General features: G+C 43.8%; 55 protein-coding genes (2 of these 55 only partly in view). 26 read left to right on the top strand and 29 right to left on the bottom strand.

Annotated elements, in window-relative coordinates:
• The 5 genes from hutU to hutC form a co-directional block, all read right to left on the bottom strand.
• On the bottom strand, positions 1-1,110 hold the 5' portion of the coding sequence (gene hutU, locus MMA19_RS12935; protein ID WP_240206395.1) for a urocanate hydratase. It extends 582 nt beyond the left edge of the window; 1,110 of the gene's 1,692 nt are visible here — the first part of the coding sequence; the start codon lies at positions 1,108-1,110; its stop codon lies off the left edge, out of view.
• A gap of 94 nt (positions 1,111-1,204) precedes the next feature.
• Positions 1,205-2,200, bottom strand: a complete 996-nt coding sequence (gene hutG / locus MMA19_RS12940) for a formimidoylglutamase (protein WP_240206396.1) — start codon at positions 2,198-2,200, stop codon at positions 1,205-1,207.
• Positions 2,190-3,422, bottom strand: coding sequence for an imidazolonepropionase (hutI, locus tag MMA19_RS12945; protein ID WP_240206397.1), 1,233 nt, complete (start codon positions 3,420-3,422; stop codon positions 2,190-2,192). Before hutI ends, hutG begins: the two co-directional genes overlap by 11 nt.
• A gap of 265 nt (positions 3,423-3,687) precedes the next feature.
• A complete protein-coding gene (locus MMA19_RS12950; RefSeq protein WP_240206398.1) occupies positions 3,688-4,230 on the bottom strand; it encodes a porin family protein in 543 nt (180 codons plus the stop codon).
• A 162-nt stretch (positions 4,231-4,392) separates the two neighbouring features.
• On the bottom strand, positions 4,393-5,103 hold the full coding sequence (gene hutC / locus MMA19_RS12955; RefSeq protein WP_006069132.1) for a histidine utilization repressor: 711 nt from the start codon (positions 5,101-5,103) through the stop codon (positions 4,393-4,395).
• A 242-nt stretch (positions 5,104-5,345) separates the two neighbouring features.
• Here hutC and MMA19_RS12960 point away from each other — a divergent pair, with 242 nt between their 5' ends.
• Positions 5,346-5,960, top strand: coding sequence for a fumarylacetoacetate hydrolase family protein (locus MMA19_RS12960; RefSeq protein ID WP_240206399.1), 615 nt, complete (start codon positions 5,346-5,348; stop codon positions 5,958-5,960).
• Between the two features lie 69 nt (positions 5,961-6,029).
• Here MMA19_RS12960 and MMA19_RS12965 read toward each other — a convergent pair whose 3' ends face one another.
• A complete protein-coding gene (locus MMA19_RS12965; RefSeq protein WP_240206400.1) occupies positions 6,030-8,108 on the bottom strand; it encodes a DUF4962 domain-containing protein in 2,079 nt (692 codons plus the stop codon).
• 571 nt (positions 8,109-8,679) lie between these two features.
• Here MMA19_RS12965 and coxB point away from each other — a divergent pair.
• The 4 genes from coxB to MMA19_RS12985 are packed head-to-tail and all read left to right on the top strand — an operon-like array spanning position 8,680 to position 12,980.
• Positions 8,680-9,843 carry a cytochrome c oxidase subunit II gene (coxB, locus tag MMA19_RS12970; RefSeq protein ID WP_240206437.1) on the top strand — a complete coding sequence of 388 codons (1,164 nt, stop codon included), beginning with the start codon at positions 8,680-8,682 and terminating at the stop codon, positions 9,841-9,843.
• Positions 9,843-11,486, top strand: coding sequence for a cytochrome c oxidase subunit I (ctaD, locus tag MMA19_RS12975; protein WP_006069124.1), 1,644 nt, complete (start codon positions 9,843-9,845; stop codon positions 11,484-11,486). Before coxB ends, ctaD begins: the two co-directional genes overlap by 1 nt.
• 11 nt (positions 11,487-11,497) lie before the next feature.
• Entirely contained in the window at positions 11,498-12,106 is a 609-nt protein-coding gene (locus MMA19_RS12980; RefSeq protein WP_006069123.1) for a cytochrome c oxidase assembly protein, read from the top strand.
• Positions 12,099-12,980 carry a cytochrome c oxidase subunit 3 gene (locus MMA19_RS12985; protein ID WP_062455702.1) on the top strand — a complete coding sequence of 294 codons (882 nt, stop codon included), beginning with the start codon at positions 12,099-12,101 and terminating at the stop codon, positions 12,978-12,980. The genes MMA19_RS12980 and MMA19_RS12985 overlap by 8 nt, the downstream gene beginning before the upstream one ends.
• Positions 12,981-13,001: 21 nt before the next feature.
• On the opposite strand, the gene MMA19_RS12990 is transcribed toward MMA19_RS12985, so the two are convergent.
• Positions 13,002-13,226 (bottom strand): DUF2909 family protein, encoded by a 225-nt coding sequence (locus MMA19_RS12990; RefSeq protein ID WP_062455699.1) that lies wholly within the window; start codon positions 13,224-13,226, stop codon positions 13,002-13,004.
• Between the two features lie 13 nt (positions 13,227-13,239).
• On the opposite strand from MMA19_RS12990, the gene MMA19_RS12995 reads away from it, so the two are divergent.
• Genes MMA19_RS12995 through cyoE form a run of 4 tightly spaced genes read left to right on the top strand, consistent with a single transcriptional unit; the run spans position 13,240 to position 16,709 of the window.
• Positions 13,240-14,001 (top strand): SURF1 family protein, encoded by a 762-nt coding sequence (locus tag MMA19_RS12995; protein ID WP_171392189.1) that lies wholly within the window; start codon positions 13,240-13,242, stop codon positions 13,999-14,001.
• An 8-nt stretch (positions 14,002-14,009) separates the two neighbouring features.
• Positions 14,010-14,582, top strand: a complete 573-nt coding sequence (locus MMA19_RS13000) for a hypothetical protein (protein ID WP_051867929.1) — start codon at positions 14,010-14,012, stop codon at positions 14,580-14,582.
• Positions 14,583-14,628: 46 nt separating this feature from the next.
• On the top strand, positions 14,629-15,795 hold the full coding sequence (locus tag MMA19_RS13005; RefSeq protein ID WP_240206401.1) for a COX15/CtaA family protein: 1,167 nt from the start codon (positions 14,629-14,631) through the stop codon (positions 15,793-15,795).
• A gap of 11 nt (positions 15,796-15,806) precedes the next feature.
• A complete protein-coding gene (gene cyoE / locus MMA19_RS13010) occupies positions 15,807-16,709 on the top strand; it encodes a heme o synthase (RefSeq protein WP_240206438.1) in 903 nt (300 codons plus the stop codon).
• A gap of 126 nt (positions 16,710-16,835) precedes the next feature.
• On the opposite strand, the gene MMA19_RS13015 is transcribed toward cyoE, so the two are convergent.
• From MMA19_RS13015 to MMA19_RS13050, 8 genes are all read right to left on the bottom strand, one after another.
• Entirely contained in the window at positions 16,836-17,843 is a 1,008-nt protein-coding gene (locus MMA19_RS13015; protein ID WP_107305945.1) for a porin, read from the bottom strand.
• Between the two features lie 467 nt (positions 17,844-18,310).
• Positions 18,311-19,213 carry an amino acid ABC transporter permease gene (locus tag MMA19_RS13020; RefSeq protein WP_240206439.1) on the bottom strand — a complete coding sequence of 301 codons (903 nt, stop codon included), beginning with the start codon at positions 19,211-19,213 and terminating at the stop codon, positions 18,311-18,313.
• Between the two features lie 8 nt (positions 19,214-19,221).
• Complete coding sequence (locus tag MMA19_RS13025) at positions 19,222-20,046, bottom strand: transporter substrate-binding domain-containing protein (protein ID WP_088878140.1); 825 nt, start codon at positions 20,044-20,046, stop codon at positions 19,222-19,224.
• Positions 20,047-20,073: 27 nt separating this feature from the next.
• Positions 20,074-20,868, bottom strand: a complete 795-nt coding sequence (locus MMA19_RS13030) for an amino acid ABC transporter permease (RefSeq protein ID WP_240206402.1) — start codon at positions 20,866-20,868, stop codon at positions 20,074-20,076.
• A complete protein-coding gene (locus tag MMA19_RS13035; RefSeq protein ID WP_124941843.1) occupies positions 20,868-21,590 on the bottom strand; it encodes an amino acid ABC transporter ATP-binding protein in 723 nt (240 codons plus the stop codon). Before MMA19_RS13035 ends, MMA19_RS13030 begins: the two co-directional genes overlap by 1 nt.
• Before the next feature lie 127 nt (positions 21,591-21,717).
• Positions 21,718-22,431 (bottom strand): DUF1028 domain-containing protein, encoded by a 714-nt coding sequence (locus MMA19_RS13040; protein ID WP_240206403.1) that lies wholly within the window; start codon positions 22,429-22,431, stop codon positions 21,718-21,720.
• Positions 22,432-22,477: 46 nt separating this feature from the next.
• Positions 22,478-23,869 carry an AbgT family transporter gene (locus tag MMA19_RS13045; RefSeq protein WP_006069110.1) on the bottom strand — a complete coding sequence of 464 codons (1,392 nt, stop codon included), beginning with the start codon at positions 23,867-23,869 and terminating at the stop codon, positions 22,478-22,480.
• A 46-nt stretch (positions 23,870-23,915) separates the two neighbouring features.
• On the bottom strand, positions 23,916-25,151 hold the full coding sequence (locus tag MMA19_RS13050) for a M20 family metallo-hydrolase (RefSeq protein ID WP_240206404.1): 1,236 nt from the start codon (positions 25,149-25,151) through the stop codon (positions 23,916-23,918).
• Between the two features lie 220 nt (positions 25,152-25,371).
• Between MMA19_RS13050 and MMA19_RS13055 the strand changes: the two genes are divergently transcribed.
• The 3 genes from MMA19_RS13055 (at position 25,372) to MMA19_RS13065 (ending at position 29,047) form a co-directional block, all read left to right on the top strand.
• The gene (locus MMA19_RS13055) at positions 25,372-26,112 is read left to right on the top strand and encodes an FCD domain-containing protein (RefSeq protein WP_006069108.1); all 741 of its coding nucleotides are present in this window, start codon (positions 25,372-25,374) and stop codon (positions 26,110-26,112) included.
• 196 nt (positions 26,113-26,308) lie between these two features.
• Complete coding sequence (hcp, locus tag MMA19_RS13060) at positions 26,309-27,970, top strand: hydroxylamine reductase (protein WP_006069107.1); 1,662 nt, start codon at positions 26,309-26,311, stop codon at positions 27,968-27,970.
• 57 nt (positions 27,971-28,027) lie between these two features.
• Positions 28,028-29,047 carry a hybrid-cluster NAD(P)-dependent oxidoreductase gene (locus MMA19_RS13065; RefSeq protein ID WP_171392197.1) on the top strand — a complete coding sequence of 340 codons (1,020 nt, stop codon included), beginning with the start codon at positions 28,028-28,030 and terminating at the stop codon, positions 29,045-29,047.
• Between the two features lie 375 nt (positions 29,048-29,422).
• Here MMA19_RS13065 and MMA19_RS13070 read toward each other — a convergent pair whose 3' ends face one another.
• Positions 29,423-29,773 (bottom strand): hypothetical protein, encoded by a 351-nt coding sequence (locus MMA19_RS13070; protein WP_062455671.1) that lies wholly within the window; start codon positions 29,771-29,773, stop codon positions 29,423-29,425.
• A gap of 161 nt (positions 29,774-29,934) precedes the next feature.
• Positions 29,935-30,516, bottom strand: coding sequence for an FMN-dependent NADH-azoreductase (locus MMA19_RS13075; RefSeq protein WP_240206405.1), 582 nt, complete (start codon positions 30,514-30,516; stop codon positions 29,935-29,937).
• Positions 30,517-30,585: 69 nt separating this feature from the next.
• On the opposite strand from MMA19_RS13075, the gene MMA19_RS13080 reads away from it, so the two are divergent.
• Positions 30,586-30,957, top strand: coding sequence for a hypothetical protein (locus MMA19_RS13080; protein ID WP_240206406.1), 372 nt, complete (start codon positions 30,586-30,588; stop codon positions 30,955-30,957).
• Between the two features lie 68 nt (positions 30,958-31,025).
• Here the strand turns inward: MMA19_RS13080 and MMA19_RS13085 are convergent, their stop codons facing one another.
• Entirely contained in the window at positions 31,026-31,916 is an 891-nt protein-coding gene (locus MMA19_RS13085; RefSeq protein WP_240206407.1) for a LysR family transcriptional regulator, read from the bottom strand.
• A gap of 89 nt (positions 31,917-32,005) precedes the next feature.
• On the opposite strand from MMA19_RS13085, the gene MMA19_RS13090 reads away from it, so the two are divergent.
• Positions 32,006-33,226 carry a multidrug effflux MFS transporter gene (locus tag MMA19_RS13090; RefSeq protein WP_062455662.1) on the top strand — a complete coding sequence of 407 codons (1,221 nt, stop codon included), beginning with the start codon at positions 32,006-32,008 and terminating at the stop codon, positions 33,224-33,226.
• On the opposite strand, the gene mtgA is transcribed toward MMA19_RS13090, so the two are convergent.
• Positions 33,213-33,893 (bottom strand): monofunctional biosynthetic peptidoglycan transglycosylase, encoded by a 681-nt coding sequence (gene mtgA / locus MMA19_RS13095; protein WP_038224978.1) that lies wholly within the window; start codon positions 33,891-33,893, stop codon positions 33,213-33,215. The genes MMA19_RS13090 and mtgA overlap by 14 nt on opposite strands.
• A 162-nt stretch (positions 33,894-34,055) precedes the next feature.
• On the opposite strand from mtgA, the gene MMA19_RS13100 reads away from it, so the two are divergent.
• Positions 34,056-34,718, top strand: a complete 663-nt coding sequence (locus MMA19_RS13100; RefSeq protein ID WP_240206408.1) for a lipid-binding SYLF domain-containing protein — start codon at positions 34,056-34,058, stop codon at positions 34,716-34,718.
• 43 nt (positions 34,719-34,761) lie between these two features.
• Here the strand turns inward: MMA19_RS13100 and MMA19_RS13105 are convergent, their stop codons facing one another.
• On the bottom strand, positions 34,762-35,667 hold the full coding sequence (locus MMA19_RS13105; RefSeq protein WP_240206409.1) for a chemotaxis protein: 906 nt from the start codon (positions 35,665-35,667) through the stop codon (positions 34,762-34,764).
• Between the two features lie 178 nt (positions 35,668-35,845).
• Here MMA19_RS13105 and ppiC point away from each other — a divergent pair, with 178 nt between their 5' ends.
• From ppiC to MMA19_RS13125, 4 genes are all read left to right on the top strand, one after another.
• Complete coding sequence (gene ppiC / locus MMA19_RS13110; RefSeq protein WP_004737764.1) at positions 35,846-36,124, top strand: peptidylprolyl isomerase PpiC; 279 nt, start codon at positions 35,846-35,848, stop codon at positions 36,122-36,124.
• Positions 36,125-36,171: 47 nt separating this feature from the next.
• Complete coding sequence (locus MMA19_RS13115) at positions 36,172-36,528, top strand: YibL family ribosome-associated protein (protein WP_006069097.1); 357 nt, start codon at positions 36,172-36,174, stop codon at positions 36,526-36,528.
• Between the two features lie 176 nt (positions 36,529-36,704).
• The gene (locus tag MMA19_RS13120) at positions 36,705-38,636 is read left to right on the top strand and encodes an alpha-amylase family protein (RefSeq protein ID WP_240206410.1); all 1,932 of its coding nucleotides are present in this window, start codon (positions 36,705-36,707) and stop codon (positions 38,634-38,636) included.
• Positions 38,637-38,975: 339 nt separating this feature from the next.
• On the top strand, positions 38,976-40,334 hold the full coding sequence (locus MMA19_RS13125; protein ID WP_240206411.1) for an alpha-amylase family protein: 1,359 nt from the start codon (positions 38,976-38,978) through the stop codon (positions 40,332-40,334).
• Positions 40,335-40,373: 39 nt separating this feature from the next.
• Here the strand turns inward: MMA19_RS13125 and MMA19_RS13130 are convergent, their stop codons facing one another.
• The 4 genes from MMA19_RS13130 to MMA19_RS13145 all read right to left on the bottom strand — a co-directional run bounded on the left by MMA19_RS13130 (position 40,374) and on the right by MMA19_RS13145 (position 44,753).
• Positions 40,374-42,215, bottom strand: a complete 1,842-nt coding sequence (locus MMA19_RS13130; protein ID WP_240206412.1) for a DUF3413 domain-containing protein — start codon at positions 42,213-42,215, stop codon at positions 40,374-40,376.
• Between the two features lie 179 nt (positions 42,216-42,394).
• Positions 42,395-43,045, bottom strand: a complete 651-nt coding sequence (gene elbB, locus MMA19_RS13135) for an isoprenoid biosynthesis glyoxalase ElbB (protein WP_240206413.1) — start codon at positions 43,043-43,045, stop codon at positions 42,395-42,397.
• A 170-nt stretch (positions 43,046-43,215) separates the two neighbouring features.
• Positions 43,216-44,439 carry a biotin/lipoyl-binding protein gene (locus tag MMA19_RS13140; RefSeq protein ID WP_006069092.1) on the bottom strand — a complete coding sequence of 408 codons (1,224 nt, stop codon included), beginning with the start codon at positions 44,437-44,439 and terminating at the stop codon, positions 43,216-43,218.
• Positions 44,433-44,753: a hypothetical protein gene (locus MMA19_RS13145; protein ID WP_031493189.1), complete on the bottom strand. Its 321-nt coding sequence runs from the start codon at positions 44,751-44,753 to the stop codon at positions 44,433-44,435. The genes MMA19_RS13140 and MMA19_RS13145 overlap by 7 nt, the downstream gene beginning before the upstream one ends.
• Positions 44,754-44,878: 125 nt before the next feature.
• On the opposite strand from MMA19_RS13145, the gene MMA19_RS13150 reads away from it, so the two are divergent.
• Positions 44,879-45,889 (top strand): AraC family transcriptional regulator, encoded by a 1,011-nt coding sequence (locus tag MMA19_RS13150; protein ID WP_038221595.1) that lies wholly within the window; start codon positions 44,879-44,881, stop codon positions 45,887-45,889.
• A 31-nt stretch (positions 45,890-45,920) separates the two neighbouring features.
• Here MMA19_RS13150 and MMA19_RS13155 read toward each other — a convergent pair whose 3' ends face one another.
• From MMA19_RS13155 to MMA19_RS13175, 5 genes are all read right to left on the bottom strand, one after another.
• Complete coding sequence (locus MMA19_RS13155) at positions 45,921-47,846, bottom strand: GGDEF domain-containing protein (protein WP_240206414.1); 1,926 nt, start codon at positions 47,844-47,846, stop codon at positions 45,921-45,923.
• Positions 47,847-47,990: 144 nt separating this feature from the next.
• Positions 47,991-49,214, bottom strand: a complete 1,224-nt coding sequence (locus MMA19_RS13160) for an alpha/beta fold hydrolase (protein ID WP_240206415.1) — start codon at positions 49,212-49,214, stop codon at positions 47,991-47,993.
• A complete protein-coding gene (locus MMA19_RS13165; protein WP_124941855.1) occupies positions 49,192-49,401 on the bottom strand; it encodes a hypothetical protein in 210 nt (69 codons plus the stop codon). Before MMA19_RS13165 ends, MMA19_RS13160 begins: the two co-directional genes overlap by 23 nt.
• A gap of 138 nt (positions 49,402-49,539) precedes the next feature.
• The gene (locus MMA19_RS13170; RefSeq protein ID WP_038226420.1) at positions 49,540-50,403 is read right to left on the bottom strand and encodes a MurR/RpiR family transcriptional regulator; all 864 of its coding nucleotides are present in this window, start codon (positions 50,401-50,403) and stop codon (positions 49,540-49,542) included.
• Between the two features lie 10 nt (positions 50,404-50,413).
• Positions 50,414-51,616 (bottom strand): amino acid deaminase, encoded by a 1,203-nt coding sequence (locus tag MMA19_RS13175; protein WP_240206440.1) that lies wholly within the window; start codon positions 51,614-51,616, stop codon positions 50,414-50,416.
• 215 nt (positions 51,617-51,831) lie between these two features.
• On the opposite strand from MMA19_RS13175, the gene MMA19_RS13180 reads away from it, so the two are divergent.
• From MMA19_RS13180 to MMA19_RS13205, 6 genes are all read left to right on the top strand, one after another.
• Positions 51,832-53,304: a D-aminoacylase gene (locus MMA19_RS13180; protein WP_261359898.1), complete on the top strand. Its 1,473-nt coding sequence runs from the start codon at positions 51,832-51,834 to the stop codon at positions 53,302-53,304.
• Between the two features lie 70 nt (positions 53,305-53,374).
• The gene (locus MMA19_RS13185; protein WP_006069083.1) at positions 53,375-53,767 is read left to right on the top strand and encodes a RidA family protein; all 393 of its coding nucleotides are present in this window, start codon (positions 53,375-53,377) and stop codon (positions 53,765-53,767) included.
• A 184-nt stretch (positions 53,768-53,951) separates the two neighbouring features.
• Positions 53,952-55,448 (top strand): sodium:solute symporter family protein, encoded by a 1,497-nt coding sequence (locus MMA19_RS13190; protein WP_006069082.1) that lies wholly within the window; start codon positions 53,952-53,954, stop codon positions 55,446-55,448.
• A 66-nt stretch (positions 55,449-55,514) separates the two neighbouring features.
• On the top strand, positions 55,515-56,435 hold the full coding sequence (locus MMA19_RS13195; RefSeq protein ID WP_198558732.1) for a sugar kinase: 921 nt from the start codon (positions 55,515-55,517) through the stop codon (positions 56,433-56,435).
• A gap of 4 nt (positions 56,436-56,439) precedes the next feature.
• A complete protein-coding gene (locus tag MMA19_RS13200) occupies positions 56,440-57,069 on the top strand; it encodes a bifunctional 4-hydroxy-2-oxoglutarate aldolase/2-dehydro-3-deoxy-phosphogluconate aldolase (protein WP_240206441.1) in 630 nt (209 codons plus the stop codon).
• Between the two features lie 340 nt (positions 57,070-57,409).
• On the top strand, positions 57,410-57,671 hold the 5' end (the start) of the coding sequence (locus tag MMA19_RS13205) for a family 20 glycosylhydrolase (RefSeq protein ID WP_240206416.1). Its footprint extends 2,189 nt past the window's final position; the window shows 262 of its 2,451 coding nt (coding positions 1-262); the start codon lies at positions 57,410-57,412; its stop codon lies off the right edge, out of view.

Consider the following 57,671-nt stretch of genomic DNA (forward strand, 5'->3'; position numbering starts at 1 on the left):
CGGATCACCAGAGAGTGCAGCCCACCGGAAAGGTCCGATACCTTCACAGAAAAGTGGACGGATATACGCAGGAACAAAACCTGGGAAATCAAACGCGTTTTCTACCCCTTCTTCCAACGCCATTTGACGAATGTTATTCCCGTAGTCAGTTGCTACCGAGCCGCGTTGTTGCATAGTTAGAATGGCTTCAACTTGCACTGCCATTGAGGCTTTGGCCGCTTTCACCACGCCCGTTGGATCGCTTTCACGTTGCTGTTTAGCATGTTCCATGGTCCAGCCTTGCGGTAAGTAACCGTTAAGAGGATCGTGTGCTGAGGTTTGATCGGTGACAACATCTGGCGTGATGTTTTTCTCTACCAATTCTGCATAGATATCAGCGGCATTTCCTAGTAGACCAACTGAGATTGGTTTGTCGCTATTCTTAATGATGGACAATGCTTCATCGAGGCTATGCGCTTTGGTATCGACATAACGAGTATTGAGGCGATAATCGATACGAGATTCGTCACACTCTACAGCAATCATTGAAAAGCCAGCCATAGTCGCCGCGAGAGGTTGAGCGCCGCCCATACCGCCAAGGCCACCTGTTAGAATCCACTTGCCATTGGCATTGCCATTAAAATGTTGCTTGGCAATCGCCACAAAGGTTTCATACGTGCCTTGAACGATGCCTTGAGAACCAATGTAAATCCACGAACCTGCCGTCATTTGGCCGTACATCATTAGGCCCTGCTTATCCAGCTCGTTGAAGTGCTCCCAATTGGCCCAATGTGGGACAAGGTTGGAATTGGCAATTAATACGCGTGGGGCGTCTTTATGTGTCGGGAAAACACCGACGGGTTTGCCTGATTGGACTAAAAGTGTTTGGTCGTCTTCAAGACGTTTCAGGACTTCGACGATCTTGTCGTAACACTCCCAATTGCGCGCCGCTCGGCCGATACCGCCGTAAACCACTAATGATTGAGGATGCTCAGCAACTTCGTCATCAAGATTGTTCATCAGCATGCGCAGTGGCGCTTCTGTCAGCCATGATTTGGCATTTAGCTCAGTACCATGTGGTGCCTTGATTTTGCGAGTTGCATCTAGACGAGCATTATTACTATCAGTCATCTTGTTTTCCTTTTGAATGGTGGACGCCAAGTTGGTTCGTTATACGGCGTCGCACTGTGTTTCACGTAATTGGTTGTTAATTGTTATTGATTGGCTATTTTTGCTGCTTGGACATGGCAGCTAGCATTTGCCAACAGAGCCTAGCGGCGAGTTTGGCGGTGCGATTATCAATGTCATAAGTAGGGTTATATTCAGCGATATCCGCCATCAGCAACTTATTGTTGTGCTGCAATATCGCGTTAAAAAATGGATAGAAGTGTTCAATGGATAAACCAATAGCAGCGGGAGCACTGACTCCCGGAGCAAGCGCTGCATTGAACACATCTAGATCGATTGTGAGATAGAGGTAGTCGACGCTGGCAATAAACTGTTCAAGTTCCTCAAGCATTGGTGTGTGGGGGTTAAGCAGTAGCTCTGTGTCTTCGATATAGCGAACACTCAAGCGCTGCGCTTTATCAAATAAGGCTTGTGTATTGGAAGTTGAACTGATGCCGATACAAAGGTATTCGAAAGCGAGTTGCTCTGATTGGCAGTGGTCAGCAATTTGTGAGAATGGTGTTCCAGAGCTCGGCTTTAAGGGCACGGTTTCAGATTGATACTCTCGAAGATCGAAATGAGCGTCGAAATTGATGATACCGATTCTGGGATTGGGTTCGGTTTGGCGTAGGTAGTTTGATAGCCCTAAGAAAGATGGCCAAGCGATTTCATGCCCACCGCCGAGCACGACGACAGGTCCATGCGAGAGGGCATTGGTAATGATTTCGGCTGTTGTACTTTGATTTTGTTCCAACGATGTGTTGTGTGAGCCGGAATTGCCTAGGTCTAAAATCTTAGTTTCAGAGTGCCAAGCCAAATTACTTAAGGCACCACGGATCGCATCAGGTGCCGCTTTAGCGCCAACTCTGCCTTTGTTTCTAGACACGCCCTCATCGGTTTCAAAACCTAGAAGTTGAGCACCACAAGTGTCTGACATTAGCTCATGAATCTGTGTAATGACGTGATGAACTCTGAGACGCTTCTCGCCATCTTCTAGGTCGTCACGGCCAGACCAAGTAAAACTGTGCTGAGTATTGATTGCTTTAGGCGACATGTTCGATACTCCCAGCAAAGATACGTTGTTTAAGTCCTTTCAATCCATACTGATAGCTAAGCTCGCTCGGATGGTCGATATCCCAAATGGCTAAATTGGCTTTAAATCCTTTGCGGATTTGTCCAATGGTGTCTTTCTGACCAATTGCTGCCGCTGCATGGCATGTCACACCACGAAGCGCTTCTTCTGGCGTTAGACGGAATAAGGTACAAGCCATATTCATCATTAACTGTAAGTCTGCAAATGGAGAGGTTCCGGGATTAATGTCGCTACCGATTGCCATTGGCACGTTAAACTCACGCAGCCATTCAATGGGTGGCAGCTGTGTTTCTCTTAAGAAGTAAAATGCCCCGGGCAAAAGTGTTGCTACGGTCCCTGAAGCGGCAAGAGCTTTTACGCCCGCTTGGTCCAGATACTCGATATGATCGACCGACTGTGCTTTGTATTGAGCGGCAAGTACACTGCCGCCAAGATTACTGAGCTGCTCGGTGTGCCCTTTGACAGCAAGACCATGCGCTTTAGCTGCGGCAAAAACACGTTCAGTTTGCTCTAGAGTAAATCCAATGGATTCACAAAACACGTCGACAGAATCTGCCAAGTTGTGTTTTGCGACGTGAGGGATGATGTCGTTTACCACGTAGTTTATGTAGTCGTCCGCTCTATCCTGATATTCAGGGGGGACAGTATGTGCTGCGAGTAACGTCGTGGTAATACTGACGCGTCTATGGTTTTCTAACGACTTGGCGGCCACCAACATCTTCGCTTCATCTTCTAGCGTCAATCCGTAACCTGATTTCACTTCGATAGTTGTACAGCCACTTTTAATCAAACTGTCCAATCTTGGTAGGGCAAGTTCAATTAGCTCGTCCACAGAGGCGGCACGAGTCGATGCAACCGTACTGTTAATACCGCCACCGCGCTGAGCGATAGCTTGGTACGATTCGCCGTTCAAACGTGCTTCGAATTCTTGTGCTCGACTCCCGGCAAAAACCAAGTGTGTATGGGGGTCAATCAATCCGGGCGTCACAATACTGCCAGCGCAATCGAGTACTGGACAATCTGACCACTCTTTTGGCGTATTGTCATAGAGTGTGGATAGGTCTTCACCCATAGCGACGATTAACCCACTACGAATAAGCAGGTAACAAGGCTCCGTAGGAGTGTATCCAGTTGAGCCTTCTTCCATAGTAACAAGTCGGGCATTTTTAAGAATTAAGTGCATGTTTAATCCAGAGCTTTATTGTATATACAAATATTTAGTCGAATATATACAATTGATCAATAGTGCATCGTACAAAATGTGATCTAAGCGTCTAAGATTTGAGGTTTTAGTAGATGATTAAATAGAAGGATCAGGTTAGGTGATTTTAGATCTTAACAGCGGTAACTCTGTGGCTTAACTGACTGATATACATGATCTTAAACAGAAGTAGGCCACTATACGGTGACCTACTGACATGAGTACAATTTGCCAGATATAGGTAAGATTAGAAGTTAAACTTAACTCCAAGGTTGGCAGACTTGGTATTGTAGACGGCGATGTTGTGAATTTCGTAGCTAGCTTGAATCGCAAAGTGTTCCGTGATGTCGTAGCCAAGACCGAGTCCGTATACGGATGCAGTGTCGGAGACTGATGAACCGTTGACCGAAACGTTAGTTTCAACTTCAGAATTAATTTTGTGGAAACCTAGTTTTGCTAGCGCGTAAAAACGATCGCCCATATAAAGTTTTGGGATGACATTGATTCCGTATGAGGTCATCGACAAGGTGTAATAATCACTGAGGAAAGACTCTTTGGTTGAACCAAGATTCTTATATTCTAGCTCTGTACCAAGTACAAAAAAGCTACCCAAAGCAAAATCATAGCCGCCATTCGCTGAGTAGCCATTTGTCACTTCGTTACTGCTTACAAACGCTGCGTCGTAACTCATTTTTGAATAAGAGGCACCAACGTAGAAGCCTTCGTTGGCTAAAGATGCCGTAGAACAAGCGGCGATGGCTAAAGAAAGTGCTAAGACTGTTTTTTTCATTCTGATTTCTCACTGGTTTGTGTGGTTATTATGCGAGAAATCCTAACATTGGAACTTAGGTATTGGGGTAAGCCAACGTAAGCTAACTCGTTGTATTATCGTTAGTTAGCTTACAAATTAGTGAGTTGTTTAGTTTGTTTAATTCGAGAGTATTACACGTGACTAAAGGGTGACTTTCGAGCTCAGCTGATAGCGGCTACCGGGATGGTAGAGCAGGGCTGTACTGATAAGGCGGTCGTCACTCCAAGTTCTTCTGTGGAGCAATAAACAAGGCTCCTTTGTCGTCATTTTGAGTCTCTGACCTATTTCATCATTACAAATAATGGCTTCGACGGTATGTTCAACGGCAGTCATTGGGCAGTTTAGCGTCAAGTACTCGTTTGGAGTGACTTTCGAGAAATCTTGTTTGTAATAGTCAGGTGCAAACTTTGCGTTTACCCAACGACATTCCAACTGAATAGGAAGGTCGTTTTCTTTGTGTAAGATCTCACTGTAGTAAACCGAGCTCCCCAACATAACGCCTAGCTTGGTGGCGATATTCTGGTCGGCTTTGGTTGCCAGGTGTTTAATGACATCGCACGAATAAGTTTTACCGCGAGAAGCGACTTCTTTGGCGATGTTTCGTGTATCAAGTAGAGGACTCTCAGCCTTTTCACTCTGCTTTTTTACGAACGTACCAAGCCTTGGCCGTCGCTCTAATTTTCCTTCACCCACCAGATCCCTAATGGCTTTATTAACGGTCATTCGACTGACAGAAAACTGTTCGGTGAGCTCCATTTCGGTTGAGATACGCTGTCCAACAGGCCAGTGCCCTTGGTCTATCTTCTGTTCGATGTATTGTTTGATTTGAATATACAGGGGCTCAGCAGACATTAACGACTCGTCACTCGATAAATTGAATATACAAATGGTTGTCGAAATTGAATTAAAATGCAAGGAGTGAGATGAATTCCTATCAAATTTGTGGGCTGGGTGCGCAACTACGATAACAACTTAAACCTCGATCCTTGCCTCAACTTTGAAAAATACTCTTCTAAATCATAAGTCTGTCACTATAAATCCGCTAAAATGCACAGTTCTTAGTGTTGAATTTACCTGTCAGTCAAGGAAGGGCAATGAAAGCGGTATTTGTTGGAGATGACTCTTTTTTCCCATCGAAGATCTTGTGCGTAGGCCGTAACTACGTCGAACACATCAATGAATTAGGGAATGAGATCCCTGAAGAGATGGTGGTGTTCAACAAACCAAACTCTAGTATCGCATCAGAGCTCTATTCTTACCTTGATGAGCCTCTCCATTACGAGGCCGAAATTTGCTTCCTGATCCGCAACCAACAACTCTACGCAGTGGGTTTTGGATTAGATCTTACCAAACGAAGTCTACAGTCTAAGTTAAAGCAGAAGGGGCTGCCTTGGGAAAGAGCTAAAGCGTTTGATAACTCAGCCAAATTTAGCCGCTTCATTCCATTATCAGATATGGATGTCTGTGAGCTTGAGGTGGAGTTGTTTATCAATAGTATGCGAATGCAATTAGGTGGCACCAAACAGATGTTGTATAAACCAGACGTGATTTTGCAAGAACTGGCTTCTTACACCGAATTGCAGGATGGAGATATTGTGATGACGGGGACGCCCCAAGGGGTTGGTGAGATAGTCGCTGGAGATAGGTTTCTCGGTCGTATTAAATACGCGGGAAAAGCCATTGTTGAAGTTGAATGGTTGGCGATATAACCCTTAATAAAAAAGAGCCTTCAACGCTGAAATGCGGTGAAGGCTTTATCTTTTAAAGTCGTTGAACCACTATAAATCTATGGTCACTGTTTCACCATCTACAACAAGTGTTAGTTCATTATCGCGGACGCTATGCGACACCTGAACTTGTTCCCCGCTATTCTTGTTAGGGACAAGTAACGTAAGAATGTCGTGTTGTTTTGATGCAGAAAATTCTACTTCTACATGACGGTGGATCTCAAGATCTTGGAACTCGTAAGGGTCCACATCGCCAAAGCCTTCGACGTTGGTCACTGACGTAATTTGGTCCGCGCTTTGATTGATAAAGCTCACATCTAGATGTGCTTTGTCACCGTGGATAGCAAATGACTTTTGAGCTGTCTCGGTATTAAACGTGGTATGCATTAGCCAAGTGAGATCTTTCTCTTCGCCAAAGCTCGCTTTGTCTTGGATGACAAAGAGCTTGCCTTTCACGAACCAAATCTTACGTTTGTAGGATTCGATATCTGGTGTAAAGAACTTGTAGGATTCGGTTGCATCGCCCTCTACAAATTTGACGTCAGAGTCTGTGTCATAGTCTGTGATTTGACCGCCTGCTTCGATACAGAAGCGGTCTTGGTGACCTTCAAATTTGGTGTTTTTGTTCTCTCCGTACTGCCCTTTGCCATTAAACAGGGGCAAGTTCTTAGAAAAAGTATGACGACGCCACTTCGTATGCATATCGACGCCAAAGCCACCATAGTAGCCGGTGATAGACGCTAATGTTTCACCAAAGGCATGCAGAGTAAACGCATTTTGATCGCCGTGTGAATGGCTGATTGAACCAAATGGTGAACATTTAAAGACCATATGGATATGGTTATCACGCTCTGTCATCTTGTTGTGGAAAGCTGCCCAGCCTGTGATAGGGAACACTTTTAACAACGGATCGTTTGACGGCGCTTTTTCTTCAGGCGCATCCCAAAGAATATTAAAACGAAGATCGTCATAGCCAAAGTCCCACCAACCAAAGTTATAGAACTTCGTATGTGCTTCAGTATCACGGCCTTTCAGCTGGTTGTAATACCAAACGTATTCAGGCTTTTGATTTACTCCAGCATAATGCTTGATGTTATAGGCAAGTTTTAACCCAGGGAAGTCACCGATAGAAGATTGGTCGCAGAAGCTGGCTCGTTTCGAGTGAACTGGCATGCAATAAAGTGGGAAGTCTCCTGTGTTTTCGTAGAATGTTTTATTGAACATATCTACACCACAGTATGCTTTTAACAGATCGAATGCTTCACCTAGGAAGGCTGTTTGAGTATTCCAATAATCTGGACCTTCTGCCCAGCCACCATCTTCACCACCCCATGGCGGATAATGGACGGCATAGTATTCCAACGCATACGCAATATATTCACCAGCTTTAGGATGGTCGTGATAGAGAGCAATACACGTCGGGATAATAGCAGAAGAAATAGAACGAACGCCGTGACTGTTCAATGGATTATTTAATAGGTCAACGGTGACTTTTAGGTGATGCATAATTTCGTCTAAACGAGTCACTAATGCCTCACGTACTATTGTACGTTCTTCTTCAGTAAAGTGACCATGTAACCAGTCATAGCCCCAAGCCATTGCTGCGATGACGCGGAAGGCTGCTTCGTCGTTGTAGCCGCGAGATGTTACACCGTCTGGATCATAGGACGCGAGTTGGAGCGTCCAAGCTTTAGCTTTGCCAATAAGTTCTTTATCGTCTTTGACAATGCCTGCGATCGCTAGATTTCGTGTCGCATTGAGCGCCATCTGGCAATCAACGTACATTTGACGCCAATAAGGTCGCCAAAGAGAGGCTTTGCCAACCGTTTCTTCTGGGTAAGGCTGAGGTTCTGGATAAGGTTCAGTATCGTAAAATTTGGCCGTCGAGTTATTCATGAAGTCATCGAACATGCAGTGAGATTCATCTTTTTTAACTCTTGATTTAAATTCGGCTAGTTCATTGGCTTGGATGAGTAGGCGAGGACGAGCCTCTGCAAGGTTATCTAGGAAGGACAGGTCAAAGTCTCGTTTCTGAACTTCAATAGGTAGTAGGTCAACCAAGTTACCAGCAGAAGTGTCGTTTTCCAGCTTCATGGCCTTGATTGCATCGAATGATTTGTCGTTACTCATACCAACTCTCTTGTATATACGAAGTATGTCTAAAGGGAATAGAAATAATATGCCATATTGTCATACAATAATAAAATACTTCTACGAGCGGTTCATGGTTTTTTACGTATTTTGTGAGCAATGACAGAATCCACGCCTTCCGTTGTTCTAGAGACATCAGTTTTCCAGTTTGTCAAAATTTAAACGGTAATCGACAAGCCACCATCACAAAAAGTGACCTTTTATTTTTATCCTTGCGAATCTCTAATTCTCTAACTAGCCTTTAGTTAACAAAAATATAACAAATTGTTTTGTGTTGTATTTTATTGATACCGGACTCAATAAGTAAGTGGTTATCATGTGTATGACTGTTTACTTGTGCAGTTTGGCTTTATTTTTGAAACTCATTTTCGAGTTGATAAAACCTAGTTGGTCTTCGTTAGACGTCGTCGAATCACAGTTAGTTGGGTTTTGATTGCGGGCTTTACCATCCTGAATTGTTTGATCACTCTTCAGACGTGCTTGGTATAAGTCATAGGGGAACCACGTTAGGACAAACGTGGCTAGGCAAAGGAGAAATCTTTTGAAGAGATTGCTGACCATTCGCTTATGGATTGGTGTGGCTGCTGCGCTAATCAGCCAACCTCTCATCGCCGAGTCGAGCGGCTATAACTTGACTAAAGGCGTTACTGATATCAGTAACCAAGTTTATGACTTGCATATGCTGATTTTCTACATCTGTTGTGCCATTGCATTTGTTGTATTCGGAGTGATGTTCTACTCCATTTTCAAACACAGAAAATCTCGCGGCGCCGTCGCCGCTAACTTCCACGAAAGCACCAAAGTTGAAATTGTCTGGACGGTTATTCCGATTATCATATTGATTGCGATGGCGATTCCCGCAACCAAAACTTTGGTGGCAATGGAAGATACGTCTCAATCCGATATCACCATCAAAATTACAGGCTCGCAGTGGAAATGGCACTACGAATACTTTGGTGAAGATGTTAATTTCTTCTCCTTGTTGGCTACTTCTCAAAAGCAAATAGATGGTATTGAAGAAAAAGGTGCTCATTATCTACTAGAAGTAGACAATCCACTCGTCGTACCCATCAATCAAAAAATCCGCTTCTTAATGACATCCGATGATGTAATTCACTCTTGGTGGGTGCCGGATTTTGCCGTCAAGAAAGACACAATCCCAGGCTTTATTAATGAGGCATGGACCAAGATTGACGAGCCAGGTGTTTATCGCGGTCAATGTGCCGAACTGTGTGGTAAAGCTCATGGGTTTATGCCGATCGTCGTTCAAGCCATGGAGCAGAGTGATTACGATGCATGGTTAGCAGAAAAGAAACAAGAAATAGCATTGGCAGCAGCGGAAGCAGCAAAATCTCTTGATGCCACACTTCCACTTGATGAGCTGATGACAATTGGTGAAGAAGTGTATGCGGGTCGTTGTGCTGTCTGCCATCAAGCAAACGGTGAAGGTATCACGGGGGCTTTTCCAGCCATTGCGGGGAGTGCAGTTGCGACGACCGGAGATGTGTCGATTCACATCAGCAAAATTGTTGATGGGGTAAATGGAACAGCTATGCAGTCGTTTGCTAACCAATTGACAGACAAAGAAATAGCAGCAGTAGTGACGTACCAGCGAAATGCTTGGGGTAATGATACGGGAGATGCAGTACAAGCCTCTGATATCAATGCGTTCAAAGCGCAAGATGGGGAGCAAACCAGCTCCAAGGAGTTATGATGAAAACGGATCCGATGGAAACAGTTAAATCGTCAACAGCGACGGATGCAGAGATGAGTCGTGCGGAAAGCACGGCCGTTATTGAAGACGATCATCATGATCACGCCCCTTCAGGTTGGGCAAGATGGGTATACTCCACTAACCATAAAGATATCGGGACATTGTACCTGTGGTTTAGTTTCGCCATGTTTCTTACTGGCGGCGCAATGGCAATGGTCATTCGTGCAGAGCTATTCCAACCGGGCTTACAGCTTGTAGAGCCAAATTTCTTTAACCAGATGACCACAGTTCACGGCTTAGTGATGGTATTTGGTGCAGTAATGCCTGCATTTACTGGGTTGGCTAACTGGATGATCCCTATGATGATCGGTGCGCCAGATATGGCATTACCGCGGATGAATAACTTAAGTTTTTGGATTCTACCGTTCGCCTTCCTTATTCTATTGTCATCTCTCTTCATGCCTGGTGGTGGACCTGATTTTGGTTGGACATTCTATGCACCACTTTCTACAACCTATGGTCCCGATAGTACGGCATTGTTTGTTTTCTCGGTACATATCATGGGGATTAGCTCCATCATGGGGGCAATAAATGTCATTGTTACCATTTTCAATATGCGCGCCCCTGGGATGACGTTGATGAAAATGCCACTCTTTGTTTGGACTTGGTTGATTACAGCCTTCCTGCTTATCGCGGTGATGCCAGTGTTAGCGGGTGCTGTGACAATGGTGTTAACAGACAAGTATTTTGGAACCAGTTTCTTTGATGCAGCGGGTGGCGGCGACCCTGTGATGTTCCAACATATCTTCTGGTTCTTTGGCCACCCAGAAGTGTACATCATGATTTTACCTTCTTTCGGTATCGTCTCTGCAATCGTACCAGCGTTTAGTGGTAAGAAACTGTTTGGCTACCACTCTATGGTTTATGCGACGTGCAGTATCGCACTGTTGTCTTTCTTGGTTTGGGCGCACCATATGTTTACTACAGGGATGCCGGTATTCGCAGAGTTGTTCTTCATGTACTGCACTATGCTGATTGCTGTGCCAACGGGTGTGAAAGTATTTAATTGGGTAGCAACCATGTGGCGCGGTGCGTTAACGTTCGAAACGCCCATGCTGTTCGCCATCGCCTTCATTGTCTTGTTTACCATCGGCGGTTTTTCTGGGTTGATGCTAGCTATCGTGCCGGCGGACTTCCAGTATCACGATACCTATTTTGTCGTGGCTCACTTCCACTATGTATTGGTGTCTGGTGCTGTGTTCTCAATTATGGCGGCCGCTTATTACTGGCTGCCCAAATGGACAGGACATATGTACGACCACAAGCTTAGCTTGTGGCATTTTTGGTGCTCGGTTATTTCGGTCAATGTGCTGTTTTTCCCGATGCATTTCTTAGGATTAGCGGGCATGCCAAGGCGTATTCCTGACTATGCAATTCAATTTGCGGATGTAAACCAGATCGTCTCAATCGGCGGTTTTGCCTTTGGTCTGTCACAGTTAATTTTCTTATGGTTAGTAATCAAGTGCATTAAAGGTGGAGAAAAGGCCGAAGCCAAACCTTGGGACAGAGCGGAAGGGCTAGAATGGACAGTCCCAAGTCCAGCACCACATCACACCTTTAGTACTCCACCCAAAGTGGATTAGAGAGGTGACTTATGAGCGAGCAAAACCGTAAATCAAATAAAAAGTTAGTAACGTGGCTTAGTGTTGCTGTTATCGGCATGTTTGGGTTCGGTTTTGCTTTGGTTCCGTTGTACGACATTATGTGTGAAGCATTGGGTATCAATGGTAAAACCAATACGGTGTCTGCGGTGCAACCCGTCGGAATGAGGGCGGACATCTCGCGTACGATTCGCGTTGAGTTTATGGCACACATCAATCCTGATATGCCGTGGACCTTTAAGCCCGAAACCATCTATCTTGATGTTCATCCCGGTGAGGTGATTCAAACTGCTTATTTGGCAAAGAACAATGCGTCGCAATCTTTAATCGGGCAAGCAGTGCCATCTGTATCTCCGGGCACTGGCGCTGCTTATTTTAATAAAATTGAGTGCTTTTGCTTCAACCATCAACCTCTTGATGCTAATGGCGAAGCGGAGATGCCTCTAATTTTCTACATCGAACCTGATATCCCCGAGTCAATTCACACACTGACTTTGTCGTACACACTCTACAACATCACAAGCAATGCAAGCGTGCAGGATGCCGTTGAACGCAGTAAGGGTAGCAAAAGCGCACTTAACAGGGAGTTAAGCTATGAGTAAACCTCAATCTTATTACGTTCCAGCTCAGAGTAGTTGGCCAATCGTGGGGGCAATCGCGCTGTTTTTAGTGGCGGTTGGGGCTGGGCTCACGGTTCAACATTTAGAAACTGGTGGGGCGGGTAGTGTCATTGGTAACGTTACTCTAGCGCTTGGCTTTGCCGTGTTGTTGTACATGCTGTCAGGTTGGTTTAGCAATGTTGTCAGTGAGTCATTGGCAGGCTTGTATTCAGATCAGATTACGCGCTCATTTCGTCAAGGGATGAGCTGGTTCATTTTTTCTGAAGTGATGTTCTTCGGTGCTTTTTTTGGGGCGTTGTTTTACGCACGAATGATCTCTGTCCCTTGGCTTGGCGGGGCAGATAACAATGTGATGACTCACGAAGTACTGTGGCCTGGATTTGAAGCGATGTGGCCTTTGACGACAACGCCAGCAGGTGACACGACTCAGGCGATGCCATGGCAAGGGTTACCGTTGAAGAACACGATCATATTGCTGCTCTCTTCGATTACGCTACATATGGCACATGTCAGTTTAGAGAAAAACAAACGAACAGCACTCATCGTCTGGCTTGAGATTACTATCGTATTAGCGGTGTTTTTCCTCTATTACCAAGCGGTCGAATATGCGCATGCATACCAAGATATGGGGTTGACCTTACAATCTGGGATATACGGCAATACCTTCTTCATGTTGACTGGATTCCATGGCCTACATGTGTGTTTAGGGACGATCTTCTTGATTGTACTCTTGTTTCGAATCGCTAAAGACCATTTTACTCCCAAAGACCATTTCGCATTTCAGGCAGGCAGTTGGTACTGGCACTTTGTTGATGTGGTTTGGCTGTGCCTCTTTGTTTTTGTTTATGTACTTTAACTCAGATTTTAGAAAACTGATTTAATAAGGACGAGGGTTAGGAGCAAGTAATCCGCTTTGAAGGGCGATGATCAAAAGAATAATAACGATCGCAGAAAACAAGACACGGCGACCCAGATAGTGACTCATTGGTTTATCAGAATCAGGGTCGTCTCGCACCATTCGAATTAGGGCAAGCGCTAAGTTAAAGATGATGAAAAGTAACAGCAGTACTAAAACAATCTTAAACAATAGTGTCGGTGACATTGAGGTTCCTCGCGTGGCCTGGTTCAAATCAGTGAAATTCTGGGTCGGCTTTGTATTAACTGTGGTTGTGTTTTCTACTTTGGTCAAATTAGGTTTGTGGCAGCTACAGCGAGGTAACGACAAATCGCATATGGAGTCGATGTTGGCTCAGCGAAGTAAGCAGTCTCCGATCTCGTTGAGCTCTGTCCATTTCTCAAACACATCCCAGTCAAACAGTGATTATCTTGATTGGATAGGCGTCCCTGTCTTTACTGAGGTTACGCCTCTTCCAGAGCTTTTCTATTTGGATAACCAAACCTTTGAAGGCCAAGTTGGCTATTTGGTGTATCAGCTTATTATCGATGGCCAATCACGTTTTTTACTTCTTGAACTAGGATTCGTTAAAGGGATGGAGCAAAGACAGTCATTGCCAGTTGTTGAGCAGTTAACCCACCCTCTGATGATAACCGGGCGTTTATATCAAAAGTTGGACAGCCCTTTAGGTAATGAGCTCTACCCTGAAGATTTTACCTCTTCGACTTCTACCAGGTTTCGAATTCAGAACTTAAATATAGGTTCATTGGCAGAGCTTACTGGTAAGCCCCTACAAGCATGGGCGTTGCAACCTATCGATTCAACAACGCCTTATGCTCACCCATGGAAACCATTGTCTATGAACTCGAGCAAACACTATGGATACGCTTTTCAGTGGTTCTCCATGGCGTTGGTATTTGCTTTTGTAGTAGGTATTGCCGTGTATCGATGGGCCAGAAAAACTCATTCAGCAAGACATTAGGAGCGTTTATGAGCACAGGGATGACGACACATTCGCTAAAGCCCAAAGCCGTGTTAAGAGGACGACTTACGCTACTGGCGTTGATTCTGTTTTTTGCGTTGCCGTTTATCGTCGCGAAGGCAATTCTGAGTAACCATTGGTATCAGTCTGGCGTGACCAATCATGGTCAGCTGTTGGAGCCTCGTGTGACGTTTGAGTCACTAGGAATGGTGAACCCTCTTCAAGGAGAGAGTTGGCAGCTTGGTTTTATGCTTCCTGCTACATGTGATGATGCATGCTTAAATCGCTTATACGTCATGGGGCAAACGTACTTAGCGCTAGGAAAGTATAAAGAGCGCGTGACACCTGTTGTTTATGTACAGACCGGACAAGTAGTGCCTGAACTACCGAATTCGGTGACAGTGTTGACCGTTAACGATGCTTTCTCTGCTTTAGTGCCATCACAAGGGTATGTCATTACCGACACGTTAGGTCAAGTCGTGATGTTTTTTGAACCCACAACCAAGGAGCAACAAATCGCCCATAGCAAGGGGTTGTTATCCGACCTAAGAAAGTTACTCAAGTTATCTCGAGTAGGGTAGACGCGAAAGGTTAAGCACACCAGTGTTGAAGGCATAAGGAGTTGCAATGAGACTGATAGATTTGGTGAAAGGGGCGTTAATACTGACCGTTATTGTTATCGCAATGGGGGCTTATACACGCCTTGCTGATGCGGGTTTAGGTTGTCCGGACTGGCCAGGTTGTTATGGTCATCTTACGGTTCCGAGCAATAACGTTGATGTTGCGGTTGCTAATACTCTTTTTCCCGAACGAGCGGTGGAGCCTCACAAAGCTTGGTTAGAAATGATACACCGCTACTTGGCGGGAACTCTGGGTCTGGTGGTGTTCGCCATAACCTATCTTGCGTTAAGAAATGAGCGTGCACGACTAGGGGTGACTTTGTCGGTGTCGTTATCTTTAGTGATCGTGTTTCAAGCTGCGCTGGGGATGTGGACGGTAACGCTTAAGCTGATGCCCATTGTAGTCATGGGCCACCTGATAGGTGGTTTTACAATGTTTTGTTTACTGTTTTTCACATATTTAAGATTACGTCCGAACGCGATAGCGACGCGACAGGATAATAAAGCGAAATCTAAATCTGAGGTAAGTGTGACCTTTCAGCCAACAGTGGTTGAGGCTAATACCGTGACTAGTGAGCCAAAGATAATTGGTCGTCGACTCAAAATATTGGCTGGCTTGGCTCTTGTCGCAACCATCTTACAAATAATACTCGGCGGTTGGGTATCTTCAAATTATGCCGCTGTGGTGTGTACCGCTTTGCCGATTTGTGAAGGCGAATGGGTGCGCTATCTCGACTTCAAAACCGCTTTCACTCCGGTTCATTTTGGCTTTGACAATTACGAGTTTGGCGTGCTTGATTATGCTGCAAGAATGACCATCCATGTGAGTCATCGTTTTGGTGCTATTGCGGTGACTTTACTCGTTGGGATATTAGGGCTGTGCTTGTTACAACATAAGCAGCGCGTGGTACGCAACGTCGCAGTACTTTTATTGGGACTGCTAGCGATTCAACTTGCACTAGGCGTCAGTAATGTGGTGTTCCATTTGCCTTTACCAGTAGCTGTTATGCATAATCTGGGCGCTGCGCTACTTCTATTAAGCCTAATTCAAGCTAACTATATTATGTGGAATATACGGTACGCTCAATCAGAAAAGCCGACACTGAAAGTCATTGAGTCGGAGAATAAAGTTGAGAGACTGAAAGCATCTGGAGACAAGGAGAGTTCTCTATGAATAAACTGACAATGGCGGCAACAAGTCGTGTGGATTCCGTCGTTAAACCAAGACTCAACTGGCGTGTCTATTTAACCTTGACCAAACCAAAAGTGGTCGCATTAATGATCTTAACAGCTTTGGTTGGGATGTGTTTGGCGGTACCGGGCGCTTTGCCTGTTCAGGCGACCGTGCTGGGTTTATTGGGTATTGCGTTAATGGCGGGCTCTGCAGCAGCTTTCAACCATCTAATTGACCGTCGAATTGATGCTGTCATGGCAAGGACCCATAAACGTCCGTTGCCATCAGGAGACTTGAGTGTTGGTAAAGTCTTTACTTTTGCACTGAGTATTGGCGTACTAGGTTTTGCAATATTAGCTGTGGGGGTTAACTGGTTAACCGCTTGGCTTACATTTGCTAGTTTGCTTGGCTACGCTGTTGTGTACACCTTATATTTGAAGCGAGCGACGCCACAGAATATTGTTATCGCGGGTATTGCTGGTGCGATGCCGCCGTTGTTAGGTTGGACCGCGGTAACAGGGGAACTGCACGCTAATGCTTGGTTACTGGTAATGATTATCTTCATATGGACACCACCTCATTTTTGGGCATTGGCGATTCATAGAAAAGACGACTACGCGAAAGCCGATATTCCTATGCTTCCGGTGACTCACGGGGTGGAATACACCAAGACTTCTATTTTGCTTTATACCATTTTGTTGGCACTAGTGTGTTTATTACCCGCTTTAGTTGGAATGACAGGATTGGTGTATTTGGCTGGTTCCACCTTCTTGAGTGCGGGTTTTATCTATTACGCTTGGAAGTTAAAGTATGCGGCAACAGAAAAGACAGCAATGGATACTTTTAAATTCTCCATTATGCATTTGATGATTTTATTTGTAGTGTTGCTGGTGGATCACTACCTACCAATTTAATTCTTCAATAATAAAAAACAGCCATCACAATGTGATGGCTGATAGGGCGTTTGGATTTAAGCTAGCTGCCAGGAAAGATCTTCGGTCATGTTAATCCATCCCATCTAACAAAAGTGCAGTTTAGAATTAGAACGTGACGATAGCGCCAACACGTCCTGCCGTATCTTTGTCGCCTTTAAGGTCTTTTGAGATACCTGCGTAAGTCGTGAAGTAATTAGTAAATTTGTAGTGTACGCTTGCCGCGATGTTTTGGTCCGTTTCGTCAGCGATATCGAACTTAACTTGTTGGAATGCAGCTGCAAGACGAATACGGTCTGTTAGGTCGTATTTAGATGCTACTTCAAAACCTTTATAGTCTTGGTCTAGCAGTTTACCTTGAGTATATAAACCACCAAGATATAGGTCATTTAGCTGATAACCCGCACCAACTAGAACGTTTTGGCTTTTCGCTTCGTCAATGCTAGTTGTTGTCCCGCCAATTTTAGACGTGATATCAGTATCTTTTTGATAAGCATAACCTGCACCGAAGCTAAGATCGCCAAGTTGGTATTGCGCAGCAATTCCATAACCCTGATCTACAGTGCCTGAGATATCTGCATCGTATTTCTTGAATGAATCAGCGCTGCCGCCGCCATTAGCGTTAGCTTTAACTTTTAGGTCACCGAATGTACCGATATACAACAGTTGGTTGGTTGTACGGTCAGCAGTTGCTGTTTTGTTACCCGCTTCGCCACCGAATGCGTCAAGAATATCAGTGTAGTCAGTAATAATGCCTAAAGAACCATCCGTTTTACCGTATTGGAGTTCATTGTTTTCGCCAGCAATACCAACATATAGGTAACGGTTATCGTATCCTGCACCGTTATTGTCGCCAGAACGGTTGATTTCTTCTTCAAAGAAACCTTTAGCATTAACGCCGTCAGCAATTTCAGTAGTCGCAAGAACGTTTACACGAGCACGACTATTGTCTGCAACGGTTCTATCATTACTGCTCTTGTCAAAATCAGCACGCGCTTCAGCTCGACCGCCCACTGCTAGGTTCAGATTATCACCTTTATATACGTCAGCTGCATTTGCTGCCGTAGCTGATAAACCTGCAATAATAGCCGCTGTTAAAAGAGAAACTTTCTTCATGTTAAATCCCTATTTAGTCTCTAATAAGTTTTATTATTAATACGCTCTTGGCTCGTCGTATCTATAAATAGGCTAAATGATTATTAACAAAGCTATAAGTGCAGACAAATGGAATTATAGTTTCAGAAAATAGCTAATAGAATATATTTCCCGTGATGATCTTTATGGATAAATTAAATTATATTTAAAAATACGCTCTAAGTTACGTTCTATCGGTACTTGCGAGGGTATTATGTAATCTTGGGTAATATTATGTATTAAATGTAATATTATGTCGTACTATAAATGTACGATGTTTATATAAAACTGAATGGTTAGATAATAACGTTTATACTTAAAAGTATGACGTAGTTAAAATAATTGGCAGTTACTAACAATATAGGGCTGGATAAGAAATGACCATAACATACTATTACGGCCATAATTTGAATGTTCTGTCAGAAAGTAGTGCTTAGGTTTGCGCAGTGTTAGCGCTGGGTTACTTCTAGCTTTCTAAACAATAGCGATAGTGAAAAGCAGAGTAAAAAGTAGCATAGGCCCACGATTAGCCAGATCTCAAATATCAATCCAGACGAATTAGCGATTTCAGTGCCAACAAATGTCATCTCTTGAATCGAAATCAGTGAAACGATCGAGGTGTCTTTGACTAAGGATATGGCTTGACCGGCTAAAGCGGGGCTTATAGCAGTAAGCACTTGAGGGGCAATAACGTCACGATATTGATGCCATGTAGACAAACCTAATGACTGACCAGCTTCCCACTGACCTTTTGGTATAGCGTTAAGCCCTGCTCTGACAATTTCAGCGACATAGGCGGAGGAAAGCAGCCCTATGCATATTACGCCGGATAGTAAGTTCTCCCACAGTGATTGAGGGCCGAATAAGAAGGATTGCCAGCCACTAATTTCACTACTACTACCACGAAGTAATTCAGATAACCCCAGTAATGGAATTAGCTGATTGGAAATGAAGAAATAGAAAATAAATATGAATACGAGTGGTGGAATATTCCTCACCAGCTGAATAAAGATATTTGCCGGAACCCGCAAAAACACCATATTTGAGTGCTTCGCTAGTCCAAGTAGGGTGCCTAGGGAAAGCGCCAACAGCATACCCCAAATACTAAGGCGTAATGTCGAGATGGCGCCTTGAACGAAGTAGGGCAGTCCACCATTGCTTGTGGGAGTAAACACCAACTCAAAAGCCTGAGACCATCGCCAATGGTAATTAATACCAATGGAAGAGCGATAGCCGAGCCACGCTAGTAGTACAACCAGCACGGTAATAAGTACAAGATCTAAAGTGGATAAGCGCCACTTCTTTTTCATTGTACCATTGCGATATTTACGGCCTGTTGAGTTGGTGTTCATCATAATATTTACTGTCCGCCGGCGATTTGATCTTGCCAATCAAGAGTAGAGAACCAGTACTCATAGCGATCTTTTAGCCAACCATCATCGGTACGAGCCTGAATCCACTGATCAAAGAATGCTTTTTTGTCCTCTTCACCCAAGCGCACTGCGAATGCCTCGTTACCTTTTGATAAACGCTCACTAAACGGAATAAACAGGGCATTGGCGTGTTTAATTGCTTCATGCTCTGGCTTAGGGCTAGATGCGATCACTGCATGCGCATTACCGTTGAGTACTTCTTGAAACGCTTGGGCATCATCGTCAAATTGTAAGACTTTAGCTTTAGGGAAGGTTTCACGAGCAACTTGAACCGTATAGGCGCCTCGTCTTGCCGCGATCTTAACTCGACGAGAATCGAAGTCTTCAATGGTCGAGAAGCCTTCCGCAAGTTTCTTACTGGCGGCAATTTGAACTCCTGAATGAGAGTAAGGTGCAGTAAAGAGAACACTCTTAGAACGCTCTGGTGTGATCGACATACCCCCGATGATTACATCAAATTTTTGCGCCAATAGAGCTGGAATAATGCCGTCCCACGCAGTTGGAACAAATTCTACTTTCCAGCCTGAGTCCTCTGCGAGGCGTTTAGCAACATCGATTTCAAAACCAATTAAATCACCTTGTTTGTCACGCATAGCCCATGGAACAAAGGTGGACATACCAACGCGTAGCGTGCCTCGTTCATTGATCTTGTCGAGGTTTGGAGTGTCACTGGCAGTGACACCTAGAGACACAGCCATACCAATAGCTGCGGTAGTGATGGCTCTAATTATATTTTTGAGTTTTCCTTGCATAGTCTGACTCCTTGATTGCGATTTAAGTTAAATCGATTGCGATTGGTTTAAGCGATGCTCCAACCAAGCGGATAAAGCTGATAACGTAAGTGTTAGTACTAAATAAATAGCGGCCACGGTAAACCAAATTTCAAAAGGCATGGCCGTTTCTGAAACGATGTTGCGACCCTCTGTGGTTAAATCGAAAATAGCCATAACGCTGACGATGGATGAGTTTTTTATTAGCGATACGATTTCATTGGTGAGTGGAGGGACAGTGCGTCTCACGACTTGAGGCAGTATCACATCGTAATAGGTGTAGAATCGCGACAAACCTACTGAACGGCAGGCTTCAAATTGCCCTTTAGGGATGCTGTTTAAGCCTGCTCGCAATATCTCAGCTGTATAAGCACCTTGAAATAAAGCCAGCGCGAACACGGCAGTAGAAAAACGATCAAGACCTATAATTGGACCAAACACAAAGTAAAGCAGGTAGATTTGAACAAGTAGTGGTGTATTTCGAATCCCTTCGACATAACAATGAGCTATGCCACGACCAACGACTGAGTTTGATGTTTTAAGTAAGGCAGTAATGAGTCCAAACAACAAGGTGAAAACGAGCGCTAGTCCACTGATTTTGAGTGTTACGACAAGTCCTTCAAGCAGCTCAGCGGGCCACCACTGTCCATCTTCATAAAAGGCGAGGTAATCGGGTACGCGTTCCCACTGCCAGCGATAGCCCATCGCTTGGGCTCCGCTATCGAGCAGCCAAACAAGCGCAACAGTGACTAATGCGATCTGTAACAATGCCGATAGAACTGGCTTAATAATCTTTAATATCATCAGTGATTTAAGATCTTATCTAAGAAGGCTTTTGTTCTAGGGTGTTGCGGATTATCAAAAATCTGGCTCGGCGGAGCAGATTCTAGAATTTGTCCTTCATCCATAAAGATTACCCGGTCTGCCACACGTTTGGCGAAACCCATTTCATGAGTAACACAGAGCATGGTCATCCCTTCTTCTGCCAGTTCAACCATCACATTGAGCACTTCACTGATCATTTCAGGATCGAGCGCAGAAGTCGGTTCATCGAACAGCAATATGTCAGGCTTCATACAAAGAGAGCGCGCTATTGCCACCCTTTGCTGCTGACCACCGGATAGTTGAGAAGGGTACTTGTTCGCTTGCTCGGCGATTTTCACGCGCTCAAGCATTTCGAGTGCACGAGATGTGGCCTCTTTTTTAGATAGCTTGAGTGTGCGAATAGGCGACAGAGTGAGGTTTTCTAACACAGTAAGGTGTGGAAATAAATTGAAGTGCTGGAATACCATACCAACTTGTCCGGGCTTTATTCCACTAGAGTTGATAGCTTGCCCCAATACTTGTATGTCACCATTATTGTATTGCTCTAATCCGTTAATGCAGCGGATTAATGTGGACTTTCCTGAGCCTGAAGGGCCGCAGATTACGACAATTTCACCTTGGAGGACTTCGAGGTTAATTGCTGAGAGAGCTTGGAATTCTCCAAACCATTTATCGACGTTGTTAAAGCTGACAGCGTTCACTTGGAACCCATTGTTTTTGTTATATGCGTCTACATTAGCAATATCGTTAAGCTATAACAAGCGCTTGAGAAGTTAGTTGAATAATAAGTGTGTCAGAAGTGATGTCACACTTCTGACACCAGAAGATTTAATGGTCTACTTGTCGAGGGAGCTCAGATAAAAACGCTTGAAAGCTGCTTTCTCGTACTTTAGCCAGAACAAAGCGAAGCTCTTCGATAAGGTCGGCTTTTGCCCAATCTACACGGATGTCGATCGGTGCGAGATGCGCGAATTCAATACGCAATGAAGCCGAAATTGTCCCTCGTTTGTCTCCGCCCGCTGATAAGGCAGCTTCTAAAGCGCTAATAAGCGCATCGGGCAAAGTTGCTTCATAGTCTGGTTGATATTGAGGGGCCTCAATGTGCTCCAATACCGCTTGGGAGTTTATGGCCGTTTGTTCAATAAATACTCGACTGAATTGCTCTAAGACTTGATGTCCCTCTAACATATTGCCTGCCACTGCAATAGTTGGATAGCTAAGGTGACCAATGTAAGCAATATTGTCGCTGCCATCTAACGCAGCGGATGCTCCGTTTTGGTCCATAACAAGACATTGTCGTTGACTATGTCCTGAGTCTAACGCAGTCAGTTCGTTGATAATATCTCTGGCGGAAGTACCTTGCTGTAATTTGTTTTTGGCAAAGTCTGCATACCAAGGATTGGTAAATAACCCTTGGGTAGCACATGCACCAACGGAGCGCCAAGAATGATTGACATATCCGCCAACGCAAGGACCTCCTGTCGCAGTAATGGACGCTGAGGTTCCGGTTAATGGATTAAAATGTAATAGAGATATTGTCATAGTCTTCTGGAAATGGGAGGCGCAGTGCCTCCACTTATAATTGAAGTTAGTAGCCGATTAATTGGCCAATGAATAGTGCGACCCAGCTTAGTCCGTATACCATAAGCATGAATGGCATAATGGCTTTAAGCCATTGCTCGTAAGAAACTCGTCCCAATGCCAGCATAGCTAAAGTACCGCCCGATGTTGGAACAATTAGGTTGGTTAAACCATCGCCAACTTGGAATGCAGTAATCATCAGCTGACGACTCATTCCTACCAAATCAGCAACAGGAATTAGAATCGGCATAGTTACCATTGCTTGCCCTGAACCTGATGGAACAAACAAGTTGATAATACCTTGCACGACACTGGCTACGATCGCAGAGATCGCAATTGGCATATCTTGGATTAGAGAGCTAAGTGCATTAACGATGGTGTCGATGATCTGTGCTTGATCTAGAATCACCTGAATGGATGCCGCGACACCGATTACCAAGGCACCTGCGGTTACACCTGATGCACCAACCATCATTTCCTTGACGATTTGGTTAGCATTCATTTTGTTGATGATACCGATAACAATCGCCATGAGCAGGAATAAACCTGCAATCTCATTGATGTACCAACCATTGGCGAAAACACCGTAAAGCATCACACCAAGGCCTGCAACAAAAGCAGCAAGCGTGAGCTTGTTCTCCCGATTCATCGAGTATTCGCTAAGATCTTTCTTAAGGCCGGCGGAGTCATCTTGTTCTACAAAGTCCATTTTGGTGACTTTCTTGCAGATAAAGAGTGAAAGAAGAGCCAGCGAGGCGATAACAAGAGCGGTACGCAGGCCAGCGCCAGAGAAAGTAGGCAGTTCTGCAATACCTTGAGCAACACCTACGGTATATGGGTTAATAGGTGACAAAGCAAAACCGACACCGATACCACCCACTGCCATTACGGTACCTACTAGGCTTGAATAACCGACCGCCGCGGAAATCAAAACAGCGACTGGGACCAACGCAATGTTATTTTCAAAACCAACCGCAACACCGAAGAAACCATAAATAAACGTACCAATAGTGATTATTAGGTTACGGTTTTCTACTCCTACGCGATTTACTGCGACACCAATAGCATTTTCTAATGCTCCGGAACGTTGCAGAATATGGAACAACCCACCAGCGATAAACACAATGAACAGGTAAGGTGCTGCACTAATCAAACCTTTCGGAATGGCGACGAAAATATCAAAGAAATGCACCGATGGTGCATCTTGAAGATATGTAAACGACTCAGGAACTACCGTTGTTTTTCCATCAACAACGGCCCTTTCAAATACGCCTGCTGGAACGATAAATGTGAGCAAGTAAGTTGCCACCAAAATGCCAAAAATTAAGACCATAGGGTCTGGCATTGACTTGTACCAGGGGCGTTTCGATGTTGTGTCAATCTGATTGGTCATTTCCATGTCCAATATTCTCCATAGTTTGATTCTAGGTTGATTCTTTACGTTTTTATATCGCTAGGCAGAATTCTTTTAGTACTTGTAAAGATGCTTGTAAGTCTTCCTGAGTAATCGCTTCGTCAGGATGATGACTTACGCCATCAGTGCATCGCATGAACAGCATTGCGATGTCGGTTAGAGAGCTGACCGCGAGGCCATCGTGACCAGCTCCACTGAATAAGGTTTTCGGTTTAATACCACAGGTTTCGATAGCTTGAGTTAGCTTATCTGACAGGGCCTTTGAACATTGAACGGCTTGTTGCTCATAGGTCTGCGTATGGTCGTAACTGAGATTGAGTGCATGAAGTTGTTGCTGAATAGACGTTAAAAATGTCGCTCTTGCTTTACGGCGCTTCTCATCAATAGGAGAGCGAAGTTCAACGGTAATATGCGTTTTCTGTGGGATGACGTTCACGCCGTTAGGGTAGTTTTCTATTTTTCCTATCACGCCAACGAGATCTCTATCACTTTTACACAGGGCGTCAAAAGTGCTGATTACACTTGCTGCGCCGACAAGAGAGTCTTGGCGGTTGTGCATTGGAACAGTACCAGCATGTCCCGCTTTGCCATGAATGGTTATGGTATGTCTTTCTATCCCAGTGATAGCGGATACAACACCGACTGGCAGTTGTTCGGCTTCAAGCTGTGGGCCTTGTTCTATGTGCAGCTCAACAAAACCAATGACTTCTTCTGCGTCGTAGGCATCATTTTCTATTTGCTGTGTCTCACAACCAAAGTCGTGAAGTGCGTCTTGCAGCGATACCCCTTGTGGATCCTTAGCGTCGAGCATTGTAGGGTCGAAAATACCGGAAATGGCTTTCGAGCCGAGTAGTGTTGATTGAAAGCGAGTGCCTTCTTCATCACTAAAGGCGATGACATCAATGTTGTACGGAAGTTGAATATCTTGCTGGTTCAGGTGGTGAACGAGAGCGAGTGGGGCAACGACTCCCAAAATTCCATCGTACTTACCACCATTAGGAACGGTGTCTTGATGTGAACCAAAGATGAGAGTCTTTGCGTTTGATTCCGCGCTGGCGTATCGGCCAATTAGGTTGGCGGCATTGTCCATTCTCACTGACATGCCTGACTCCATCATGTATTGCTTAAGTAGATTGATGGCCTCTTTATGTTCTTTTGTGGCACAAAGACGGGTTACGCCTTCTACATCAGGGTTGGTTGTCTCAGAACATTTTGCTAGTTGCTCAAGCCAATCCCAAGCTAGTGATGAAGTGGATGCAATGGTCATATTTATTCTCGTTTTTGATGCTGCGTTTACTTATTTATCATGATAAATTGGCAAAATACACCATTTATCATGATAAATGCAATCGATGTCGTCGCTTTTGTGAGTATGATTTGTAACGATATTGAGAGCTGATAACCTTGTGTTTTAAGGTAACTGCTTCACCCGACAGGGAGTTTCAGTTACCGTAGACATTGAAATCGAGTAAAAATAGAGGTGTCTTTTGACCGTCAAAAAACGACGAACCGAAAACGTAGCGTCAGCGATTAAAAAATGGATTGTGGAACAGAAGCTTCAGCCAGGAGATAGACTTCCTAATGAAGTGGAAGTGATGGAAATGTTTGACGCCTCAAAAAGCACAGTGCGCGAATCGATGCGACTATTAGACGCTCAGGGGCTATTGCAGACAAAAACGGGCCCCAAAGGTGGTGTCTTCGTTTCCGAAGTCTCTGAAGAAAAAGCGCAAATGTTGCTGAGTAATTATCTATTCTTCAAGGAGACTTCAATTGAAGATTTGTATCAGCTGCGTCTCGCATTAGAGCCCCAACTTGCCGCCAGTTTAGCGGGTAAACTAACGTCGAATCAGCTCAAAGAGCTAAAGGACCAAACCAAATTGTATGCTGAGCCTCCTCGTGATATTTATGAAGAGCGAGAGCATCACTTAGCGTCGATTGAATTCCATCGTATTTTGGCAAGTTTTTCCTCCAATGAGTTACTAAAACTGGTTATCCGCTTTACTGCTCAAATGTTGTCAGATATGACAATCTACAAGAAGCTATATGAGCCAGAAAATTACGATCTCTGGCGCACAGGTATAGATAGCCAACTTTCATTAATTGAGGCATTGAGAGTTGGTGATTCTGAAATGGCGTATAAAGTCATGCAGAAACATATGAAAACCGCGTTGAAACTAATGAAACTTCAAGAAGTTGAAATGGAGAATCGTTTTCTTGATGTAATTTAGGTCATAATGACTCAGGTGTGTTTTAATGTTGTGATTGTGGTCTAGGTCTAAATGACTGTTTTAATTGTGATTTTTGTGTTAAAAGTCTTTAATTACAATAAGATAAAAATTGGCACACGTTATGCTATAGAGACTTCAGGAATAATCAGCTTTGGCAAAGTACCAAGGCACGAATTAAAATACTGGAGTCCTCATTATGTTCTGTATTCAATGCGAACAAACTATTCAAACCCCTGTTGCTAAAGGGTGTTCTTATACTCAAGGTATGTGTGGCAAAACGTCTGAAGTTTCTGACCTACAAGACGTATTAGTGTATACCCTTCAAGGGGTTTCATTCTGGGCCGATCAGGGTCGTAAATTTGGTATCGTAGACCAAGAAATCGACCAATGGGCGCCTAGAGCATTCTTTTCTACGCTAACTAACGTTAACTTCGACCCTGAACGCATCATCGAGCTTGCCAATCTGGCTGCAACATATAAAGCGCGTCTCCAAGAACAAGTTCAAGCTGCCTCTCTAGTACAAGGTATCGCGATTGATGAACTTTCTCCTGCAGCTCAGTTTGACTTACCAACTACAAAACAAGCGCTATTAGAATTTGCTCCAACTGCAGCGGTAAACCGTGGTCACGATAGTCTACATGAAGACGTGATTGGCCTTCGTTTACTCTGTCTCTATGGTCTTAAAGGTGCAGCCGCCTACCTTGAGCATGCTCGTGTACTCTCTCAAAAAGATGAAGCGGTCTATGGTGAGTATCACCAAATTATGGCTTGGTTAGGTACTGACCCTGTCGATTTGGAGCCATTACTGAATACCTCGATGCAAATTGGTCTTATGAATTACAAGATCATGGAAATGCTAGATAAAGGTGAAACGGAAACCTTCGGTCACCCTGAGCCGACTCAAGTTAACGTTAAAACGGTAAAAGGCCACTGCATTCTAGTGTCTGGTCACGACCTTCATGACTTAGAGAAAATCCTTCAACAAACAGAAGGAAAAGGCATTAACGTCTACACTAATGGTGAGATGCTCCCAGCTCACGCTTATCCAGAGCTTAAGAAGTACCCTCATTTAGTCGGTAACTATGGCAGCGCATGGCAGAACCAGCAAAAAGAGTTTGCCAACTTCCCTGGTGCGATTGTAATGACGTCTAACTGCCTGTTGAATCCTAATGTCGGTCAATACGCGGACCGTCTGTTCACGCGCAGCATTGTAGGTTGGCCAGGTGTGGCGCACATTGAAGGGGACGATTTCAGTCAAGTGATTGAATGTGCACTTGCACAAGACGGCTTCCAGCACGACGAAATTGAACACATGATCACGGTTGGGTTTGGTCGCAATGCGCTAATGCAAGCAGCACCAGCAGTCGTCGAACAGGTGAAAGCGGGCGCAATCAAGCATTTCTTCTTGGTTGGTGGTTGTGATGGCGACAAGGCAGAGCGTAGTTACTACAGCGATTTTACAGCTCAAGCTCCGGAAGATAGTGTTATTCTGACGCTGGCGTGTGGCAAGTTCCGCTTCAACAAAAACCAGTTTGGTGACATCAATGGTATTCCTCGCCTATTGGATGTGGGTCAGTGCAATGACGCTTACTCTGCTATCCAATTGGCGTTAGCGCTTGCTGATGAGTTTGATTGTGGCATTAACGAATTGCCACTGACTCTCGTCCTATCTTGGTTTGAGCAAAAAGCGATTGTTATCTTGTTGACACTCTTCGCTTTAGGCGTTAAAGGCATTTATACCGGTCCAACGGCTCCTGCATTCCTTACAGATAACCTGCTTAGCATCTTACAAGAGAAGTTTGATATGCGTGGTATTTCTACCGTAGAAAACGACTTAAAGACGATTTTGGCAGCGTAAAAAAAGGTACTAGAAATGGCGTTTAAGGCGCCATTTCTTATTCAGAGGAATGATGTAATGGCATGGTCCCAATCAGATACGATAGAACTGACATGTACTAAAAAGTGGTTTGAAACACCAGATTCGGTATCGTTTGAACTTGCTTCAAAGTCCGGCGAGACTGAATTTCAATTCAAACCGGGTCAATTCTCATCGCTTGGCTTTGATATTGACGGCAGTAAAGCGTATCGAGCTTATTCAATTAGTTCAGTACCGGGAAGTAAAACGCTCAAATTCACAGTGAAGCGCGTCGCAGGCGGTTTGGTGTCAAACCATATTGTTGAGCAGCTTGAAGTTGGTGCTCAGGTAGAAGCGTTAGCACCACTTGGTCATTTCAATAATATTGACTGTCAGCCCAAAAACAAAGTCCTAATGATCAGCGCGGGATGTGGTATCACACCTGTCATGTCCATGGTCGATCAGTGGCTTGTGGACGGTGCAGATGTCAATATCGAATTTCTCCATCTTGCGAAGAGCAAACAGGATGCAATTTACTTTGATAGGTTGGTTGAGCTTAACCAAACGGTCGATAACTTCGCACTAAAAATGTTGCTTGAAGACAATTCTGGCACAGATTTTCCACAAGGTTTGATAAATCTTGAATGGCTAACGTCGTTAATTCCTGACTTTCATGAACGCACCGTTTATTTGTGTGGTCCAACGGGCTTTATGGAGGTAGTCAAATCTTCTCTAGAGCAAGCCAACTTTGATATGTCGGAGTTCCATCAAGAAAGTTTTACGCCGACTGATGTTACGGTAGACATAGAAGAGGGCGTTGTAAAAGTGGCGGTACCTGACTTTGGCGTTGAGCTTGATGCTGACAAGGGAACCTTGTTAATTGATGCCTTGGAGAAGGGAGGCGTGCCGGTTATTGCAGCTTGCCGCAGTGGTATTTGTGGTTCATGCAAATGTAAGGTGAAAGTTGGCCAAGTAGACTCTACCAGCTACGAAACGTTGACTGAAGAAGAGAAAGCTAATGGATTTGTGCTGGCTTGTTCCAGTACCATTAAATCGGATGTAGAAGTGAGCTTGAACTGACGGATTGTTGATAATTTGCACTGTTTTGGGAGGGCGTATCGACTAGTTCGAGCGCCCATTTTTTTAACGGGTTTTTATATCAACTCTAGGTATGACTTTTTGAGCAAGATGAACAAGACTGTGCTTGCTTGATCAACTGCTGGAAGTGAGCATCATCAAATGACTTTGAAGTGGGCTCCAAGTGAGATTGGGGACAAGGGTTGGTCACATAATGACTGGGACTCAATAAGGCATAGGCAGCGAGTAAGGCGATAGCAAGAGCGAAAAGACGTTTCATGGTAAATCAATATGAAATAAGTGATGAGTTACCATAACGAATGGCTTTTAGAAGGTCGTTTCTAAGAGTATTAATAATGATTAACTTAATCCTTAGTGTTACTCCATCATGTGCGGAAAGAAAACACGGGTTAGAATAACTATCACAGTGACTATCAGATACATAATATAGAGCGAATGCAGTCGGTTACTCGGATATCTGTGAACGTAAATCAGTCGAATATAGAAAATACAAACGGCTGCAATGAGCAGCAAGATAACCTCTATCAAGTTTCCTAAGCTTTGTGCACCTACGCCAAACACTGCCAGTACAGACCAAGCAGCGAAGACCATTAGAGGCAAAAACGCATCTCCCCAACTTAACGCCCCTTTGCGGTAGGCGTGAACACCCCCCGGAAAGGCGACTAAGTAGTACGCGCTTAGACAAAAGCAGAAAAAAACGACCAACACGGCTCCTCCAATTCATTGATAAATAAATTATTGCACAGGCGTATAGTTATATCTGTGGAGAAGTGTCATAGGTTTGTATGGAAGCAAGGAAAAGAATGCGAGAAACAAAAGTGGTGAGTACAATTCGCGTTATATTTGCTCTATTGACTCACCAAGAACAGTTAGACTAATGCGCTCAGAGATTCTAGTGCAGATGCACGGTTTTCTGTGGCAGGTTCATCACCCATGTTTAGCGCTTCGGCGTAAATGAATTCCACATCCGTCATACCAAGGAAGCCTAAAATCGTAGCAAGATAATCATTCATACTGTTGCGAGGTGTATCTTTGTGAATGCCACCACGAGTGGTTAATACCACTACTTCTTTCTCTTGGATAAGACCAACAGGGCCTGTTTCAGTGTAGGTGAACGTTACTCCAGCACGAGCGATAAGATCAAAATAGTTCTTAAGCTGGGTTGGAATCATGAAGTTGTACATCGGTGCTGCAATAATCACTTTATTTGCGCTTTTGAGTTCCTCAATGAGGTCGTCTGAAAGTTTGACAATCTCTTGAAGCTCTGGCGCTAAGTCTTCGCTATTGCCGCGAAGGGCTGTCGCCACTTCCATGTTCAATACTGGCACTGGATTAGTGGCTAGGTCACGAATGATCACATCGGATTTACCCTCAATAGCCTGATCAATGATCTGATTTGATTGAGAGTAATCACCTAGAATGCTCGACTTTAGAACAAGAGTTTTAGACATATCGTTATCCTTTTATGGGGAAGTCACTTTCGCTTCCTAAACAATGCGTCCAGTCTAATCAGACGGAGCGTGACTGAAAAGTCACTAAATTTGAGTGAGAAGTTCGAAATAACTGAACAAGAAAATGCCCGCAATAAAAGTGGAACTACTTATGCAAGACAATTAGGAGCAATTGAATTTTTCATTACTTATTGGAGTTTAATTAAGCCTAAATGGATAACATTTCTGATGGTGTTCGGGTTCATTGCCTTGGTTTTCTTGAGCATTATTGCTTATTTCTTGGGGATGCAACTCATTGTTTATACGGCCTCTGAATGGAAAAACAGTTGGTTAGTTATTACTGGTCAGCTCGTTTGGTTCTTCTTCTGTTTGTCTTTGGCCATCAGCGTACTAGATAAGACCTTGAAAAAGTCAAAGATGCACTTTACTAGTGCATCCTGAGCCAAATTGGATCTGGCGTTCTTTTTATTGATAGAAAGTAGGGTAGTGCTGGCGATTTTTTCATTGCTTTACCCTTCTTCGTTCGACTGAGCCAAACGCATTTTGATATAGTCCAAAAATAGTTTGGTTCTCGTATGCTCATAATCCAGTTTAGGATAATAGGCGTAGACGGTAGAGTCCAAAGCTTGAATCTCGGGAAGGACTCTAACTAAAGCGCCAGACTTGACGTCTTCTTTGATCATAATGTCGTTACTGATTAATACCCCCATCCCATTTTTGGCGGCATAAAATAATGCTTCTGGGTTAGTGGTCGCAAAATTTCCGGACAACATGACGCGTTGTGTTTTGGAGATCTTGTATTCTCGTTGTGGACGCTCACCCCAAATAAGAATGTTATGTTGTTTGAGCTCGTCAATAGATTGGGGAGCACCAAACTCTCTAATGTAGGAAGGCGCAGCATAAAAGCCGATTCGTTGCTCAAATAATGAAGTTTGTCTCATGCTAAGACTGTTGAGAGTTTCTAGCTCACGACTAATAAATACATCTAGGTTGGCATCTGGAAGCTGACCAGGAATTGTGGTGGTCAGCTGAACTCGAATGTCAGGATATTGCGTTAGAAAGTCGTTTAGATACTGAACCAAAAATTTGGAGCCGACGGCGATGGTTGCGCCGATTTTTAACAATCCTGCCGGAGTTTCATTGACCGAGCGAGTCTCGTCAATGATGGACTGAAACCTATCAAGAGAATCTTTTGAGCGTTGATAGAAAAGCGCACCTGCTTCTGTTTGGGTGACAGAGCGAGTGGTTCTTTTTAGAAGTTGGACACCGATACGTTCTTCAAGCCAGTGGACGCGTTTGCTGATGGCTGAACTAGTAGTATTAAGTCTTCTGGCTGCACCATTGAAGCTGCCTTCCTCGACAACACGAATGTAAGTATTAATACACGATATCCAATCCATATGCGCTCCGAGATTGTTTCCTGTTAGGACGTATTCTGTTTCCTTTATAGTGTATTATCAATGATTCATACGCAATATAGAATGTGTGTATGAATAGAAAACACAATAAATCTTTTAATAAAACACCTATGTTGCTCGCGATGATGATCATCGCAACGGGTCAAGTGGGCGTGAGCATTTACTTACCTTCACTTCCACTTATTAGCGAAGCCCTATCAATTGGACATGCGGATGTTCAGATGCTCGTAACACTGTTTCTGGTTGGTTTCGGACTTTCTCAACTCTTTTATGGTCCTTTGTCCGATGCTATTGGCCGACGTCCGGTGTTTATCCTCGGTCAAGGAGTTTACCTAGTCGGAACACTGCTGTGTATTGCTTTGAATGAACACTTTACCGCGTTAGAAGTAGGTCGATTGCTTCAGGGACTCGGAGCTGGAAGTGCTTCCGTGTTGGGGCGAAGTGTACTTCGTGATAGCTATGACGGAAAACAGCTTACCAAGGCGCTGTCTTATATTTCGGTGACGGCTTCGGTTATGCCTATTATTGCCCCTGTCTTTGGTGGTTGGATTGCGTTTCACTTAAGCTGGGAAGCAGTGTTTGTTTTCGTCTTGGTATATTTGGTCGCTATCTTCACGCTTGGCTGGTTCATTTTGCCGGAAACCTTGCCTTATAAGCCTCGTAAATTCAAAGTGACAGAAGTGATCCATGGCTATTCAAAGTTAATTGTTAACCCTCAAGTGATTGGCAGTGCAAGTTATAACTGGATCAGTTACCTAGGTGCAGTTGTCTCTTTAAGTTTATTCCCATTCTTAATGCAGCATCAGCTTGGTTTAACTGCGGCAGAATATGGAACGATAATGATTATCCCATCAGCAGGTCTTATGATGGGAAGCGTATCGCTCAATATCCTCAACCGGTATTTTTCTAACAACTGGATTTTGTTCCTCGCCATTACCATTATGTCGTTATCGGGTTTGTGGTTGTTAATGACTGAGATGACGGTATTTAACCTTGTGTTCGCTTTTACTTGGCTCACTGTTGCTCAAGGGTTGTCATTTCCGATTTCCATCGCTTTGTTACTTGGTCCTCATAAAGAAAACGCGGGCGCGGTGTCCGCGTTATCCGGCTCAATTCAAATGGTGATAGCTGGTGTATTTGGTGGGTATTTGGTTGAACGCTGGGTAACAAGCCAAATGACGCTAGGAAGTTTCTATATTGCATCAGCCTTGTTGATGGCAGCCGTTCTTCTAATGAGCCAGATCAGACGCTATGCTGGTGGAACGAAACAAATGGACACTATTGATAGTTAATTGAATTATATCCTAGGTTATTCATCTGACTTACTACCCAGAGTGTCCGCTTGTTAACGTAATCTGACATCGGTGTCGGCTTAATTCGATAAGGGTTAGGCAGCACTACTGCGAGTTGAGCTGCTTGGACTTTACTTAATCTGTTGGCACTGATGCCAAAGTAATATTGACTGGCTGCTTCTACACCATAAATACCGGGGCCAAACTCTATAACGTTCAAATAAACTTCCATAATGCGCTCTTTACCCCAAATGACTTCGAGCAGTAAGGCAATATAAAGTTCATAAGCTTTTCGAATGTAAGTTTGGCTTGGAAATAAGAACACGTTTTTTGCGGTTTGTTGAGTAATGGTACTCGCTCCGCGAGACGGGCTGCCACTCTCTGCCAAAACACTAAAAAGGGCTCCAAAATCCACACCAATATGATGAGGGAAATTCTGATCTTCTGACGCTATTACTGCGAGCGGCATGTTGGGGTTTATCTGAGATAGAGGAACCCATGTCTGGCGGGTTTGCGTTGGATACCCTTCCGGTGGAAATAGGGTACGAGCCACTTTCCATCCCCAAATTGGCGGATTAAGAAACTTAAGGAATACGACTAACAGAATCGGAACGCCGACTAATACCAAAATTAGATTGATGAGCAGCTTCTTTATCATAGGATTCATTAAGTTATTACTCGATTCGATATGGCAACAGTGTAGATTCTATTTGCTTTAGGTGCAAAACATGCTGTGAAGGAATTGATCTATTGATGAGTGCGTTATAGGGTGAACTAATGATGAAATCTGTCGTCAAAATACAAAATCTTACTCGAGAAAGGAAAGAGTATGTTAGTTAGAATTAGGCCTTATCTACTGGCTACGTGTATTACCATCATCCCTCAAGCCTATGCTTCAGAAGTACCTCAGAAAGATAGTCAAAGTGTTGAAGAAGGAACTGAGGTAGCTAAAGAAAATGACCAAGCAGTTTCTGCTAACGAGAATAGTAGTAAATATGAAGCTACGTTAAACAAATTCAAGCAAGCCGACGCAACGCATCCATTTTTCAAAGATGCGTATGGTTATGCGGTATTTCCAACCGTTGGTAAGGGTGGTTTTGGAATTGGAGGGTCCTACGGTGAAGGGCAAGTGTATCGCCAAGGCGTTCACGTTGGTGATTCAACGTTAGCGCAGCTCAGCATTGGACTTCAATTAGGCGCACAGGCCTATAGCGAAATTATTTTCTTCGAAAGCAAAGCAGACTACTACTCTTTTACAAGCGGCAGTTTTGAATTTGGTGCTCAGGCATCTGCTGTTGCTTTAACGGTGGGCGCAAGTGCACAAGCTGGGTCAACAGGTGTTGGGGCACAGGCTGGAGACAACCAAACTAAAGCGAATTACATTAACGGCATGGCAGTATTTACCATGACTAAGGGCGGATTAATGTATGAAGCCTCGATCGGTGGTCAAGGTTTCTCATTTGCACCAAACAATAACTACGACGGTAACTAAGTCCATTATCCCTTTCAGCTTAACTACTGGTTGAAGGGGAACCTCAATTCGCGGTTAGATTCTCCGCCCCTCTCAACATAGCTTCAATCAATTCACCTGCATTGAACTTAACTAGTGCTTCGTGGGCGCCAACTTGATGAGCGCGTTCCGTGCACATTTCGCTTGAAAGTGAGGTGTGTAAGATGCGGTAGGCGTGACTGAGCATTTGGTCATTTTGAACTTCGAAAGCCAGTTCATAACCATCGAGCCCCGGCATTTCAATGTCACTGACTAATATGTCGATGGCATCATTTTGCTTTGCTTTATTGCGCATAAACTCAAGGGCGCTATTGCCGTCTCGACAGATATCGAAAGGAATATTGATATTGTTAAGCGCATCACCTAGCTGTTTGCGTGCGATGGAAGAGTCGTCAACCAGTAGAATGTTAAGTGACTTGATTCTCTCGCGTTGGACGTCGGTTAACATTGGGATCTTGGTATCGGCATACTGTGGGTAGATTTTGGATAGTAGCAGCTCTACGTCTAACAGCTGAACTATATGATCTTCAAATCGAGTGACGCCAGTAACAAATACATTTCTACCTGCACTATCGGGAGCTGGCTCAATGGACTTCCAGTCGCACTCGATGATTTTATCAATATCTCGAACCATAAACGCAACAACGGTTCTCAGGCAATCGGTAACCACTAAGTAGGTGTTCGCGTATTCCTCTGGTGCGATAGGTCTAAAACCAATTGCAGCTGCCATATCAATAACGGGGACGGTCAGGCCTCGAATGCTGACAGTGCCAACGACATGTTGATGAGAGTAGGGAATTTGCGTAGTGGGTAAGAAAGGAACGATTTCTCGCACTTTTAGCGTGCCAATGGCAAAACGTTGCTTTTGCAAGTTGAGGGTAAACAGTAACATGCCCTGTGATTGGTTCGCTTTACTGATGCTAGTATTCATTTGAGTTCTTACTCTATAAGCCAATAGATTGATTTTATAAACTTTATTATCAAAAGTTAATGCGGCCGGGAAAGAAAAAAGTTTAGTCGCTTGAAAAGTAAACGTGATTTGTATCTCATTTTCTATTACACTCTGCGCATTCCATCATCCCATAGACGCTAAAAAGGGTAGACAACTAATGGCAAGAACTGCGGCAGCACTTCACATTTTGGTGAAACATAAAGAACAAGCTGAAGATATCATCAAACAGCTGAAAAAAGGCGCTAAGTTTCAGACTCTTGCTAAAAAGTACTCCACTTGCCCTTCAGGTAAAAAAGGCGGCGACTTAGGTGAATTTCGTAAGGGACAGATGGTGCCTCAATTTGACAAAGTTTGTTTTAGTGGTGAAACGCTTGTTCCCCATTTAGTGAAGACTAAGTTTGGTTGGCATGTCGTCAAGGTCTTGTACCGCACTTAGTTCGCAACACCGCTATTCGCTAATAATTAACAGGAAACGTTCCGGCCATGAGCATGAAACAAGAACTACAAAAACTGAATAACCGCCTCGATAAGTGTAATCATAAATTGGCTGGTGCCAAATCGCGTGGCGACAACGAACTGATTTCTCGCTTTACTGATGAAATCGACAAACTGACAAAGAAGATTGCTCAGCTTAAGCACAAGCAGAGCTACGATATGAACAAAGAGCGTAAAAGCTTGCTTGATATGCCGTTTTCTCGTGAGATCACCAAAGCAGAACAGGCGGATATGGGTAAACTGAAAAAGTCGGTAAAAGGCTTGGTCGTAGTGCATCCAATGACGAAGATTGGTAAAGAGCTAAAGCTGAAAGTGATGACAGGTTTTGCTCCAAAAAAATTCTAAGTCTCGTTTTAGTATTAACTTCTACCAATGGAAAGCGCATCTTTTGATGCGCTTTTTTTGATTTCAATCCAATGAGCTTAATCGATTAAGAAGTTGGTCACACAAAAACTTGAATATCAAAAATTAACATACTCTATAATTGGTTGAGTTCAGACTTAATCGATTAAGGTGGGGTAATGCAAGGAATCACGACAAGCCAGAGAGCACTTAAGCAGGTAATGGACTCCATCACCTTACCTAAATTGACTAAAAAAGATGAGCAATGTCTTTATGGAAGATTAGAGCAGCACTTTCCGGCCTTATTTGAGCACTATTACGCTTTGTATGGCAGTCGTTATGATTTCTTCCTTTATCTACAGAAACTGGTAGAAATGCTCTGCGCAGGATTCGCATCGCGTTCTCGTAAGCTAAAAAACAAAGATGCGATTCGACTTAAAACACCTAATTGGTTTCGAGATGAAAACGTCCTAGGCATGGCAGTTTATGTTGATTTGTTTGCGGGTGATTTTAAAAAGCTGAAAGAGAAGATCCCGTATTTTGAGCAACTTGGCATTAATTATGTTCACTTAATGCCTTTGTATTTAGCTCCAGAAGGGAATAGCGACGGTGGTTATGCTGTGTCGGATTACCGTAAAGTGGACCCCAAGCTAGGTACAGAGAAGGATCTGAAGTCCTTAGCCAATGCCTTTAACGAAGCTGGAATTGCCCTGGTTTTAGACTTTGTCTTTAACCACACCTCAGATGAACATGTATGGGCAAAGCGTGCTCGATCTGGTGACGAGCAATATCAAGAGTTTTACTATTTTTTTGACGACAAACGGGACGTTGATGAATACAACGCTACGTGTCGAGAGATATTCCCTTCAGTTAGGCGCGGCAGTTTTACGTGGTTGGAAGACGTAGAAAAATGGGTATGGACGACCTTTAATAGCTTTCAATGGGATTTAAACTACAGTAACCCAGCAGTATTTAACGCAATCACTGATGAAATGCTATTTTTGGCCAACTTAGGTTGTGATGGCTTACGTCTCGATGCATTAGCGTTTATCTGGAAGGAGAAGGGGACTCAATGTGAAAGTTTGCCAAAAGCGCATACTTTGATTCAAGCATTCAACCTCTGCTTACAGATCACAGCTCCATCAGTTTTATTTAAGAGTGAAGCCATCGTTCATCCGGATGAGGTCGCTCAATACATAGATAAAGATGAATGCCAATTATCCTATAACCCATTGATGATGGCTTTGATGTGGGAAAGCTTGGCAACCAGAGAAACCAAGTTACTCACAGCGTCTTTAAAGAAAAGTTTTGCTATCTCGCCGGATTGCAGTTGGGTGAACTATATACGTTGTCATGACGACATTGGCTGGACTTTCGATGATGCTGTAGCAGATCAGCTGGGTATCAATGGGCATGACCATCGTCAGTTTCTCAATCAGTTCTATACAGGTAAGTTTGAAGGGGCGTTTGCCAATGGTATCCCATTCCAAGAAAATCCAGAGACTGGGGATTGTCGAGTGTGTGGATCTTTAGCATCGCTATGTGGTTTGGAAGCAGCGATGCAATCTGGACATCAGCAAGATATTGAGTTTGCTGTGAAACGAGTCAGATTGCTAAATAGTGTCAATTTGAGCATTGGCGGTGTACCGTTGATTTATCAAGGTGATGAACTCGGGATGTTCAATGACTATCAATACGTTAACGATCCACACAAAGTTGATGATACTCGTTGGGTTAATCGTCCAGCTATTTCGGAAAAAGACATTGCGATTGCTCAAGACCAATGTGATCCGCGAGGTCGCATTCATCAACAGCTAATAGATATGATTCAGCTTCGTCAATCTCTGCCAGTGTTAGGTGTGGCGGAAACGGAAATTCTAGAGACGTATCGGCCTCATCTTTTTGCTTATGTCAGAAAGGCAGCTAATGGTGACCGACTATTGGCTATATGTAACTTCAGTGAACATCGGCAAACCATTCCAACATCCATATGTGATATTTTGGGTTCAAGAGAGGTGCAAGACGTGCTTAACCAAGAGCGAAAGCCCTATCACCAAAACATCATTTTTGATGCGTATGATATTAAGTGGTTGAAAGTAGTAGAAAACTAACTCGTACTATGCTCATTAATCAAAATGACTACAAGCTGTGAGCAAGCTCACAGCTTCATAGGTGGCTTATACACACGCTATCATTTTGTTACAAATACCGACTCTAGCTTCTAAGAATGCGGACAAGTGAACCATTACGATTTTTATATCATATTTTTCAGTCACTTATATGTTTTCTTTGTCGTGTGAGAGTATCGGCTTTTCCCAAGATTCCGTTGCCTTTTTTAGCTACGCCCAACCCCTCAACCAACAGAAAGTGGCTTGAGGATGAGTTGCTAACTGGTATGAACCTTATAATTTCGTTCATTAGTAGTGAACCCGGTTAAAGGGGATGGACCAATGTCAAAGACAACGAACAACCAAAGCAATGTGATTTTACATGCGTTTGATTGGCCTTATGCGCTGGTGGCTCAGCGAGCAAAAGAAATAAAGGAACTTGGGTATCAGACCGTATTAGTTTCACCGCCAATGAAGTCATTTCGTGACAGTAATGAAGTGAAGTGGTGGCAACTTTATCAACCTCAGGATTATCGAGTTATCGATAACAAACTTGGAAATACCGAAGACTTCAAAGCAATGATGTTGGAATTGAATGATGTGGGTGTATGGGTCTATATCGATGTGGTTTTCAACCATATGGCCAACGAATCGGCGGCTAGACTGGACTTACAGTATCCAAGCAATAATGACATGCAAAGTTATACCGAGCATCGTGCCTATTTCGAACAGCAAAAGTTATTTGGCGATTTGGATGAAGCACTGTTTGATGAGCATGATTTTGTTGAGGCGTTTGGGATAGAAAATTGGAAAGACCGTTGGGAAGTGCAAAATGGTCGACTAACAGGCGGCCCGCAAGATCCTGGTTTACCTACTCTGCGAACCAGTTCTCATGTTATCAAGCAGCAACAAGCTTATCTCTTAGCGATGAAGAATCTCGGAGTTCGTGGTTTTCGTATAGATGCTGCTAAACACTTGACCATCGAGCATATAAAGCAGGTATTTACTAAGGAGATAACTCAAGACATGCACGTCTTTGGTGAGATAATTACCGATGGCGGAGCGACGGAAGAAGAGTATGAACTTTTCTTGCAACCTTATTTGAAAGAAACTCGCTTAGCTGCTTATGATTTCCCTTTGTTCAAAACGGTGTATGAGGCGCTCGAATCTAAAAGCGGAAGTTTGACGGCATTAATTGACCCATACTGTTTCGGGCAAGCGCTCACTAACGAGCGCTCAATAACCTTTGCTGTGACACACGACATTCCTAACAATGAAGTATTTAGCAACCTTGTCATGAGTGAAACTAACGAATGGCTTGCGACAGTATACATCTTGACTCGTGATGGTGGGGTACCTCTTATCTATTCTGATCTCGACCCTAGTGGTATCAAAAATACCAACAAGGAGCCGAGATGGGTTGAAGGCTGGAGGGATCAGAAGTTGTCTCGTGTGATACGTTTTTGCCACGCAGTTCATGGTGAACCGTTTGAGTTGCTGGAAGCGAATGACGATCTATTAGCGTTTAAGCGCGGTAGAAAGGGGATCGTGCTAATCAACAAATCGACGCGCGCGAAATCAATCAACGTCAACCTTGATGGACAGTATAACTCGATTCTAACTCGACAAGCGGTTGATGGAATAACAGGAAAAATCCACGTAGCGGCTGGATCGGCAGAGTTATTGATAAGCGGTGAATAAAACAAAGCCCTCTGTGCAGAGGGCTTTGGGGTGACTGTTTTATTTGGTGTATCGAGTCAGCAATTCGATAGCGTATTGCATTCTCTCTTGATCAATTTCTTGTTTAGGAAGTAGTCTATTTCTGCCATCTTTCACTTCGTAAAGACCATTACCTTTTAGTGAGAAGATCTTATCTTCGGAGACCACGGCATAGTCACCATAGTCTGCGATAATTGTGTATGGTCGATCAACAAACTGACCATAAAGATCTTCGCCCACAGTGTAATCTTCAAGATCATTGGTGACACCTAGGTAGTTCTTCATTAGCGTTGGAACAAGGTCGAAATGCGTAGTCAGTTTGCCCTTTGGCCACTGATTTGCTGCTTTGTCTACTCCGGCACCTAACATGATGAATGGTACTTTTACCTGAGCTTCAGTGAAGTTACCGTTGTGTCCCCAAAAGTTCTGGCCATTGTCGTTCAGCTCTTCACCGTGATCACCTGTAACGATAATTAGTGTGTCTTCATATGTGCCAGCTTGTTTGAGTTTTTCGACCACTTCTTTGATTTTGCTATCTACAAAGTGTGTGCTGGTTCTGTAGCGGTTAAAAATCGGTTCCGGATCAGAGTCGTTACTGCGAACAAACGGATTGTTTGGTCCCGACATTGGCTCAAATTTTGGCTCATAATCGTCAGGGAAAATGAAACCATGCGGCGCATCAAAGAACAGGAATGAGAAAGTTGGTTTATTACTGTTAACGTCATACCACTTCATCCAATCGTCGACCAGTTCGATGTCACGATCTGCCGCGGTGCCTTTACTCTTGCCCCTAATTCGCAAATTTGGAATATGAGCAAATATGGTTCTGTTGAATTCTGGCGATTCAATGTGTGCCGAAGTAAACACACCAATCTCATAGTTGAGCTCTTGCAGTCGGTCCATCAGCACCGTTGGTCGTTGGTTGGCAAGCATCGGATGCCAATAAGGACCAGGCAAACCGTAAAACAGTCCAAACGTACCCATACGCGTCGCATTACCAGAAGAGTAGTGCTTGTCGAATGAAAGTCCCTCTTGAGACATACCATAGACTGTAGGCATATATTTCGGAGTAACAGTATCTGGACGCCAAGAATCAATCAGAATTAGCATGATGTTCTTTGGCTTTTCAGGTCTATCACCAGTGATTGAATGAAGAGGATAGTTTAATCCGCCTTGCATTTTGGGAGCCTTTGCTTGCTTCTTAGCAAGCTCTTCTCGATCAATATAACCATGCTTAATCAAAAATGAGTTGGCGATGGTTGGATAGAAAAGTGGCAAATATTGATTAACGAAAGAAACCGGCTGGTATGCAGTGGCTGCCGCCCAAATGTGAATGCCATGGCTCGCTAATGTGGTTACAAAAAACAGAGGAAGAAATAGCTTACGAAGCTTCTTTGTAAGGCTGAATTGACCAACTTCCATTTTGCCTAATGCCCACCATTGGAAGCAAAATAAAGCGGCAATTCCTGCAACAAGCATTGCCCACGCAGATAGTGGGAATTCAACTATTTGCCCCGACATGACTAATGACAGGACAGGGTAGTTCAAATGGAATCGATAAAACCCAAATACCATGGTGTCTACAAACAAAAATACCAAGGCAATGGTTGCAACAAGCGCTAGTAACGGGCGTTTAGCTTTTAACGGCAGGAAGCATAAAACGAGGCCAACCAGCCAAAACACAAGGGCGAGTAGGCTCATATGGCTGAACAAGCTTGTTACAGCGAATGAGAATTGAACCCCATCAAAAGGGACATCAGGGAAGTACAGGAAGTAGCGAGCGCCTATAAGGGTTGCCAGCAGTGCATTAAGAATCCAAAACTCATAGTAAGGACTTAACTTAGCTTTTAAGTAAGTAAACATGTTCAATAAACCAATAAAATCGATGGCATTTAAAATCGTGATAACGCTAATAAGTGCGTTGTCAAAGAAGCGCGTATTGTATTCGAGTGACTACAAATTTGAAATGAAAACGACATAATGATTGCACATCGTTACAAAGCCCCACGTATTTTGATGGGTGAGGCCCTGCTTGAGGTCGTTTAAGCTAGAGAAATCAGCTTATTAACCAGTTTTTCTATACCACTGTTGGCTTCTGAAATGGTTGTTGCCAGCATATAGGCTGGTGTAGACACCACGTTGTGTTGCTCGTCGTAAACAATATCATCCACAGCGCATATAACGTGTTGACCTCCTAACGCCGCAAATCCGGCTGCAGTGTCTGAGTCGTTACCTATTGTTCCTCTGACGTCATTTGGATAAATCAATGGAATGATAGTCGGGGCAATACATAAATAACCTGCAGGTTTCCCAGCTTCAGCAAAGGCACGGCATGCACTCGCTACGTGTGTGTTAATGGAGCATTCTGCACCTTTAATGGCAAAGTCAGTAAGGTTCTTGGCCGCGCCAAATCCACCTGGAAGCAGTAGTGCATCAAAATCATTCACATCCAGCTTTTCGACGTCTTCAATATTCCCTCGCGCAATACGGGCAGATTCAACGAGTACATTACGACTTTCTTCCGTTACTTCCCCTGTTAGATGGTTAATGACGTGCAATTGCTCAACGTTAGGAGCGAAACAGTACCACGTTGCATTAGCTTTCTCTATAGCGTGCAGGGAAAGCACAGACTCATGAATTTCAGCGCCATCGAATACGCCTGACCCACTAAGAATGACGGCTATTTTTTTCATACTGATCATTTCTCCTTGTTATTAGGGCATTAAGACTTTAGGACAAAATAGGGCACTTTGTCTGCTTGCTATGCCACAGAATGCTAGTTGCTTCAAACTACAAAAAAGCCACCCGTTAAGGGTGGCAAAGGGAACCGATAACTAAAATTTGCTATCGTAAGTGGACCTGTTTAAATTGAGTAGAAGAAGTAGAGTTGCGACTTCATTCTCAAGATGATGCCTCGAATGACGTCTAAGAAAGCAAGAAAACCTATCGGTTTTTCTCCACTTACCCATGCTAGTCCAACGGCACCGACCGGGATGTCATAACCTTCAGTCTCTTGTATTTTCAAGCGCACAAAGTGATGCTTGTTATTCAGGTTCTTACCAGTAGTGGTGCGTACTGACTGGTCAATAGCAAGCAATGTGCCTTGCGATTCACCCGTCGCTTCAACAATACCTTCCACTTCTGCGGCAAAAACATGTCCCGGATAAACGGATGTAGAGAATTCAGCGGGTTGCCCAGCTTTAATGTTTCGAATAGCTTGGTGATTAACACGCATCAGTACATACTTTTCGTTGGTGTACATTTGCAATCGTGGTACTCGCGATAACAGTTGCCCTTCACGAAGAATGAAGTTGGTAACAAAGCCATCAGTCGGTGCATAAACTTTGGTGCTGTCGAGGTCCCACTGTGCGCGTTCGACAGATTCCGTAGCGTTTCGCAAATCATTCCTTCTGCTGTCTACAGCAAATTCATATTTACTGATAGAAAGTAGTGCTTTATTTGCATCTACACGGCGTTTATCAAGTTGTGCTTCGGTAGTCTTTACTTTGTGTTTTGCCACTTCAACAATGCTAATTTGCTTATCTATATCACTTTCGGTGATTGTGTTACTAACCACGGCGTTCTGCTCTTGGAAGCGTTTCAGCATTTTTCGTTGTAAGGTGTAATCGACCTGCGCAGAGCGAAGCTGACTTGCCGATGTTTCAACACTCTTTTGTGCAGAAAGATAGCTAGATTTTGATATTTCGACATCTTGGATCGCGCTATCTAACGCTACTTGTGCTGCGTCGTGTTGTATTACCGCTTGATCTAGTGCGATTTGATAAGGTTTTGGGTCAATCTCATAGATGAGTTGACCTTTCTCAATCTGTTGGTTGGGCTTGATGTGCAACTTAACGACTTTCCCCGTTACATTAGAGGAATCTGGACGAAGCTGAATATGCGGAGCCTGAACTAGAGAGCCACCGGAGAGATCCATCGGGGTATAGTTAATCAACCCCACCCAAACGAACATTAGCCAGCCAACGCCACCAATATACGCGAAGCCTTTAGAAAACTTGTTCCATGGCATACCTATTAACCGCAGTAGGTATATAAACAGAGCCCAAACTGCTAAACCCTCTAACATGTTGTGTTCTCCGTATTATCTTCTTTTCCGTGCCAAATATCTCTAAGTCGAACAATCGCTTTTTCCATGTCTACAAATGCAATGATGACGGCCAATACCCAAACCCAATGCCAGATAAAGCCTATCCATGTGAGAGCGGTGATTAGTCCTAGCTGATGGTGATCTTTGCTGTGTGCTTTATTAATAGGAAGCTCGTGAATACGCCAAAACCCATATACCGCGGCAACGACACTTGCGACTAATACGATTCCTGATACGACGTGTAATGCGGTGTCTGCGCTCGTTCCGACAAATGGGACACTCAGTAGGCTCATTGATTTACCTTATAAGATTTAGAAGAATCAAGAGTCTATTCGACATAGAAATAATCATTTACAAAATGATAGATTTCATCAAGAATCAACATGTTTTGAGGCAATTAGTATCATCTGGTGACGATATGTTTGAGAATGTACACTTTGTAAGAGCTATGGGTATTGCGGGGCTGGTCGGAAACCTGCACAAAACCTATGGTGTAAGACCAGAAGAGTTGGGGATCCCAGCTAAAGCCCTCGAGTTTCCAATGACACTGATCCCAGTTTCAGTTCTCAATCAGTTCTACGAGAACATTGAGTTGATAACAGGAGATCAGGATGCCGTACTTAATCTTGTCAGCCAAATGTCGATTGATAGACTAGGTTCTATGAGTCGCTGGTTTTTCTCAGGTCATGATCTTGCCTCGACCATTCGTCGAATTAATTTTGGTATTACTTGTATTCAATCTGGGGCTTTTCTCAGTGGCGAAGTAGTGGGTCCAATTGTTAAGTGGACGTATTACAACAGCTCAATTTCTGCAGCCGCAAAAGCCGATGATGGTGTCAGAGTTGCAAACTTCATGTGTAATGTATTGAAGCGCTATCTGGGGGAAGAGTTTGTTCCTGATCGTGTTTGTATATCAGGTACCAAGTCAAATAGAAGTAAATACGAGGCCTATTTTGGCTGTCCAATCGAATGGGGGCATAATCAAACAGAGGTTTGGTTACCCAACAAGCTGCGATTACAAGGCAACAAGATACCGTCATTAGCCGCAGAAAAGCTTTCTATGAGTTTTGCAGATCTCGATAACTATTTGAACATGCCAGACTCTCAAGATCATATGAAAGTGTTGTATGAGGTGGTGAATTATTCGCGACATTTTGGGATTCCAACATTAGCAAAGGTGTCGGAATTGTTGGGCCTGTCGGAGCAGCAGTTACAAAGACGGTTACAAGCGTCGGGGTTAAACTTTACCTCAGTGGTCGGATTCGTTCTATCCGGGGAAGCGGTGAAGCAAATTGTGCTAGGCACACCTATGGAACAAATTGCCGAGAGCCTAGGTTATACCAATATGACCAGCTTTAGCCGTATGTTTAAGAAATACCGAGGTATTACTCCAAAGCAGTACCTAAACAACTACCTTTCCGCTTACTAATCTGAGTTTTTAAGCTACATCTGGTAGATTGTTAGGCGAAAACGACTTTATTGCGCCCTTCAGATTTGGCTTGATAAAGGTGCTTATCAGCAATATCGAGCTTGTTACGCCAATGCCTTTGGTAGTTTGCAGGACTTAATAAGGTTGCGCCAATAGATGCAGTCACCGTTAATCGACCTTCGTCAAAATATAGGCTGGTCGTTTCAACGGTGGTTCGAAGCCTAGTTAGACGATCTTGCAATTGAGCAAGCGTGTCTGCACGGACAATGATAAGAAACTCTTCACCACCCCAACGTGCTAGTAGGTCGTCATTTAACAAGACGCTGTTGAGCGTTTGAGCAACTTCTTGTAGGACAATATCCCCAGCCGCGTGACCTAATTTGTCGTTTATATCTTTAAAGTGGTCAATATCAATTAAACCGATAGCAATATGCCCTTTGCCCGGTAGAGCTCTATCACCACTAAGATAATGTTCTGCAAACCGACGATTTGGTATGCGCGTGAGTGAGTCCAGCATGCTCTGCTCACGCAACGAATGATTGGTCGACAACAAGGAAATGTTTTGCTGTTGGAGCGTATTCTTGCTTTTAAACAGCAGCAAAAAGCCAAACATACCTGCCACAAAAATGGCCGCCCACATTTTTTCCTTAGACTCTTGGTAATCGATGCGAGTTTGCTTGAGTTTGTTCTCCGTATGAAGTTGGGTGATTTTATGCTGCTGTTCGGTATCAGCATGTACTTGCTCTAGTTCAAATAGGGCTTTTTGGCGTCTATCGAAAAGTAGGATCTCGTTTTCTTCTTGATAAAGCCGAGCATACCTATATGCAGTATCAAAGTGCTGCTGTCCGGCATAAAAATTAGCAAGGTGGTTGTATGCTTTTGCCGTATTAAGAGGATCTTTTAGAGCAATGAATTGATCTTTGGCACTAATCAATAACGACTCTGCTGTACTGCTGTTACCAAGAAAACTCAGTGCTCGTCCAAGGTGTGTAATGCAATGAGGGACCTGGGTTTTAATCTGATATTTTTCTGCTAAAGATAGGCACTCTTGAGCGAGCCATTCAGCTTGTCGGTAGTGTCCTTTTTCAAGTGAGTTATATGCCTTATTGCTTTTAACATTGGCGATAAGGCTAACATCACCGAGCTGATCTGCCTTTAGTTCTGCTAAGTCAAGATACTCTGACTGTTCACTCAGGCTACCAATATTACCAGCGATGATAGATCGATTGAGGGCGAGTATCGCCTCTTGTTCTAATTGCGGTTGATGACTCTTCTGGAGCCAAAAATAGCCCTCTTGATTGTATTCAAGCGCTTTATCCCATTCTTCTAAGTCGGCATAGATTAAAGAGATGTTGGAAATAACTTTGACCACATACGCGGCGTCACCAATACTACGGAAAATCTCCAATGCTGCGGTATAGCTTTTTTTTGCTTGTAACTGCCTATTTTGACTGGAGTGGATGACAGCGATGAGGTTGTGTGTCCTTGCTTCAAGGTGCAAGTAACGCAGCTTTTTGGCAGCCAGCAGTGCGCGGTTTGCTCGTTGTAAGGCGACATCATAGTGACCATCGGTAATATCAAAGGTCGCTAACCACATATCACTCTCTGCTACTATCCAAGGCACGCTTTTTTGGATGCCGATTTGTTGCATGGCATCTAATGCTTTACGTGCTTCCAAAGGACGTTTGTGTGCTCGATGATGTTTGAATTTTCCAAGATAATAGTAATAGCTTGCAACTGGATCGTGTCCAATCTGCGCACTTCGTTGAAGTTGCGTTAATAACTCGATTCCATGATTAAAACTTGAGTAACGTACTGCATTCAAGGCAAGTACCGTTTCTTTGTAGGGTTTGTCTTCTATGAGCGTGAGGGGGGAAAATTGAGCATAAACGGCCCTAGAGCTTAACGCAAACAGAATGATGGTGAACAAGAAACACAGTCGGATAGCTATTAGCACTGATAGGTTAATAAGAAATAATTAGTACGTCGTATTGTAAATGTTTAAATTGTCATCGTCAAATTATCATTTTTGGAACTGATATCAACAAAAATGTCTATTCTAGAGAGTTATATGGTTATAAAAGAGCCAATTGACTTGTCGCTAAGAGTTAGGTTTCATTACTAAATCAATAGATTGCATAAGCTCTTGAAAATACGGGTTGAAGGTTAACCGTGCATGGATTTTGTTTGGTTCTTGATAACCGTAAGCGGAATACCAAACCTGATGGCCCGATTGGCAGTTTGCATAGTCAATGTCACGTTGACCGTTATCACAAATGGTGATCATGCCAGTCTGCCCATAATACGGGTTGTTAGGGCTGAATAGCATACCCATATGAGAGCCGTTGGAAACACGATATTCAGGTAAAACCATCGTCTGACTGATGATTCTTTGACCTTCAGGGGGGTGCTCTCCTTGCCAAATAAGTCTGCTTTCAGCATGGATAAACTGGTTTTGGAACGCTTGAGAGGCTGCGGTGGTATCGACAACGCTATCGGTTTCACTCAACACCATTAATGTTGGTTTGACGAAAAGATGAGTAGCGAGGTTGTCTTGTACGACTTTTGCCGTTTGGTAGTATACGGCTGCGCCATTCATAGGCAGCGAATTGTAACGTAGTACATTGTTCTCTGGGTCTTGGTCAGCCCAGTCCATGAAGTAACTTGCAAAGCGCGCGTATTTGACTGCTTCCGATTTGGGTTGGAATGCTGGAGAGAAAAGCAACAGCCCAGAAATACGGTCATCATTCAGTGCATAGGCAGTCACAAGATTAGCGCCGGTAGAGTATCCGCCTAGCCAAACATTAGGATAATCTTCAAGCAGTAGCTGAGTATGGTGTGAAACGATATTTTCCCAGTCAGAGTAGCTAGGCAGCAGCAAATCACCGGCCTTACTGCCATGCCCAGGAAGTAAAATTGCTCTAACTAAATAGCCTTGCTTAACCAAATGTTCCGCAATGTCGTGAAACGAGTAGGGTGAGTCACCAAGTCCGTGCACTAACAATATGGCTTGACCATTAGGGGAGTCAGGCACTAGCTCAAAGGGACTATTGAGCGCAATTTCTTGTTGATGATCGTCAGATTTGAATGCACGGTTTTCAGCAAGCCATCGTTGAGTATCTTGGATGTATCGCTCAAATGAAGCTTGCTGATAGGCAGGGAGTGCCTTTGCTGTTTGGTAGGCAGGGTCGTTGTTCTTGGCAGAACAACCAAATATACCTGCAGTGATGAATACAGAAATATAGAAGACGAGCGCGACCAGTTTTCTTTTATGTCGCGAACGTATTTCGCGAATAGCAGACCTACTTGGACGAGACTTCTTCATATTCACCTTCTATTGTATTGCCTTGCATATTTTGGCGCTGTTGAGCTAACTCTTTGTCGAGCTCTTTCTTAATACGATTACCCGTGACATATGCAGCAATGGTAAGTGGAATTGCCATGATTAAACTGAACATCATCGCAACAAAGCCGATAAATAGGGCGCTAACGGTTAGGAGTGCTTTTTTCATAATGACCTCTCTTGATAAACAGCGTCGGAAAATGGATGAGTCTTTATGTGCATCGCTCCTTGATGGTTAGATAATAGAGCAATCAATATGAACCAAACATGAACGCTAGTTCACAATTGCGTTCATGTTTGAATACTTTTAATCACCTAAAGGTTGGCGATCGCTGCCTGTGCGGTGAGTATCTAGAGCGAGTTTGAGGCGACGTAAGCGGTCACGAGAGCGACGCTTGTGATTGACGGCAAGCTCCATCGACAATACATCAACCAGAGCTAGCATAGCGTAACGAGACGCCGACGGTTTGTAGATGAAGTCGGTTTCTTTGTGAATAATGGGAAGAACAATATCACTGAGCTTTGCTAAAGGTGAGTCGGCAGGAGTTATGGCTATCACTCTAATCCCGTACTGCTGAGCAATTTCTGCGGTTTCGACGATAACAGGGGTATGTCCCGTCGCGGAAATGACCACCATGACATCGTTGGCGTCTGCAGTAGCAGCGACCATTCTAGTAAGAAGACCATCGTTGTATGAGACCACAGGGTAACCTAGCCTAAACAAACGATGTTGAAGCTCTTGCGAGGTAATAGTTGAACCGCCGCCCACACCCACTGCGATTATTTGTCTAGCAGAGTGAAGCATGGTAACGGCTTGGCTAATATCGGCTTCATTGATAAGGGCACGGTTGATATCCAACGCCTGTTTGATCGATTCGTAAATGCCTTGGTGGCTTGTTTGGTCAGGCGGCTCAATGATGAAGCGCTGCCCAACGGCGAGTGATTGCGCCAGTTTGATCTTAAGATCTCTAACATTAAGACAACCTACAGCCTTAGCAAATCGAGTAATAGTCGCTTCACTAACGCTTGCTTGCTGTGCTAGTTCGGTAATACTCGCATTGGCGGCAGAATGTATATCGTCGGTAATTAAGTCTGCCACTTTCTTTTCAGCATCACGAAGCGCGCTGTAGCGCTCCGTGATCTGAGATATGATGTCTACTTCTACGGTCAAAACTTTCCCTCTAAAAAGCCGTTTCTACCCATTGCTCAACATTATGCTCATTGTCGCTGATCGCGAGAAGACGCCATTTATCAAACGTAAGGCATGGGTGTGACGTTGAGAACGCAATCATATCACCAACCTGAAGTGACGACTCTGGTGGAATGGCCAAAAATGTGTGTTGGTCCATAACATCAGTAGCGATGATCTTGTTTTCTTTGATTTCAGCACCTGCTCGATAGATACGTTCTGGGATCGGTAGCCCCGCATCGAAGGCTACATCCCTCTTACCGAGTCCTACGATCGCTTTGGTCGGCTCTGGTCTAGAAATTACATACGCCCACACTTCGAGCGAAGAGGATAGGTCACCACCCAACTCACACGCATAACCACCATTTTTAACTGCTCTGGCCATGACTTTTTCTTGGGCGTCAAGATAGATCCCTGTGTCATGAATAACATAGCAACCTGGTCGAATAACAGCCTGAAAGTCATTCAAATGAGCAAAAGTTTCTGCCACGACGTCATACCATGCGGATCCAGCTCCGGTGAGAATAGGCTTGTTAGGCAGCAACTCCTGACTGATGAGGTCACGTCCAATTTCAATAGTCTCTGTTAAGAGAGCCCTAACGAGAGACTCTTCATCTCCACCATGAATGACTCCTTCGTAGACCTCGATTCCGACCAATGAGACATGAAGCAAAGTACTAATATGTTTAGCAAGTTCGACTACCTCTTGTTTCGTTCTGCAACCGCAGCGACCTCCAGCAACACCGTATTCAATTAACACTTCAATGTTCGCATCTATACTTGAATAGAATTGTTCCAATTGATCAGCGTTAACGGCTGAGTCTACGCACACGATGACTCTAGCTTGAGTCTCTTTCTTAATACGAGCCACCATTGCCATATTGGCTCTACCAACCAGTTGGTTAGCGATCATGATATTTTTTAACCCAGCGCTAGCCGCTGTTTCTGCTTGTGGTGCCGTTGCTACTGTTATCCCCCATGCACCTTTTTGCTTTTGCATGGCGAAAAAGTCTGGTGTCATGGTGGTTTTTCCATGTGGACAAAGCAAAACGCCATGATAGTTAGCAAAAGCTTGCATCCAGTCCATGTTATTCAGCAATGCTTGTTTGTTAATAACTGCTACGGGGAGGCTAATTTCTTCATTAATCAGGCTGTATTTTGTCTTAAGCTCAGCCGTCACTGGCACTCCTTTCATTCCTCTGCCAAATGGTACCGTTGTATTTTTCTGTTTGTTTCTATCATTTTCTTTTAAATCTATCATTGATAATTCTCTTTCTAACATGATTTAACTTGTTGATATTTAATGTTTGATGGTAACAATGGTAATTAATATGTTAGAAACTATCAAACTTAATGGGTTAAATTGTGTAATTAGTCACTGTGTTTGTGTGGGTAACTATCTATGATTGTTTGTGTGAAATGCACGAACTGAGAGAGAAGGTCATGTTGTTCGACATAATTATTAGAAATGCAGAAATCGTCGATGGTACCAATACTCCAGCGTACAAAGCGGATGTGGGGTTAGTAGAAGATCGAATAGTCAAAATTGGTGAATTAACAAACGAGAAAGCGACGTCTGTTATTGATGCTGAAGGTTTGATAGTCAGCCCTGGTTTTATTGATGTACATACTCATGACGACACTAATGTTATTCGCTATCCCGATTGCTTACCAAAAATCAGTCAGGGTGTTACTACGGTGATCGTCGGTAACTGTGGTATCAGTGCATCGCCTGCCGTATTGGAGTGCGCACCGCCGGATCCAATGAACTTGTTGGGCAAACAGGAAGATTTTAAGTATCCGACGTTTGCTCAATATGCCGAGGCGGTGTCTTCAGCAGAACCAGCCGTGAACGTTGCCGCTCTAGTCGGCCACACCACGTTACGTAATAACGTGATGAATGACCTATTCAGAGAAGCCAGCGAGCAAGAGTTAGCTTCGATGAGGACAACGCTTGATTTAGCAATGCAACAAGGAGCACTTGGTTTAAGTTCCGGCTTGGCCTATGCCAGTGCCAAACAGGCGACAGCCAGTGAAGTTATGCGGTTAGCTGAGGTTCTTGCTGAGCATGATGGTATTTATACCACACACATGCGTACTGAGTTTGAAGAAATCTTGCATGCGATGGAAGAGGCTTTTGAGACTGGAAAGCATGCAAAAGTGCCTGTTGTCATCTCACATCTCAAATGTGCAGGTGCTGGTAATTGGGGGCGTACAGTTGAAGTTCTTGATTTGATGGAGAAGACATCAGCTCATCAAGATGTCTCTTGCGACTGCTACCCATATTCTGCTAGCTCGTCAACATTAGATTTAAAACAAGTTACTGAAGATTTTGATATTTTCATTACGTGGTCTGAAACAAAGCCAGAATGCGCAGGACAAATGCTCGCTGACATCGCAAAGCAAATGGAATTGCCTCTTATTGAAGCGGCAAAAGCCTTGCAACCTGCTGGCGCTGTTTATCACTGCATGGATGAAGCAGACGTTGAAAGAGTCTTGAAATACCGTTTGACGATGGTGGGTTCAGATGGTTTACCCAATGATCCTCATCCTCATCCACGTCTATGGGGAACATTCCCCAAAGTGTTGAGCCATTACTGTCAAGGTCGCGAATTATTTCCTTTGGAAGAAGCGGTACACAAGATGACGGGTATGTCTGCGACACGATACAACTTATCGAATCGAGGTGTCATTCGCGAAGGTGCGTTCGCTGATATCGTGATATTCGACAAACAGAAAATAAAAGATACCGCAACATTTGAAAACCCGATTTCAGTCGCTGATGGGATTGAGTGTGTATTGGTTAACGGAAATATTAGTTACTCAAATAAAACCGTTGCTGAAAATAGATTTGGGCGATTTATATATCGTCAAGAGAAGTAATATTTAAATGAGCATTATTTGCTCTTGGAAATATAAATTTAGTTAAAAAATAGATAATTGGAGAATCAAAATGACGATTAAGCGCTATGGTGTAGAAGGTGGTGTAGGTACAGGTGGTCAACATTTACCGTTCGCTCGCGCAACTGAAGCGGGAGGCTTTCTTTACGTTTCAGGTCAAACGCCAATGACTGACGGCGAAGTCGTTGAAGGAGGGATTGTTGATCAATCTCGTCTAGCAATCCAGAACTGCGTAGACATTATGGAAGAAGCAGGTTACGGCCTTGAAGATGTGGTACATGTCAAAGTTGTACTGACGGACTCACGTTACTTCCAATCATTTAATAAAGTGTTTAAAGAGTTTTTTGGCGCAAACCCACCTGCTCGTATCTGCATGGTATGCGATCTTGTTGTCGACGTAAAAGTTGAAGTTGATGTCACGTGTTACCGCGAAGACCGTCGTTAATTAAATACTTTTTATATATTACTTAAATTAATATTAAGGGCATTCTACTGAATGCTCTTCACAAAAATATAAATATTTACAATCTAAATGGACTTAATTCAGAAGTGCCTCTTACTTCTGAGTTTAAAATAACGTAAAACGGTAAGTGGCTTAAATGAGTCACTTATATCTCTGGAGGTGTTCAATGAACAGTACACTATTTTTATCCGGCTTCGGAATATATGTGTGTTTTCTTATTTGGCTAGGATGGTTTGTGTCACGAAACCAAAAGTCTGGTGAAGACTTTTTGTTAGGTGGACGTGGTTTACCTCTGTTTCTTGTGCTAGGTACGACAGTCGCAACCATGGTTGGCACTGGATCAAGTATGGGAGCGGTTGGCTTTGGTTACGCTAATGGTTGGGCTGGAGCGCTTTATGGTATCGGCGGTGCGCTAGGCATCCTACTATTAGCCCTTTGGTTTGCACCAGTTCGAAAGCTTAATTTCATGACGATGAGTGAAGAGCTTGCGTATTACGTCGGTGCCAACCGTGTCGTTAAAAATGTTGTTGGCGTGCTTATCTTTATTGCCTCTATTGGTTGGCTTGGTGCTCATATTCTTGGTGGCGGTATGTATTTGGCGTGGATTGCCGATATTGATCTCAACGTAGCAAAAGTCATCATCGCAGCAGCATTCACAATTTATGTTGTCATTGGCGGATACACAGCGGTTGTTTGGACCGACACTATCCAAGCAATTATCCTATTTGTTGGCTTTATTTTAATGGCGGTTCTATCTGTTCAACACATCGGTGGCATGGACAATCTTTACGAAGCGATGGACCCGGCGGCAACAAGTTTCCTTGCAATTGAAAAGCTTGGACTTATTCCTGCTGTCTCTCTAGCTGTGGTCATTGGTGTTGGTGTATTAGCGACGCCATCTTTCCGTCAAAGAATATACTCCGGTAAGAATGTTTCAACTATTCGCCGTTCATTTGTATTGTCTGGCGTTTTGTATCTGTTCTTCTCGATTATCCCAGCAATCATCGGTATGGCTGCTCACGCGATTGAACCAGGTCTGGACAATGCCAACTTTGCATTCCCTTATATTGCAGCGACTGTGCTACCGGTAGGGGTTGGTATGATCGTTCTGATTGCGGGTTTGTCGGCAACAATGTCTAGCGCAAGTTCAGATGCTATAGCGGGCGTTTCAATCCTTCTTCGCGATGTATATGTAATGTTCACTGGCCGAGTGCCAAATAAAGAGTCAATGCTGAACTACTCCCGTCTAGCATTGGTTGTTGTTATCGGCTTTGCACTGCTGTTCGCACTCACTTCGAATGACATCATTGGCTATATCACGAAGATGATCTCAACGGTCATGTCAGGCATGTTTGTATGCGGTATGTTGGGTCGTTTTTGGAAACGTTACACTTGGCAGGGAGCGATTGCGACACTTGTTGGTGCATCGGCAGCGTCCTTCGCGGTAATGTTCAGCACAGACCTAACGGCTTTCTGGGGCAATCCAGTTATCCCATCAGTGACGGTAGCAACAATTGCTGGTGTTGTGGTTAGCCTAGTGACGCCTGAAAATAAGGTCTCTCCTGAGCAAGCTCAAGCGATTCTTGATGCTGAACGCGCTCAAATGGAGTTGGGTTCAGCTCCTCAAGAAACTTCAGCAAAACCGACACCAGTTACTGAGTAATTTTGGTCTTATCTAGGAGTGCATGCGGCACTCCTTCTTCTAATCCTAATATTTTAAGAGGCTCTGATGAAAGTAGCTTTCTTCGGTGAATGTATGGTGGAACTGAGTGGGGAGCCACTTCGAAGAACATTCGGAGGCGATACTCTTAACACTGCGCTTTATCTAGCAAGGCTTGGACGTAATCGAGGTATTGATGTTTCCTACGCGACGGGGCTGGGTGAAGATAAATTGTCGGTTGAGATGAAACGAGCTTGGAACGATGAATATATCGACACGAGTTTGATTGAAACCGTGTCAGACAAACAGCCTGGTTTGTATTTAGTCGAAACTGATGTAAATGGAGAGCGAACCTTTCTGTACTGGCGTAATGACAGTGCCGCAAAATACTACTTTGACAATGTGGTAAGTAAACTAGAAGTTGCTTTAGCCGCTAACCAACATGATGCGCTTTATCTCAGCGGAATCAGCTTAGCCATATTGAACAATAGTGCTAGGAAACGAATGCTAACTATGGCTAAACACCATCATGAAAGTGGTAAAAAAGTCATATTTGATAATAACTTCCGTCCTCAGCTTTGGAGTAGCTCCGACGCTCGACAGTGGTATGAAAAGCTGTTGCCTTATGTGGATATAGCGTTACTCACAGAAGATGATGATAGAGAAATATGGGGGACTGAAGAGTCTATTGAGTCACGTTGTGAGCGATTTGAAATTGCAGAAGTGGTGATTAAACGCGGTTGTGAACCATGTAAGGTGATAACACGAGAAAACAATCAGATTAATACCCACATTGTCGCAGCATCGAAAGTTGCGAATGTGATTGATACCTGCGCTGCCGGTGACTCTTTTGCTGCGGGATATTTGTCTGCGAGATTGAGTGGTCAGTCATGCGAGTTATCTGCCGAGTTTGCTCATTCTGTTGCTGCTATCGTTATTCAACACCCTGGCGCTATTGTTCCACTCGGTGCTATGGATCATTTACTGTGAAGAGATCAACATGTCGTTAATTAATAAATTAAAACAATTTAAAGTTATTCCTGTTATTCAAATTAATAATGTAGACCATGCGATTCCTTTAGCTAAGGCATTAGTCGAAAACGGTCTTCCAGTCGCTGAAGTCACATTCAGAACAGAGGCGGCAGCTGCTTCTATCAAGGCTATGAGAGATGCCTACCCTGAGTTGTGTATTGGTGCGGGTACAATTTTGAACTCACAACAAGTAGATCTTGCTATTGAAGCAGGCGCTGAGTTTATTGTTGCTCCTGGCCTTAATCCCAACACGGTTAAATACTGTCAAGAAAACAATATAACCATGATCCCTGGAGTGAATAACCCAAGCCAAGTTGAGCAAGCCCTAGAGTTAGGATTGTCTTTCCTTAAGTTTTTTCCTGCAGAAGCATCTGGCGGTGTAAACATGGTTAAGTCGCTATTGGCGCCTTACGGTGATGTTGCATTTATGCCGACGGGAGGCATCAGCAAAGTGAATGTCAATGACTACCTATCTCTCGACAGAGTTCACTGCTGCGGTGGTACTTGGATGGTCGCAACATCGTTGATTGAAAACGAGCAGTGGGACCACATTGGTGAGCTTGTGCGAGTAGCGGTAGCCACGACACGATAACTAGTCTTATGTTGTTATTTGGCCAGTAATTAAGCTGGCCGCTTTTTAGTCCAGTTATTTTGTTTTAATGCCCATTGATTTGGGTAGCCCTTTGACAACCCTAAAATAGATAATTATTAATGAAAAAAATCATATCAATAAGTGTTTTAGCGCTGGTTTAATGCTGAATTTACCGCGCGTGAGCATACCGTTAAATTTCTCGACAAGTACTCAGATTTTATGAGGCCATACGCAGAAATTGTTGATGCGGACAAAAACATTTATATCCCAGGACCAAATAAAGGCGAAACTGAGTGACGCTATCGTATTGGTCTGAACTTTGTATTCTAAGGAAATAATAATGAAAAAGAGTATCTTAACTTTACTGGTAGCCGGTTCACTAACAACAACGGCAGCATGGGCTATGGCACCAAATACTGATTTAAATTTAATGCCTTATCCACAATCGGTGGAATTAGGTCAAGGAAGCGTAACGTTAGACAAAGATTTTAGTATTTATATTAAAGGATTTAATTCTGACCGAGTCGAATATACGGCAAAGCGCTTTGTAGAACGCTTAGAGCGTCAAACAGGTCTACCGACGCTTAACTGGCGAGCTGATT

This window comes from Vibrio sp. CyArs1 (assembly GCF_022432925.1).
GTDB lineage: Bacteria > Pseudomonadota > Gammaproteobacteria > Enterobacterales > Vibrionaceae > Vibrio > Vibrio mediterranei.

Bases quoted from the DNA above. Each gene is read 5' to 3' on its own strand.
- elbB (WP_240206413.1), bottom strand. From the start codon at position 43,045: ATGAAAAAAATAGCCGTCATTCTTAGTGGGTCAGGCGTATTCGATGGC.
- MMA19_RS13045 (WP_006069110.1), bottom strand. From the start codon at position 23,869: ATGGAAATGACCAATCAGATTGACACAACATCGAAACGCCCCTGGTAC.
- MMA19_RS13025 (WP_088878140.1), bottom strand. From the start codon at position 20,046: ATGCAAGGAAAACTCAAAAATATAATTAGAGCCATCACTACCGCAGCT.
- MMA19_RS13015 (WP_107305945.1), bottom strand. From the start codon at position 17,843: ATGAAGAAAGTTTCTCTTTTAACAGCGGCTATTATTGCAGGTTTATCA.
- hutC (WP_006069132.1), bottom strand. From the start codon at position 5,103: ATGTCTGCTGAGCCCCTGTATATTCAAATCAAACAATACATCGAACAG.
- MMA19_RS13075 (WP_240206405.1), bottom strand. From the start codon at position 30,516: ATGTCTAAAACTCTTGTTCTAAAGTCGAGCATTCTAGGTGATTACTCT.
- hcp (WP_006069107.1), top strand. From the start codon at position 26,309: ATGTTCTGTATTCAATGCGAACAAACTATTCAAACCCCTGTTGCTAAA.
- MMA19_RS13005 (WP_240206401.1), top strand. From the start codon at position 14,629: ATGAGACTGATAGATTTGGTGAAAGGGGCGTTAATACTGACCGTTATT.
- mtgA (WP_038224978.1), bottom strand. From the start codon at position 33,893: ATGAATCCTATGATAAAGAAGCTGCTCATCAATCTAATTTTGGTATTA.
- MMA19_RS12960 (WP_240206399.1), top strand. From the start codon at position 5,346: ATGAAAGCGGTATTTGTTGGAGATGACTCTTTTTTCCCATCGAAGATC.
- hutI (WP_240206397.1), bottom strand. From the start codon at position 3,422: ATGCACTTAATTCTTAAAAATGCCCGACTTGTTACTATGGAAGAAGGC.
- MMA19_RS12965 (WP_240206400.1), bottom strand. From the start codon at position 8,108: ATGAGTAACGACAAATCATTCGATGCAATCAAGGCCATGAAGCTGGAA.
- MMA19_RS13120 (WP_240206410.1), top strand. From the start codon at position 36,705: ATGCAAGGAATCACGACAAGCCAGAGAGCACTTAAGCAGGTAATGGAC.
- MMA19_RS13140 (WP_006069092.1), bottom strand. From the start codon at position 44,439: ATGTTAGAGGGTTTAGCAGTTTGGGCTCTGTTTATATACCTACTGCGG.
- MMA19_RS13130 (WP_240206412.1), bottom strand. From the start codon at position 42,215: ATGTTTACTTACTTAAAAGCTAAGTTAAGTCCTTACTATGAGTTTTGG.
- MMA19_RS13020 (WP_240206439.1), bottom strand. From the start codon at position 19,213: ATGAACACCAACTCAACAGGCCGTAAATATCGCAATGGTACAATGAAA.
- MMA19_RS13145 (WP_031493189.1), bottom strand. From the start codon at position 44,753: ATGAGCCTACTGAGTGTCCCATTTGTCGGAACGAGCGCAGACACCGCA.
- MMA19_RS13160 (WP_240206415.1), bottom strand. From the start codon at position 49,214: ATGAAGAAGTCTCGTCCAAGTAGGTCTGCTATTCGCGAAATACGTTCG.
- cyoE (WP_240206438.1), top strand. From the start codon at position 15,807: ATGGCGGCAACAAGTCGTGTGGATTCCGTCGTTAAACCAAGACTCAAC.
- MMA19_RS13175 (WP_240206440.1), bottom strand. From the start codon at position 51,616: ATGAAAGGAGTGCCAGTGACGGCTGAGCTTAAGACAAAATACAGCCTG.
- MMA19_RS13105 (WP_240206409.1), bottom strand. From the start codon at position 35,667: ATGAATACTAGCATCAGTAAAGCGAACCAATCACAGGGCATGTTACTG.
- MMA19_RS13185 (WP_006069083.1), top strand. From the start codon at position 53,375: ATGACGATTAAGCGCTATGGTGTAGAAGGTGGTGTAGGTACAGGTGGT.
- MMA19_RS13090 (WP_062455662.1), top strand. From the start codon at position 32,006: ATGAATAGAAAACACAATAAATCTTTTAATAAAACACCTATGTTGCTC.
- MMA19_RS12985 (WP_062455702.1), top strand. From the start codon at position 12,099: ATGAGTAAACCTCAATCTTATTACGTTCCAGCTCAGAGTAGTTGGCCA.
- MMA19_RS13125 (WP_240206411.1), top strand. From the start codon at position 38,976: ATGTCAAAGACAACGAACAACCAAAGCAATGTGATTTTACATGCGTTT.
- MMA19_RS13040 (WP_240206403.1), bottom strand. From the start codon at position 22,431: ATGACAATATCTCTATTACATTTTAATCCATTAACCGGAACCTCAGCG.
- MMA19_RS12950 (WP_240206398.1), bottom strand. From the start codon at position 4,230: ATGAAAAAAACAGTCTTAGCACTTTCTTTAGCCATCGCCGCTTGTTCT.
- MMA19_RS13050 (WP_240206404.1), bottom strand. From the start codon at position 25,151: ATGACCATTGCATCCACTTCATCACTAGCTTGGGATTGGCTTGAGCAA.
- MMA19_RS13190 (WP_006069082.1), top strand. From the start codon at position 53,952: ATGAACAGTACACTATTTTTATCCGGCTTCGGAATATATGTGTGTTTT.
- MMA19_RS12990 (WP_062455699.1), bottom strand. From the start codon at position 13,226: ATGTCACCGACACTATTGTTTAAGATTGTTTTAGTACTGCTGTTACTT.
- MMA19_RS13030 (WP_240206402.1), bottom strand. From the start codon at position 20,868: ATGATATTAAAGATTATTAAGCCAGTTCTATCGGCATTGTTACAGATC.
- MMA19_RS13165 (WP_124941855.1), bottom strand. From the start codon at position 49,401: ATGAAAAAAGCACTCCTAACCGTTAGCGCCCTATTTATCGGCTTTGTT.
- hutG (WP_240206396.1), bottom strand. From the start codon at position 2,200: ATGTCGCCTAAAGCAATCAATACTCAGCACAGTTTTACTTGGTCTGGC.
- MMA19_RS13115 (WP_006069097.1), top strand. From the start codon at position 36,172: ATGAGCATGAAACAAGAACTACAAAAACTGAATAACCGCCTCGATAAG.
- MMA19_RS13100 (WP_240206408.1), top strand. From the start codon at position 34,056: ATGTTAGTTAGAATTAGGCCTTATCTACTGGCTACGTGTATTACCATC.
- ctaD (WP_006069124.1), top strand. From the start codon at position 9,843: ATGAAAACGGATCCGATGGAAACAGTTAAATCGTCAACAGCGACGGAT.
- MMA19_RS13195 (WP_198558732.1), top strand. From the start codon at position 55,515: ATGAAAGTAGCTTTCTTCGGTGAATGTATGGTGGAACTGAGTGGGGAG.
- MMA19_RS13065 (WP_171392197.1), top strand. From the start codon at position 28,028: ATGGCATGGTCCCAATCAGATACGATAGAACTGACATGTACTAAAAAG.
- MMA19_RS12980 (WP_006069123.1), top strand. From the start codon at position 11,498: ATGAGCGAGCAAAACCGTAAATCAAATAAAAAGTTAGTAACGTGGCTT.
- MMA19_RS13000 (WP_051867929.1), top strand. From the start codon at position 14,010: ATGAGCACAGGGATGACGACACATTCGCTAAAGCCCAAAGCCGTGTTA.
- MMA19_RS13150 (WP_038221595.1), top strand. From the start codon at position 44,879: ATGTTTGAGAATGTACACTTTGTAAGAGCTATGGGTATTGCGGGGCTG.
- ppiC (WP_004737764.1), top strand. From the start codon at position 35,846: ATGGCAAGAACTGCGGCAGCACTTCACATTTTGGTGAAACATAAAGAA.
- MMA19_RS13085 (WP_240206407.1), bottom strand. From the start codon at position 31,916: ATGGATTGGATATCGTGTATTAATACTTACATTCGTGTTGTCGAGGAA.